Raw genomic sequence first — 57,671 nt, 5'->3', positions numbered from 1 at the left:
GTGGTCGTTGACGGCCTTGGAGACCTCCTCCGGCAGCGGGCCGGAGTTGCCGATGCAGGTGGTGCAGCCGTAACCGACCAGGTTGAAGCCGACCTTGTCGAGGTACGGGGTCAGGCCCGCCTTGTCGAAGTAGTCGGTGACGACCTTCGAGCCCGGGGCGAGGGTGGTCTTGACCCAGGGCTTGCGGGTCAGGCCCTTCTCCACGGCCTTCTTCGCGACGAGCGCGGCGGCGACCATGACGTACGGGTTCGAGGTGTTGGTGCAGGAGGTGATGGCGGCGACCGTCACCGCGCCGTGGTCGATCTCGTAGGTCGAGCCGTCGGGGGCGGTGACGGTGACCGGGTTCGACGGGGCGCCGTTCGGGGCGACGGCCGGGGCGTCGGAGGCCGGGAAGGACTCCTGGCCGGCCTCGTCCACGCTCTCGACGTAGTTGAGGACGTCCGACTTGAACTGCTCGGCGGCGTTGGCGAGGACGATGCGGTCCTGCGGGCGCTTCGGGCCGGCGATCGACGGGACGACCGTGGAGAGGTCGAGCTCCAGCTTCTCGGAGAAGTCGGGCTCGGCGGCCGGGTCGAGCCAGAGGCCCTGCTCCTTGGCGTAGGCCTCGACGAGCGCCAGCTGCTGCTCGCTGCGGCCGGTCAGCTTCAGGTAGTTGATGGTCTCGGCGTCGATCGGGAAGATCGCGGCGGTCGAGCCGAACTCCGGCGACATGTTGCCGATGGTGGCGCGGTTGGCGAGGGAGGTGGCGGCCACGCCCTCGCCGTAGAACTCGACGAACTTGCCGACGACACCGTGCTTGCGGAGCATCTCGGTGATGGTCAGCACCAGGTCGGTGGCGGTGGTGCCGGGCTTGAGCTCACCGGTCAGCTTGAAGCCGACGACACGCGGGATGAGCATCGAGACGGGCTGGCCGAGCATCGCTGCCTCGGCCTCGATGCCGCCGACGCCCCAGCCGAGGACGCCGAGGCCGTTGACCATGGTGGTGTGCGAGTCGGTGCCGACGAGGGTGTCGGGGTACGCCTGGCCGTTGCGGACCATGACCGTGCGCGCCAGGTGCTCGATGTTCACCTGGTGGACGATGCCGGTGCCGGGGGGTACGACCTTGAAGTCGTCGAAGGCGGTCTGGCCCCAGCGCAGGAACTGGTAGCGCTCGCGGTTGCGGCCGTACTCCAGCTCGACGTTCTGCGCGAAGGCGTCGTTCGTGCCGAACTTGTCGGCGATGACGGAGTGGTCGATGACCAGCTCGGCCGGGGAGAGCGGGTTGACCTTGGCCGGGTCGCCGCCCAACTCCTTGACGGCCTCGCGCATGGTGGCGAGGTCCACGACACAGGGAACGCCGGTGAAGTCCTGCATGATCACGCGGGCCGGCGTGAACTGGATCTCCTGGCTGGGCTGGGCCTGCGAGTCCCAGTCACCGAGGGCCCGGATGTGGTCGGCGGTGATGTTCGCGCCGTCCTCGGTACGGAGCAGGTTCTCCAGCAGGACCTTGAGGCTGTAGGGAAGGCGGGCCGAGCCCTCCACCTTGTCCAGCCGGAAGATCTCGTACGACTCGTCGCCCACCTGCAGCGTGCTGCGGGCGTCGAAGCTGTTCGCCGACACGACAGTCTCCTTCATTTTTGTGCGCGTACCACCGCATCCTGCCGCCACGCTGTCTCGACGATCCGCTAAGGTAAGGCTAAGTTAGGTAACCCTTACCGCCATGGGATGATGGCGTGCGGCTGCGGCGCGCCTCGGCAGATATCTCGATGTCGAGATAACTCTAGTACATGTGCGCGGCTTGGTCATGCCCCGAGCCCTGCCGCGCCGTTCTCCCCTGCGTGGCGCCCACTGCACCCACGCCCCGGGGACCCTCCCGCGACGGCAGGCCACGGCGGCAACCCACGGCGACAGGGCCCCGGCAGCGGACCGTCACACCCCCGTCCGGGAGAAGTGAGGGACCGCGACGCGCGCACCGAAGGCCATCGGGCCGCAGCACGGCGTGCGGGACGGACCACGAGCCAACCGCCCCATCGCGGGCATTCGTTGACGCATCGGGGGTACCCGGCCCGCGACGGAAGGAGGCACACATGCCGCTCACGTTCCGCAAGAGCTTCCGGATCCTCCCCGGGGTCCGGCTGAACATCAACCGCCGCTCCTGGTCCATCACCACGGGCGGTCATCACGGGCCGCGACGCACGCACAGCAGCACGGGCCGTCGCACCACGTCGATGGATCTGCCGGGCCCGTTCGGCTGGCGGCGCACCACCACGCGCCGCCGGCACGACTGAGGTCCCCCGCCTCACTCGGAGGGCTCACCCGGTAGGCGGTCTTCCGCTTTTCGTATATCTCACATCCGATATACGGTCGCCCCATGGCAGACGACTACCTCGTACGCATCGGCAGGCTCATCCGTGACGCCAGGCAACACCGGGGCTGGACACAGTCGCAGCTGGCGGAGGCGCTCGGCACCAGTCAGAGCGCCGTCAACCGCATCGAGCGCGGCAACCAAAACATCAGCCTTGAGATGATCGCTCGAATCGGTGAAGCCCTGGACAGTGAGATCGTCTCACTGGGCTACGCGGGTCCGATGCATCTGCGCGTGGTCGGCGGCCGTCGGCTGTCCGGCGCCATCGACGTGAAGACGAGCAAGAACGCGTGTGTCGCGCTGCTGTGCGCCACGCTGCTCAACAAGGGACGCACGGTGCTGCGCCGGGTGGCCCGCATCGAGGAGGTGTACCGCCTTCTGGAGGTGCTCTCGTCGATCGGCGTCCGCAACCGGTGGATCAACGACGGGGTCGACCTGGAGATCGTGCCCCCGGCCGGGCTCGACATGGAGGCCATCGACGCCGAGGCGGCCCGCCGCACCCGCTCGATCATCATGTTCCTCGGCCCGCTGCTGCACCGGATGGACCGCTTCCGGCTGCCGTACGCGGGTGGGTGCGACCTCGGAACGCGGACGATCGAGCCGCACATGATCGCGCTGCGCCGGTTCGGCCTGGACATCACCGCCACCGAGGGCCAGTACCACGCCACGGTGGACCGGACGGTCACCCCGGCGCGGCCGATCGTGCTGACCGAGCGCGGCGACACCGTGACCGAGAACGCCCTGCTCGCCGCCGCCCGCCACGACGGCACGACCGTCATCCGCAACGCCTCGTCCAACTACATGGTCCAGGACCTGTGCTTCTTCCTGGAGGCCCTGGGCGTACGGGTGGAGGGCATCGGCACGACCACGCTCACCGTGCACGGCGTGCCGGACATCGACGTGGACGTCGACTACTCCCCCTCCGAGGACCCGGTCGAGGCGATGAGCCTGGTGGCCGCCGCCGTGGTCACCGAGTCGGAGCTGACGGTGCGCCGCGTCCCCATCGAGTTCCTGGAGATCGAACTCGCGGTCCTGGAGGAGATGGGCCTCGACCACGACCGCACGCCCGAGTACGTCGCGGACAACGGCCGTACGCGCCTGGTGGACCTCACGGTCCGGCCCTCCAAGCTGGAGGCGCCGATCGACAAGATCCACCCGATGCCGTTCCCGGGACTGAACATCGACAACGTCCCCTTCTTCGCGGCCATCGCGGCGTCCGCGCAGGGCAAGACGCTGATCCACGACTGGGTCTACGACAACCGCGCGATCTACCTCACCGACCTCAACCGCCTCGGCGGCCGTCTCCAGCTCCTCGACCCGCACCGCGTCCTGGTCGAGGGCCCGACCCGCTGGCGCGCCGCCGAAATGATGTGCCCGCCCGCCCTGCGGCCCGCCGTGGTCGTCCTGCTGGCGATGATGGCGGCGGACGGCACGTCGGTCCTGCGGAACGTGTACGTGATCAACCGCGGGTACGAGGACCTGGCGGAGCGGCTCAACACGGTGGGGGCGCAGATCGAGATCTTCCGGGACATCTGACGCGGCTCGGGATGAACGCTGCTGTACCCGTTTTGACCAGGGCAAACACAGGTCGGGGCGGATGCGGCGGCGCCTCTGGAACTTCTCCGGGACTCGCGGCCTCACGGGGAGTGCTCCCAGTCGGCCGCGATCGACAGCTGTCGCATTGGCATCCGCTATCGCTCTGCGAGACTTTGCGCCACAAGGGCCAGGTGCTGAACGCTGCCCACCCGATTCCAGACGGTGCGGTTGCCCGTGCCGGTGATGCCCTGGGTCCGGTCTCGCAGCCACCTCTCCCCCGTGTGGGGCAGTGCGCCCAGGTCGGGGAGCAGGTCGACGGGGTACCTCGGCGGAAGTCGATTCAGCAGGTCAAGGACTTCCGAAGTCGTCGGCGAACGGCGCCTCCAGCCGGCCGGACCCCTGACGATGGGCAGTGGTGACGCCACCGGCCTCCTTCAGGAGCCGTTGAGCCAGCGGGGTCGGCAGGAAACCGGGACGAGGCAGCTCCTTCTCGGCATGGCCGGCCCCGGCCCCCCTCGAGACCTGTGCCGAAAAAGACGACAGCACGGGGAACAAAGGAGCGAGGCTTTCCGGCCAAGACCCTCAAGAGCGACGTGTTGACAACGTCAACGGAATGGTGTGATGCTCGCAAACAGGTGAAGGTATACGCTCCCTACGGAATGTACCCACCTTGTATGCAACGGGTGAGACGGGGGATGGCAAGTGCGCCTCGAGACGGTCGACGGACGGTTCCGGATCGTGGGGATCCTGGGCCGCGGGAACATGGGCGAGGTGCACCGGGCCGAAGACCTTCAGGCAGCCGCGGACTCCCCCCACCGGGAAGTCGCCGTCAAGACCGTGCTGCGCAGCCGAACCGGAGTCGCCGTCGACGCCTCGGGCTCCGGCAAGGAGATCGACCGCTTCCGCCGCGAAGTGCGGATCATGCGCATGCTCTCCCAGGGCCACCCGAACCTCACCCTGCTGATCGACGGTGGCGTGGACCGGGCGCCGGGCGGCAGCGGCCTGCCCTACCTGGCCATGGAGGTGCTGGACGGCCATCCGCTCGCGGACCTCATCGACGAGGAGCCTCAGCTGCCGGTCTCCTGGGTCGCCGCAATCGGGGCGCAGCTCGCCGCCGGTCTCGCCGCCGCACACACCGCCGGGGTCGTCCACCGCGATCTGAAGCCGGCCAATGCGATGCTGACCCGCGACGGCACCATAAAGGTCCTCGACTTCGGCATGGGTTCGGTCGTCGACGATCCCGACCAGACGCGTCTGACCAGCACGGGCGTCAGCGTCGGCACGGCTCGCTACATGGCGCCCGAACAGTTCCGTGCCGAACGGGTCTCCGCGTCGGCCGACCTCTACGCGCTCGGCTGCATCCTGTACGAGCTGCTGATAGGGCGGCCGCCGTTCTCCGCCAGAACTCCATACGAACTCTCCGAACAGCACCAGCACGAGAAGCCACCGCGGCTCACTCTGGTGCGCCCGGACCTGCCCGCCGAACTGGTCCGGCTGGTGGACCGCCTCCTGGAGAAGGACTCCGAACTGCGGCCCGAGAACGCCGCCCTGGTCCGTGAGACGCTGGTCCCGCTCGCGCTCGCACCGGACGACACGGCCGCCCTGCTGGCTCCGCACTGGCAGGTGATGGACCCGGTGGCACGGCTGCGTGCCCTGCTCCCCGAGCCTGCCCCGGCCGCCCCCGCACCCGTGCCGCGCAGGGATCCGCGCCTGCCCGAGGCGATGGACGTCTTCGGCATCCATGCCGACCTGATCAGCGAGTACAAGAACTTCACCAAGAGCGCGACGGTCATCCGGGACGCCCGGATCGACAACTTCGTCGAGGAGGACCTGGCGGCGAAGTCGCAATGGCCCGACCCGTGGCTGTCGCTGAACCCGTTCTTCGCCGACGGCGGGCAGGTCACCGACCTCGTGCGCGACGGAGTGCTGCACCCGAAGTGCGCGGAGATCTTCCAGGCCGGCAAGAAGGAGACCTCGCAGCGCCCGGACGGCCGGCCGCTGACGTTCCACCTCCACCAGCGGCAGGCGATCGAGGCCGCGCAGGCAGGCGACTCGTATGTGCTCACGACCGGCACCGGTTCCGGCAAGTCCCTGTCGTACATCGTCCCGATCGTGAACCACGTACTGAAGGAGCGTCAGGCGGCGGGGCCGGGCGCCGGTGGCCGGGTGCGCGCGATCGTCGTCTACCCCATGAACGCGTTGGCCAACTCGCAGCTGGGGGAGCTGGAGAAGTACCTGCGCCACGGTTTCGGAAAGGGTCGCGAGCCGGTCACCTTCGCCCGTTACACCGGCCAGGAGTCCGACGAGGACCGCCGGCAGCTGCGCAAGAACCCTCCGGACATCCTGCTGACCAACTACGTGATGCTGGAGCTGATGCTGACCCGGCCGGACGACCGGTCCAGCCTGATCCGGATGGCCGAGGGGCTCCAGTTCCTCGTCTTCGACGAGCTGCACACCTACCGGGGCCGGCAGGGCGCGGACGTGGCGTTCCTGATCCGCCGGGTGCGTGAGGCCTGCCGCGCGTCCGCGACGCTGCAGTGCATCGGCACCTCGGCGACCATGTCCACCGAGGGCTCCTGGGAGGACCAGCAGCGTGAGGTGGCCAGGGTCGCCGGCCGGTTGTTCGGTACGACGGTGCTGCCGAAGCGGGTCATCGGGGAGACCCTGGTCCGGGCGACCGGGGAGGCCCCCGAGTCAGTGCCCGCCGAGCGGCTGCGGGTGCCGGCGGCGCCCCGCTCGTACGAGGCGTTGACGAAGGACCCGCTGGCCCGCTGGGTGGAGTCACGGTTCGGTCTGGAGGAGGAAGAGGGCACGGGGCGGTTGCGCCGCTGCCCTCCGGGCACCGTCGAGGAGGCGGCGGCCGAGCTGGCAGAAGAGTCCGGGGTGCCCGAGGACAGCGTGCGCGAGGCGATCCGTACGACCCTGGAGGCGGGCGCGCAGGCCAAACACCCGGTGACGGAGCGGCCGCTGTTCGCGTTCCGGCTGCACCAGTTCCTCTCCAAGGGCGACACCGTCTACACGACGCTCGAGGATCCGCTCACCCGGCCGCTGACCCGCACCTACCAGTTGGAGCAGCCGGACAGCGACGGCAAGCCGCTGTTCCCGCTGGCGTTCTGCCGTGAGTGCGGCCAGGAATACCTGACGGTCTGGCGCACCGAGGACGGCGGCGCGTTCCGGTACGAGCCGCGCCGGGACACCTCCGCCTCCGGGGGCCGCGCGGGCGAGGGCTACCTGTACCTGGGCATGCCCGGGGAGGACTACGAGTGGCCGGCCGATCCACAGAAGGCCGTGGACGACAGGCGGTTGCCGGAGTCGTGGCTGGAGCCGGACGCGCAGGGCGTGACGGTCGTCAAGAAGTCCTACAAACCGCGTCTGCCCAAGCGTGTCGTCGTGGACGCCCACGGAAACGAGGCGGGCGAAGGGCTGGTGGCAGCCTTCGTCCCGGCGCCGTTCCTGTTCTGCGTGCACTGCCAGGTCTCCTACGAGCAGACCCGCGGCCGGGACTTCGCCAAGCTGGCCACCCTGGACCAGGAGGGGCGTTCCTCGGCGACCTCGCTGATCTCCGCGTCGATCGTGAAGTCGCTGCGGGCTGTGCCGGAGGAAAGCCTCAGCAAGGAAGCGCGCAAGCTCCTCACCTTCGTCGACAACCGGCAGGACGCCTCGCTCCAGGCCGGGCACTTCAACGACTTCGCTCAGGTGACGCAGTTGCGTGGTGCCCTGTACCAGGCGGCGCTTCAGGCGGGCGAGGAGGGACTGCACCACGACGACCTCGCCGAGGCCGTCACCGAGGTCATGGGCCTGACGCCCCGCGAGTACGCGGCGGGTACGCGCCTTGCTCCGTCCATGGAACGACGGGCGACGAAGGCCTTCCGGGATGTCGTGGGGTACCGCCTCTACCGCGACCTCGAGCGCGGCTGGCGTATCACGATGCCGAACCTGGAGCAGACAGGGCTGCTGCGGATCGACTACGAGGACCTGAACTGGATCGCCGCCGATCCCGAGGCCTGGGAGTCCTCCCACGCCGTACTGCGCGACGCCGATCCGGCGCTGCGCGAGGAGATCGCCCGTACACTGCTCGACTTCATGCGGCGGGCTCTCGCCATCGACGTGCAGTACTTCCGTGACGACTTCGACGCCCTTCAGCGGGCAAGCGAGGAGCGCCTCACCGGGCCGTGGGTGCTGGGCGATTCCGACCAGCCGACCGTCGGTACCGCCTACCCGTACGGCTCGCGGCCGGGCATGGAGCGGTCCGCGCTGTTCCTGTCGGCACGCGGCAAGTTCGGCAGGTACCTGCGGCGGAACATGCCCGAACTGCGCGAGGCCTCCGCTTCCCTGGACGACGTCCAGTGCGTCATCGAGGACCTGCTGAAGGTGTTGCGGGACACGGACCTGGTGCGCGAGGTGGAGGCGACCCCCGAGCGTTCCGGCCCGGCCTTCCGCCGCCGTGCGGCGGAGAAGCGCACCGGCTACCGGGTGTCTGCCGCCGCCCTGATCTGGCGGGCCGGTGACGGCGAGCGGGGCGCGATCGACCCGCTGGCGCGCACCTACAGCAGCGGCGAGGGCCCGCGCGTCAACCCGTTCTTCCGCGACCTGTACCGGACGGCGGCCGCCGAGCTGACGGGTCTGTTCGCGCGGGAGCACACCGCGCAGGTCACTCCGGAGGACCGGCTGGAGCGCGAGCGGCAGTTCCGCGACGCCGAACTGCCTCTGCTGTACTGCTCGCCCACGATGGAGCTGGGCGTGGACATCTCCTCGCTCAACGCCGTGATGATGCGCAATGTGCCGCCGACCCCGGCGAACTACGCACAGCGCTCGGGCCGGGCGGGCCGTTCCGGTCAGCCCGCGCTGGTGACGACGTACTGCGCGACGGGCAACAGCCACGACCAGTACTACTTCCGCCGCTCCCAGGACATGGTGTCGGGACAGGTGGCCCCGCCGCGGCTGGACCTGGCCAACGAGGATCTGGTCCGCTCGCATCTCCAGGGCATCTGGCTGGCGGAGACCGGTATGAAGCTGGGCACCGCGATCCCGGAGGTCGTCGATGTCGCCTACGACCCCGACGGCGACGACCGCCCCGACCCGCACATGCCCCTGCCGCTGCTCCCCGAGATCCTCAGTGCGTCCCTGGACGAGGACGCCCGCAGGCGCGCGGCCGCCACCGCCCGTACCGTCCTCGCCCCGCTGATCGCGGACTTCGAGTCGACCACCTGGTGGTACGACGAGTGGATCGAGGACCGGATCGAGCGGGCCCCGGACAAGTTCGACGCCTCCTTCGACCGGTGGCGGGACCTGTTCCGGGCGGCCGTCATCGACCAGTACGAGCAGAACAAGCGCGTCGTCGACCACACTCTCTCCCCGGGCGAGCAGAGCCGCGCGCGCTCTCGGCGCCGGGAGGCCGAGACGCAGACGAACCTGCTGCTGAACCGCTCGACCGACAGCAAGTCGGTGATGAGCGACTTCAATCCGTACCGCTATCTGGCGTCCGAGGGGTTCCTGCCGGGCTACAGCTTCCCGCGGCTGCCGCTGGCCGCGTACATCCCGCGCTCCGGCAACCGTCGCAACGCGGACGGCGACTATCTGCAGCGTCCCCGGTTCCTCGCGATCCGCGAGTTCGGCCCCGGCGCGCTCATCTACCACGAGGGCGCCCGCTACCAGGTCACCCGGGTTCAGCTGCCGCCGGACGCATCGGGCGAGCTGGCGACGGCGGAGGCCAGGCGCTGCGACGGCTGCGGCTACCACTACGTCGTCAAGCCCGGCTCCGACAAGTGCATGATGTGCGGCGAGGAGCTGCGCGGCAAGCGCACCGGCCTGCTCCACCTGCACACGGTGTACACCACACCGCGCGAGCGCATCTCCTCAGACGAGGAGGAGCGCCGCCGGGCCGGTTTCCGCCTGGAGACCTCGTACGCGTTCCAGGACCACGGCGCCCGCAAGGGACGCCTCACTTCGCATGTCGCCGACGCCGGCGGGGCACCCGTTCTCGACCTGGACTACGGCGATTCGGCGACCGTGCGCATCACCAACCTCGGCCGCGTCCGCGACAAGGAGGGCGAGCCGGACGGCTACTGGCTGGACCTGGGCGACGGCCGCTGGCTCAACGACCGGGCCGCCGCGGACGCCATCGAGGGCACCGGCATGCCGGTCGTCGACGAGGACGGCAACGAGAAGCGCCGCAAGAAGCGGGTCCTGCCCTTCGTGGAGGACCGCCGCAACATCCTCGTGGTCACTCTGGAGGAGCCGCTGCCCGAGCCGGTGGCGCTGTCGTTCCTGTACGCGCTGGAGCGGGGCATCGAGGCGGCGTTCGAGCTGGAGGACTCCGAGCTGACCGCGGAGCTGCTCCCACCGGACGACGGCCCGCGCCGACGCATGCTGTTCACGGAGGCAGCCGAGGGCGGTGCCGGTGTGCTGCGCCGGATCCAGCACGACAAGGACGCTCTCGCCAAGGCCGCCGAAACCGCCCTGGACATCTGCCACTTCGACCCGGAGACCGGCAAGGACGAGGGCGGACCGGCGGACGGCGAGAAGTGCGCCCGCGGCTGCTATGCCTGTCTGCTGACGTACGCCAACCAGACACACCACCGTCAGTTGAGCCGGCACGCCGCCAAGCCGCTGCTGGTGCGGCTGGCCACATCCCGTACCGAGCGGGAGGACCGCGGCGAGTCCCGCAGCGAGCGCTTCCGCAGGCTGGCCCCGGGGTCCTCGCCGACCCCGGTGGAGGCGGACCTCGCGGACCTGGTCGCGCAGGGGGATCTGCTCGGCTGGCTGAGGGCGAAGGGCTACCGGCTGCCGGACGAGGTGGAAGTCCTCGTCCCGGAGGCCGGGGCCTGCCCCGACCTCGTCTTCCGCCTCGACGGCGCCAACCTCGCCGTGTTCGTCGACGTCCCCGGCCACCCGGCCGACTCCACCCGTGACGTCGAGGCCGGGTATCGCCTGGAGGACGCCGGCTGGGACGTCCTGCGCTTCCCCGCGGACGCGGACTGGGACGCCATCGCGGACCGCAACGCCGCCTACTTCCACCTCCGTTGATCGCCGCGCCCCTCTCTCGACCTCCTCTCGTCCTCTTCTCGACCTCTAGGAACTGAGACATCTCATGAGCCTCACGTACACAGCCGGCTCCCTGGTCGCCGCCCGTGGCCGGGAATGGGTGGTGCTGCCCGAGAGCGCCCCCGACATGCTGGTGCTGCGCCCCCTGGGCGGGAGCGAGGACGACATCGCGGCCGTGTTCCCCACCTTCGAGGAGGTGCGGCCTGCCGAGTTCGCGGCGCCGAGCCCGGCCGACCTGGGCGACCAGCGGGCCGCCGGTCTGCTGCGTACGGCGCTGCGCATCGGCTTCCGCTCGGGTGCGGGCCCGTTCCGCTCGCTGGCGTCGATCGCCGTCGAGCCCAGGGCCTACCAGCTGGTCCCGCTGCTGATGGCGCTGCGGCAGCGCACGGTACGGCTGCTGATCTCGGACGACGTGGGCATCGGCAAGACGGTCGAGGCAGGTCTGATCGCCAAGGAGCTGCTCGCCCAGGGCGAGGCGACCCGGCTGGCGGTGCTCTGCTCCCCCGCGCTGGCCGAGCAGTGGCAGGGCGAGCTGCGGGAGAAGTTCTCCATCGACGCCGAACTGGTCCTGGCCTCCACGGTGTCGCGCCTGGAGCGCGGCCTGGAGCTGGGCCAGTCCCTGTTCGACAAGCACCCCTGCACGATCATCTCGACGGACTTCATCAAGTCGACCCGCCACCGCGAGGACTTCGTACGGAACTGCCCTGACCTGGTGATAGTCGACGAGGCCCACGCCTGCGTGGCGGCCGACGACACCACGCAGGGCGGAACGTCGTCCGCCGCGAACCAGCTCCGGTACGAGCTGCTGCGCAGGATCTCCGCCAAGGAGGACCGGCACCTGCTCCTGCTGACCGCGACCCCGCACTCCGGCAAGGAGTCCGCGTTCCGCAACCTGCTCGGCCTGGTGCGGCCCGATCTGGCGTACGTGGACCTGGAATCGGCGGCAGGACGGGCAAGGCTCGCCGAGCACTTCGTGGCCCGCAAGCGCGCCGACGTCCGCGACTACCTCACCAAGGAGGACGGCCTCGCCGACGACTCCCTCGCCGAGCGGACCGCCTTCCCCTCCGACCGCTGGACCAAGGACGAGCCGTACAAGCTGACGCCCGCCTACCGGGCGTTGCTCGACGACGCCATCGCCTATGCGCGGGACCGTGTGACGGCGGCCGGGGAACAGGGCAGGCGGGAGGCCCGGATCGCCTGGTGGTCGGTAATCGCGCTGCTGCGCTCGATGGTGTCCTCACCGGCGGCCGCCGCACAGACCCTGAAGACGCGTTCCGAGTCCGCCACCGCCCGCACGGCGCAGGAGGCGGACGCGCTGGGCGCCCCGGTGGCGGCCGACTCCGCCGAGAACGACCGGCTGGAGGGCATGGACGTCGCGCCGGGCGCCGCAGAGACGGAGGAGGCGGGTGCCCGGCTGCTCGAACTCTCCCAGCGGGCGGCGCAGTTGATGGGACTGGCCGAGGACGCAAAGCTGAAGGCACTCACCCGGCACCTGAAGGGCCTGATCGCCGACGGGTACCACCCGATCGTCTTCTGCCGTTACATCCCCACCGCCGAGTACCTGGCCACACAGCTGGAGGGCAAGCTCGGCAAGAAGACGAAGATCGCCGCGGTGACCGGCACCCTCTCCCCGCAGCAGCGTCTGGAGCGCATCGAGCAGCTCGCCGCCGAGTCCGCCGAGGAGGCCGGCGACCCCGCCGTACGCCGCGTGCTGATCGCCACCGACTGCCTCTCCGAGGGCGTCAACCTCCAGCACCACTTCGACGCCGTGGTCCACTATGACCTCGCCTGGAACCCGACCCGCCACGACCAGCGGGAAGGCCGCGTCGACCGCTACGGCCAGAAGCGCGACCAGGTCCGCGTCATCACCATGTACGGCGAGGACAACGGCATCGACGGCAAGGTCCTGGAGGTGCTGTTCAAGAAGCACCGGCAGATCAAGAAGGACCTCGGCATCTCCGTCTCCGTCCCCGACGAGACCGCCTCCGGAGTCACCGACGCCGTCGTGGAGTGGCTGCTGCTGCACGGGCGGCAGGGCAGCCAGGAGAGCCTGTTCGAGATGGACGGCCACCAGGAGTCGTTCGACCGTATCGAGCGCGAGTGGAGCTCGGCCGCCGAGCGGGAGAAGACCTCCCGCTCCAAGTACGCCCAGCGTGCCATCCACCCCGAGGAGGTGGCCCGCGAGGTCACCGCCGTACGGGCCGCGCTCGGCGGCGCCGACGAGGTGCGCGGTTTCGCCCTGGAGGCGCTGCGCGACCTGGACGCGCTGGTCCGCGAACCACGCGACGGCTCCGGCGACTTCACCGCCCAGGCCGGCGGCGCCCCGGCCGGCCTGCGCGACGCGCTAGCTGCCACCCTCGGCGGGCGGCTCATCGAGGAGGACCGGGAGATCCCGTTCCGTACGACACCGGCGATCGCCCGTGGCGAGGCGGCGCTGGTCCGCACCGACCCGGCGATCGGCGCCATCGCCTCGTACGTCCTGGACTCGGCGCTCGACGCGAACACCGCGGGCCCCCGCCCGGCCCGCCGCTGCGGCGTCGTGACCACGGACGCGGTCGCCATCCGCACCACGCTTTTGCTGGTCCGCTACCGCTTCCACCTCACGCTGCCGTCCCGCACCGGCGACCGGCAGCTGGTCGCGGAGGACGCCCGGCTGCTCGCCTACGAGGGGATGCCGTCGCGCGCCCGCTGGCTGGACGACGACGCGGCCGCCGCGCTCCTGGCGGCCCGTGCCGCCGCCAACACCCACGAGCAGCTCGCCCGCAACCAGATCACCCGTGCCCTCGACGGTCTGCCGGACCTGTCCGCGCACCTCACCGAGTACGGCACGCAGCTGGCTGCCGAACTCGACGCCTCGCACCGCCGCGTGCGCAAGGCCAACGAGGAGATCGTCCGCGGCCTGAAGGTCGTCCCGCAGGAGCCGGCCGACGTCCTCGGCGTGTACGTCTACCTGCCGCAGCAGCCCGTTTCTATCTCGTCGGGAGCCGAAGCCTGATGTCCGCCGCCACCCGCACCGCCCTGGCCTTCACCGCTGTCACCACGGTCGGCGGACTGCTCCCCGCCGACATGCTGCTGCGCATCGCCGAGGCGCGGAACCTGCCGGGCACCAAGTCCGCCGACTACGGCCTGCCCGCCTCGGTGCCCGTGCGCGACGAGGCCGAGCGCGCCTGGGAGTACCTCAAGCCGCTCTGGCGCGACCTGCGCACGGCCCTGCCCTCGGATCCGAAGACTGGGGCGCCCGCCGCCGACCCGACCGGCCGGGCGGGGACGGACTGGCTGGCCCAGCTCTTCCGAAAATTGGACTTCGGCGCGCTGACGGAGGTCGGCGCGGCGGGCATCCCGGCCGACTCGGACCCGGAGAAGCGGTTCCCGGTCTCGCACCGCCACGGTCCGGCGCTGGTCCATCTGGTGGCATGGAAGCAGGAGTTGGACAAGCGCCCGGCGGCCGGCCAGGTCCCGGCCCAGTCCATGCTCCAGGACTGCCTCAACCGGACCGAGGCCCACCTGTGGGCGGTCCTCACCAACGGCCGCCGCCTGCGACTGCTGCGCGACTCGTCGTCCTTCTCTACGGCTGCGTATGTCGAGTTCGACCTTGAGGCGTTGTTCGACGGTGAGCTGTTCAGCGAGTTCGTGCTGCTGTACAGCTTGCTGCACGCGTCCCGGTTCGCGGTGCCGGAAGGGGCGGCGCCTGCGGGGTGCTGGCTGGAGAAGTGGCGTGCGGAGGCCGTCACTTCGGGGGCGCGGGCGTTGGATCAGCTGCGGCTGGGGGTGCAGAACGCGCTGACGGTGCTTGGTACCGGGTTCCTTCGGCATCCGGAAAATGCCCGGCTGCGGGAGGACGTCGATCCAAAGGCGCTTCGGGATGCTCTGCTGCGGCTCGTCTACCGTCTGCTGTTCGTCTTCGTCGCCGAGGACCGCGATGCGCTGCTCGACCCGGAGGCCGGCGAGCGGCAACGGGAGGCGTATGAGCGGTACTTCTCCTCGGCGCGGTTGCGTGAGCGGGCCCGGCGGCGTCAGGGCACGGCGCATGGTGATCAGTACGAGGCTCTGCGGATCGTTCTCGACGCGCTGGGTACGGAGGGTGGCCGTCCTGAGCTGGGGCTGCCGGGCCTCGGTGGCCTGTTCTCCCACAAGGAGGCCGATGCGCCGCTGGACGGCTTGAAGCTGTCCAACGAGTCGCTGCTGGCTGCCGTACGGCACCTCGCACAGGTCCGCGACCCGGGCGCGCGGCGCTGGCGGGCGGTTGACTACCGTCACCTGGACGCCGAGGAACTGGGCTCGGTGTACGAGTCCCTGCTGGAGCTGGAGCCGAAGCACTCGGCGACGGACCGCTCGTTCGAGTTGATCGAGGTGGCGGGCAACAGCCGTAAGACGACGGGCAGTTACTACACCCCGTCGTCGCTGATCGAGTGCCTGCTGGACACGACGCTCGACCCGGTCATAGACGACGCCGTGAAGCGTGGCGAGCAGCGGGCCACCGAGGCCGGCCGTCCCGACCCGGCCGACGACATCGTCGATGAGCTGCTGTCCCTTACGGTGTGCGACCCGGCCTGCGGGTCCGGGCACTTCCTCGTTGCTTCGGCCCGTCGTATCGCCAAGCGGGTGGCGTCGGTGCGGGAGCGCAACCCTGAGCCGACGGTCGATGCGATGCGGCATGCGTTGCACGAGGTCGTCGCACGGTGCATTTACGGCGTCGACCTCAACCCCATGGCCGTGGAGCTGGCCAAGGTCTCGCTGTGGATTGAGGCCATGGAGCCGGGGAAGCCGCTCGGGTTCCTGGACGCCCATGTCAAGCACGGGAACGGTTTGATCGGGGCGACGCCGAAGCTGCTGGCGGACGGGGTTCCGGACGACGCCTTCAAGCCGATCGAGGGGGACGATCGGAAGTACGCGGCCGGACTCGTCAAGCGGAACAAGGCCCAGCGGGGTGGGCAGGATGAGCTTCTGTTCGACGCGGATGCGCTGCCCGGCAACGAGCGTTACGCCGCCGAGCTGGCCCGGATCACGGCTGCTCCGGCCAACTCCCTGAAGCAGGTGCGGGCGCAGGAGTCCGCCTACCAGGCCTACGTGGAGTCGACCGCGTATGTGCAGGATCTGCATGCCGCTGACGCTTGGTGTGCCGCTTTTGTGTGGCCCAAGCATGAGAGTGCGCCGGAGGCGCCGACGGATCAGGTGTTTCGGGCGCTGCGGGGGCGTGACCAGTCTGTGGTGCCGGACAGCACGCATGAGGAGATTCTGCGGCTTCGGGATCAGTACAGCTTCTTCCACTGGCACTTGGAGTTCCCTGAGGTTTTCTCCGTCCCGGAGTCGGGTGTTGGTGTTCAGGGGGGTACGGGCTGGGCTGGGGGGTTCGATGCGGTGGTGGGTAACCCTCCGTGGGAGAGCGTGAACTTTCCCGAGACGGAGTTCTTCGCGGTGCGTGCCCCTGAGATCGCAGCGACAAACAACACGGCTGCACGCAAGAAGAAGATCCGCGAACTCAAGGACAACCCGGACACCGCCCGGCTGTACAGAGAATATGAGGACGCTAAGCGCAAAGTATACGGCGAGAGCCATTTCTGGCGCACTTCAGCCCGGTATCCTTTGACCGGACAGGGAAATCTCAATCTCTACGCGCTCTTCGCCGAGGGCGATCGCACCCTCACCTCTGACCGCGGGCGCACCGGCGTCATCATCCCCACCGGAATTGCAACAGACGCACGAACTCAGTACTTCTTTAAGGACCTTGTCACAAATGGCCAGCTTGCAGCCCTCTACGACTTCGAGAACGAGGACAAGGTTTTCCCCGAGGTCCACAACCAGCTGCGGTTCTGCCTGTTCATGCTGCGCGGCTCAGGCAGCCTTCACGAACCAATCCGGATGGTGTTCAAGGTACGACAGCCTGAGCAGATCGCCGATCGGAGATACCTGCTGGTAGCCGAGGACATCCTGATTATGAACCCGAACACCGGCACCTGTCCTGTGTTCAGCCACAAGCGGGACGCAGACATCACTCTGGGCATCTACCGCCGTATCCCGGTCCTGATCAACGAGGCCAAGAAGCCGGACGGGAACCCTTGGGGCATCTCGTTCATGCGCATGTTTGAAATGTCGCACGACTCTCACCTGTTCCGTCCCTCCGCCCAAAACAACGAGACCTTCGACGACCTACTTAAGACCGGCTGGACCCTCGACGGCAACGTGCTCGTTCGTGGCGAGGAGCGCCTGCTCCCGCTGTACGAGGCGAAGATGCTGCACCACTACGACCACCGCTTCTCCACTTACGAGAACGCCACGGAGAAGCATCTCAACAAGGGCACCCTCCCGCGCTTCACCGGGGAACAACACCAGGACGCCTCCGCCGTACCGACGCCTCGCTATTGGGTGCCGGAGCAGGATGTTGCGACTGGTGAAGTCGGCAGGAACGGCAAGCCGGTCCTGGAACCGGGCGTCCGCACCCGTCTGGCTGCCAAGGGGTGGGATCGGGACTGGGTGATGGGATGGCGCGACATCACAAACAAGAGCAACGAGCGAACAATGATCGCGGCGGTCGCTCCCGCACACGGCTTCGGTCACAAGTACCTGCTGGCCCTTGCCCCGCAAGGCGCACTGCTTACAGCGGCCTGGTCATCGTTCGTCGTTGACTATGTGGCTCGACAGGCCATCGGCGGCACTTCGATGAGCTACTTCATCGTGAGGCAGCTGGCCATACCCACCCCCGACCAGCTCGCGCCCCACACAGCGTTTCTCATCCCCCGCATCCTCGAACTCACCTACACCGCAGACGACATGCACCCATTCGCCAGCGACCTCGGTGACACCGGCGCCCCCTTCCGCTGGGACGAGGACCGCCGCGCCGTCATCCGCGCCGAACTGGACGCCCTCTTCTTCCACCTCTACGGCATCACGCGCGACGACACCGCCTACATCCTGGACACCTTCAATGTCGTCCGCGACAACGACATCAAGGCACACGGCGAGTACCGCACCAAGAACCTGATCCTCGCCGAATACGACCGCATGGCCGCCGCTGGCCTCACCATGGAGAACCCGCTCACCGAGGGAGAGTCCGGCACCTACCGCTCCACCCTCACCCCGCCCCCCGGCCAGGGCCCCCGCCACAGCTGACCCATCCCACAGCTCACCCGAGGAGGGAACACCTGTGGTGCGTCGAAGCCAAAGCAGCAATCCCCGCGCCGTCGTCGTCTTGACGGGCGGCGCCGACTGGCCTGGCCGTGCTGCTCGCGAGCAACGTTCGACCAGTACCGAGCTCCAGCTGCCCGAGGGGGAGGCGGAGAAGATCAAGGCGCTACGCCGCACAATCAAGGCGCTACGCAAAGCGGTCAACGCCAAGCGCAGCACAGCGGCACGCTACCTTTTCCGTCGGGCCCGTGCCCTCGTCAATGCACTCCCCGCCCACAAGACCAAGCAAGAACGCGAACAACTCACCGTCCTGCGGGAGAAGTTCAATGCGCAGGGCAAGCCAGTGGTCTCCAACACCAACAAGTCGAAGGCAGCTGCACGCTCCCACGGCAAGAAGCCCGCCCCGAAGAAGTCCACGGCGAAAAACGCCGTGCAGAAGCCGAAGCCCGCGCCCGTTCGCGACCTCAGTGACCGTTTCATCAACCGCGCGGCCCTCGGTTACGCCCCTGCGGACAAGCCCAAGGATTCCTGAGCACGGCGAAAGCGTGCCGTCCACCGCTCAGCGGACGACACGCCCTCCAGTCGCTTAGCGCTCCGACGCGAACCGTACGAACTGCCCCCAGCCTGCACGGCCCACGGCGAAGGCCGGGCGGGTCACGTCCTTGGAGTCCCGTACGTGGACGACCTGTTCGGCGATCGCGACCTCCACACAGTCGTCGCCCTGGCTGCCGCTGTAGCTGGACTTGAACCAGGCGAGTTCCGTCACACTGCCGCTCATAGCTCTCCTCGGAGTCGCTCCAGCAAGGCCCGGGATTCGTCGGGGCTCAGGGCCTGCGAGCGCAGTGTTTCATAGCGCTGGCAGAGCAGGCTCACCTCTTTCCGGTCGGCGATCAACCGGCCGTTTTCCTGCCCTTCGGAGTATCCGAGCCGCTGCCCCGCAGGAGTCTCCAAGATCCGCACTGGACCGTCCAGGCACGGGTGCAGCCCCGCCTCCAGTGGCACCACTTGAAGCATCACATTGCGCGGAGCACTCCGCTCCAGGACATGGTCGAACAGCTCCCGCATCGCCTCCGCGTCACCGAACCGCCGCCGGAACACGTGCTCCTCCACGATGAAGCTGAACGGCACCTTCGGCCGCTCCCGCATCATCGCCTGCCGCTCCATCCGCGCGGCGAGCAGAGCCTCCAACTCCTCATCCGTCGGCAGCGGGATCGTGCCCTCGAACACCGCCCGCGCATACGCCTCCGACTGCAACAACCCCGGCACCAGCCGGCACTCGTACGTGCACAGACTCACCGCCTCCCGCTCCAGCCGCGCCCACCGCCGGAACCACGCCGCGAGGCCCGCCTCACCCCGGGTGAGATGACGCGCGGCCTTCCGCAGCGCGCCCGTACTGCCGGTCGCCTCCTCCCCACGCTCCACAAACGCCTCGTCCGGCATCCGGCGACCCAACTCCACGGACGCCACCGTGTGCTTGGAGTACCGCACGATGTCGGCGAACTCACTCCGGCTGAGCCCCGCGTGTTCCCGTAGGGCCTGGACGACCGCGCCGAACGTACGCAGACTGTCCGACGGATGGGGTTCGCGCTCCCAGTCCCCCGCCGACACCGTCCGGTCGTCCACGCCCACGCTCGTGGCCGCCCCGCCTTCGACGATATCCATCCGCCGCCCCTCTCTCCAGCCGCTCGGGCCCGCACACGTTCGGCACACAGCGTGACGGGGCGGCGCGCGTACTGTCCACTCAATGTGCTCGTACGCTGACTCCGCGTACGCGGTCCGGAGCTCGCACCGGCCCTTCACGGACGCCACGCTGGCGTCATGAACCAACCCGCTCCCCAACTCACCACCTCCCCGCACACCTTCACGCAGCTGCTCTCCTCCACCCGGCGCGGCGCTCGGCTCGCCCGGCTGCTCGCCGTGAGCCAACTCCAGTCCTGGGGCGTCCCGCAGGACCTCACGGAGCGTGCCGAAATCGTCGTCGCGGAGCTCGCGGCAAACGCCGCGCTGCACGGCCGTCTGCCCGGTCGGAGTTTTCGGCTTACCCTCGTCCTCGCCCCACGGGCCGACCACCTCCGCGTGGAGGTCACCGACGCGCGCGGGGACCTCTACCCGCAGATCGTGATGTGCGCCGACGCACCCGATGCGCTCCGCCCCGGCGGACGCGGCCTGTCACTCGTCGCCGCCCTCGCCGACCATTGGGACTGCGTCCCCTACCCACCCGCCGGCAAGACCGTCCGGGCAGTGCTCTCGACGCGAGGGGAGGCGCCTGCCGTCACCCGCGGAGCGTCCGGCGCTGATCGATTCCCGGAGGGCTAGAAGAGGTCGACCGAGGTGCCCTGCCTGAGGTTCTCCAGGACCGAGCGCAGCCACGGGCTGCGAACCGCGGGCAGCCGAACCAGGGTGTGCTGGAACGTTCCCCGGTCGGCCCGGAACAGCTGGTCGGGGAGCAGCGGAAGCGGGTCGTCGCGGAGGACGTCCTGGGGTATGCGGCCTGACGCGGTGACCGGCAAGTACGGCTGGGGACAGACCAGCCACAGCCACACCCCCAGCGGCAGGGGCACCAGGTAGGCCGACGCGGTCGGGCCGGCTGGGGCCCAGGTGTGACCCGTCTGGGGATGGACCGGTACGAGGAGGATGTCGGCGCCGGCATCCGGGGAGGGTTGTCCGGGTCCGGCCAGGATGGCACGCCGCTTCGGGGTGCCTGCGGGCAGCAGGGCGTCGAGCGTGCGTTGGAACACGTCCGCGGTCAGACCGCCCGGGACCTGCACCGGCTGTCCTTGGGAGGCGACCAGCAGGTGGGCGAGCGCGTGACCGGCTGCCGCCTCCCACCGCGGACTCCACGACCAGTAGTGGTTCGTCCCCGACCGTCCTCCCCACGTGGCGATCGGCTCGAACGGCGGCGTCTTCTCCCCCTTCTCCGCCAGCTCCGCCCAGGAGAGGGGCGCGGCGTGGACACCGTCGACGGGGACGCGGTGCACGGCGTCCGGGCTGAGTCGCACCGCCTGCCAGAGCGAGCAGTCGTCGATCCTGGTCGCCACGGGGAGGTCGCATGTCTCGCAGGCCATGTTGGGCCCGTCGGCCCCGTCGAGGCCACAGCAGGCACCGCCGCGCTTCTCAGGAATCAGCCGGGTTCCACGGATGTCACCGGGCGAGATGACGCTCTCCCCGGGCGTACCGTCGGAAAGGGCGTGGACCGGCGCGCAGATGCCGCGTGCCTCCGCCTCCCCCGGATCGATCTCGTCCCACATCCGCCAGGGCCCTCCCCATGGGTCCGGGTCCACGGCGAACGTCCCTGATCGCATGAGCACCGGAAGCTGGGCCCCGTTCCCGTACGTCTGACGGGCGTGGACCGGCAGTGAGACCTGGGACAGCGGAGTGGTCAACTCGGCGCCGCACCCCGCACACACGAAAACGAACAAATGCCCTCCACCTGGGAATCAGACGCATCTTCGCAGCTCGCCGACAGCCGGCCGACACCCGGGACGCGCACGCCGCCTCGGACGCCGCTGAGAGCCGGGAGGATCAGGCGACCCCACCGGGCGCAGCCAGTCGCCTACCAGCCGGGTCCAGTCGATGGGTCAAGATCGTGATGCGCCACGAGGAAACGGCGGGCCGGAGGCTTCATATCGACGGCACCCGCCGCCCGGCTGCTGCGCCGCCCGGCTGCTGCGAGGCGGCCTCGACGGCGCGGCCGAAGCCCCGAACAGGTGTGGGTCGTACCGCGCGACCAGTGCTCTCGACATCATGAGGACGACTGTCCGCTTCCCACACGGAGCGCCCACGCACCACGCCTGCACGACGTGGACACCTACCCGAAATGACATCTATTATGACCGAAGAGAGATATCGTTTCACTGGCAGAATCTCTTGAGAAGGGACCACCCGCATGGCCAGAACCGTCATCGACCTCGACGAGGACATGGTCGCCGAAGCCATGCGCATCTTCGGGACCAAAACGAAGGCAAAGGCCGTCCGCCTCGCCATGGAAGACGCCGTCAAGAGGCACCTGCGACAGGAGGGCTTCGACGCCATGGACGCCGGCGAGTTCGACTTCAGCGAGATCGTCGAGAACACCGGCCCCCGCAACGCAGACGGCTCCCTCAAGCGCGACGGAGGCCGAGCCGCCTGATGCAGGACCGCTATCTGATCGACAAGTCGGCCCTCGCCCGCTGGACGAAGCCGAGCGTCAAGGAGGTACTCAAGCCTCTGCACGAGCGCTATCTCCTCGCCGTATGCCGCCCCACCGAGTTCGAGATGATCCACTCCGCGCGGGACAGCTCGGAAGCAACACGTATCAGCACCTGGCTCCACGCCTTCGACTACCTCGGAACAGACGACGACGCCTTCACTCGCGCTCTTGAGATCCAGCGCCACGCCCTCAACGCGGGCTTCCACCGCGCCCTGTCCCTACCCGACCTGCTGATCGCCGCCACAGCGGAACTGAACCAGCGAACAGTCCTCCACTACGACGGGGACTTCGACATGATCGCCTCCCTCACCGGCCAGCCCACCGAATGGGTCGTCCCACCCGGCAGTGCCGACCGGTGAGGAAGCCCGGGACCATCGAGCCACTGGGCACGCAGAAACCAGCCATCCCACCCGTTAGTGCGTTGACGTCGCCAACACGCTTATCTACGGTGACGGTTGATGCGCAAGGGGCTCAGGGGGGCAGCACACCGTGCAGGTCGACGACACCGGTGAACCCGGAGGAGCCGTCACGGCCGGCCGCCTGCTCGACACTGCTGAACGCGCCTTCTTGCGCGCAGAGTTTGGCGTCGTACGACCGCTTCTGCAGCGTTTCCAAGCCGAGTTCGGCACACCCGACGCCGACGACGCGACGGTACGGTACGCCGTGCTCCGCGCCGCCCTGGCCGCCCGGGTCGGGAACTGGCCGGAGGCGGTCCGGCGGTGTCCGGACAGTGACCTGGACATGGCGGCGACAGGGGTCGTACACGCCCTCGCGGTGGGGGCCCTCCGCCGGCTGAGCGAAGAGGGCGGGCGGCACACCGACTTCGGCACGGCAGCGCTCGCGATCGTACTGTGGGCGCATCTCCTCGACGAGGACGACCCGGGTGACTTCCGCGCCCTGCTCACCGAGCGGCGCGGCGCTCCCGTGCCCGACGATGTCTGGGAGGGTGCCCACAGTCATCTGCTCGGGCGCATCACCGACCTGCTGCGCGCCCTGGACGTCCGGGCCGGCCGGGACGTCCTCGCGGCTTGGGAGACGGCCTGGGAGACCGAGCGTGCCGTTCTCGCGGTCCCCCTCTCGGACGCCGGGCCCGACGGCCTGATTCCACTCGAAGAAGCTGCCCGGCATCTCGTGAGCCACGACCGCGGCGAGGCTCTCCTCGACGCCTACACCGCACGCCACCCCGACCCCGCCACCTGGACCGCGGACTCCCCTGACCACCGCGCGTGCGCCGACGTTCTCGCCCAGGCCCTCGCGGAACGGGGCCAGGGCCGGGTGCGGGCCAAGAAATGGAGCGAGGCGCTCGCGGACTTCAGCACGGCGGTGCGGCTCGGGCACCCCCTCGGCCCCGGGGATCGGGCGGCCGTCCTGCGCGCGGGGAAGAACGTCGGGCGGAGCCGCACCGGGCGCGACTACTCCTACGTCACACGCATCCAGGGCCTGGAGATGGCGCTTGCGCTGCTGCCCGAGGATGGCTCGCTGGCCGCCGAGCTCACCGCCGAACTGGTGCGGCGGGGGCAGAAGGTCTTGGGCAGCGATCCTCGGGAGAGTAGGAACCGCTTCGCGCGTGCCCTGGTCGTGTCGCCCGATGACAGGGACGCCAGGTCCGGCCTCGACGAGCATCTGAGGGCGGACCTGCGCCGGGCACTCGACGGGGCGGAGCCTCGGGAGAAGATCCACGCAGAGGCGGTACGGGACCTGCTGCGGCGCGATCCGGGCTGTGCACCGGCCCGGACGTGGCTGAGAGACCGTAATGCCGAGTGGGCCGTGGCCGCCGCGTCCGGCGGGCATATGGCAGCGGCGCGGTCCGCAGTGCGCCGCGTGCTTCAGTACGACGGCGGCCAGGGCCCGTTCGGAGAGGAGCTTGTCAGCAGCGTGCTCGTCGACCTCTTGGTCGACGAAGTCTGGTTCGCCGAAGCCGAAGGTACTCGCGCCGGATGGGAACGCCGGGTCGAACTGCTGAGCACGGCCGTCGGTATCGCGGACCCGGCCCGTGACCACATCAGGGAGGAGTACGAGGCGGCAGTGCTCGGCCTCGCCGAGTACCTCGAAGCCACGGCGTCGCCGTCCGACGTCATCGAGCTGTTCCTGCGGGACCTGATGCGCACCGGTGTCAGTGCCCGCTTCGACCAGACCGTGAAAGCGGCCTATCTGCGCCGCGCCCGGACGCGCGAGCAGGAAGGCGACCTTGGCGGAGCGCAGCGCGACCGCGCGTGCGCGAAACAGATCGGCACTGAACTGCCGGATCAGGGCCTGCTGTTCGGCCCCCCTCCCCGGATCCGCCGACGCCACCCCCACGACTTCGGACAGGAAACTCTCTTTTGAACGTCGCCAAGCCCGCCTCGGGAGCCGAGGGCGCCGAAGCGCCACAGATTCCCTGGTTCGGTCCCACGCTGCACGAACTCGTCCCGGACGCCGCGCCGGGCACCCGGCCCCCCGTTCTCCGCAGGCAGGTGGGACAGGCCCTCACAGCGGCCCGGCAGGACCCGGTCAGGCGGGAGCTCATCCGCCGGGCCGACCACGCCTCCCGCGGCGCCGTCGGCTCCCTCGTCGCCGAAATGCTCACCCCGCCCCTGCCCCGCCACGACCCCGAGGAACTTCCGTGAACGGTCCCGACCCGGCCGCTCCCACCGGCCCGCCGTCCGAACTCGACAAACTGCGGCGCCGGGTCGAGGCGCTGTCCCGCAAACGCGACGAGGCCGAGTCCCGGCTGCAAGCTCTGCTGAGCTCCCTGCTGCCGCTGGACGACCTGCTCGTCGACACGCGCCGCCGGACCGGCGCCCTGCACGAGGCGCGATCCGCCCGCGAGGCGACCTCTGCAGCCGTCGCGCTGAGTGAGCAGATCGACGCGGCACACCTGATGCTGCGCGGTGAGTTCGCCCGGCACGACGTCAGGCCGATGGAAGCGGTGGGCAGGGCCGTCGATCCGGCGGAGATGCGGGTCGTCGGGACGGAAGCTCATCCGTCCGCCCCGGACGGCACGGTGCTGAGGGAGAGGGGCACCGGCTTCCGCCTGGGCGCGTCCATCCTGCGCCCCGCACAGGTGGTCGTCGCGGTGCCGGGCCCCGCACCGGAGTCCGAGCCGGTTCCGGCAGCCGGGGACGGCCCGGATCCGGCGGCGTCCGAGGTGCCTCCGGCAGGCGGCAGGCGGGCGCAGCCACGTCGTACCACTCGCTCCCAGCGCAAGCTCCCGCGCAAGCCCTCGGCCGGGCGGAGACGTCGCTCCCGTCGCAGCTGACCCGGCGGCCGCGCCGTCCCGCTCCCGTCCTACGCAGGACGCCCACGACGATCAGGAAGCAACCTTCCATGCACCGGACTCTCGGCATCGACCTCGGCACCACCAACTCCGTCACGGCCTGGCTGAACGACGGCGTCCCCGTCGTCCTGCCCAACCGGCACGGTGATCAGGCGACCCCCTCGGCCCTCGGCCTCGACTCCCACGGTTCTCTGCTGGTTGGGCAGGAAGCCCTCAACTGGCTTGTCACCGACCCCAGTTCCGTGATCACTGAGGTCAAGCGGCTGATCGGACGGCGCTGGGACGACGAACTCGTGCAGCAGGCGCTGAAGGCACGGCCCCACGATGCGCCGCCCGTCCGGGTGAGCGTTGACGGATCGGTGGAGATCCGGCTCGGCGAGCACTACCTCTCCCCGGTGCAGGTCTCTGCCATCCTGCTGCGCCGGCTGAAGGAGGACGCGGAGAGCACCGCGGGGGTGCCGTTCCGGCGTGCGGTGATCACGGTGCCGGCGTACTTCGCCGAGCCGCAGAGGCATGCGGTGCGTGAGGCAGGGCGACTGGCCGGTTTCCACGTGGCGCGCATCGTGGAGGAACCGACCGCCGCCGCGCACGCCTTCGGCGTCAGGTCGGGCGAGAACGGAACCGCGGACTACGCCACCGTGCTCGTCTTCGACCTGGGTGGCGGCACCTTCGACGTGTCGCTGCTGACGATCGGTCCGGGCTACTTCTCGGTGAGTGAACTGGGTGGGGACAACCTCCTCGGCGGCGCAGACTTCGACGCGCTGCTCGACGGCCACCTGCGCGAGCAGCTCGACGGACGCGACCACAGCGGCGAAGGAGACGCCTCCCGCATCCGGGCCGCCGCCGAGCGCGCGAAGGTCGAACTGTCCGCGCGGGACGTCTCCGAAGTGACCCTCGCTCCACTCGGCCGCCAGGGCGGATCCTGGTCCGGAGCGGTGCGGCGCACGGTCTTCGAAGGGCTCCTCACCGAGCACCTGCGCCGGATGCGGAAGACGGTCGAGTCGGTGCTGAAGGAGGGCGAGGCATTGCCGGAGGACGTCCAGCGCGTCCTCCTCGTCGGCGGCTCCACCCTCATCCCGGCCGTCCGACGCGACCTGGAGGACCTCTTCGGAAAGGAAACGGTGGCGCACACGGTCGATCCCATGATGGCCGTCGCCCACGGTGCCGCCGTGGAGGCCGGCCTCCTCAACACTCTCGACTGCCCCGCCGAAACCTGCACCGTCGAAGGCATTCCCGTCACCGCCGACGCCTGCCCGAGCTGTGCCACCCCGCTGCTCGGCACTGCCACCGTGGACTGCCCGAGCTGCCACGTCCCCGCCCCCGAACTCACCACCGCCTGCCCCGTGTGCGCCACGGACCTGTCCGGACTGCGCGCGACCGCTCCGACGGCCAACCGCACGGAGTGCCCGGAATGCGGCCGGGCCGACAACCCCGCCTCCTCGACCGTGTGCCTCGACTGCGACGCGCCGCTGGACACGGGCGGCCTGAAGTGTCCCGGCTGCGGGATGGTCAACGCCGCCGGGCTCAGCGCCTGCTCGCTCTGCGGCAGCGACTTCGGCACCGCACCCGCCGAACAGGTCACGGCACAGCACCTCGGACTCGAGCTTGAGGACGGCACGGTGGAGCTCCTCATTCCCAGCGGTACGCCCTACCCCACCGAATGGCATCCGGTGGACGACCTCGTGGTGCGCGGCGGCAACGGCAGATCGGTGCGGTTCCAGGTCTGGGAGGGGCCGCACCGCAACTCGGCTCAGCGCAACGAGTTCTGCGGCGGCTTCGTCGACGAGTACACCGACGGACTCCAGGGAGGCGTACCGCTCACCCTTCTGGCACGGCTCGACTCCGACCGGACCGTCGAACTGAAGTACCGCATCGGCTCCGGCGACTGGCGCGGTGCCCGGCTGCGGCGCAGCATGGTCTCCACCGCCGTCGGCCGGAAGGCGGCCGAACTCCACGACCGCTACACGGAGTTCCTGCACAACTGGGGCCAGGAAGCCACCCCCGCCGAGCGGGACGCCCTCACCGAGGTCATGGCAGATCTGGCGGTCCTCAGCAAGGGGGAGGCAGTGGGCCGTTCCCTGGACGGACTGCTGGACTCGGCCCGCGAGACCCTGGAGACGTGCGCACAGGCCCGAAGTGTCTTCGCCCGGGCGACAATCGCCGCACGGGGTGGACGTGGACTGCTGCCACCGCCGCTCCTGGAGGACCTGCGGAAAGCCGCCGAGGCGGTCATGGACGCGCGCAGGGCCATGGACGCCGATGCGATGCCTGCTGCGACGGAACGGGCCGAGGAACTCCTGACCGCACTCGACCCGGCGGTCCGCTCCTCGCTCCTCACCATCCGCCTCGCCGAACAGGACGCCTACCCGGCAACCCTCCGCAAGGAGGTCCTGGCCGCCCGCGACGCCCTGCGTGACGCCGTGGAACGCGGCGACCAGGCCGCCCAGGACACCCAGCTCGTACGCCTGGGGCGGCTCGCCGAACAGGGCCGTGGCGAGTTCGCGGAGGTGAGCACGCCCTCCACCGGGAGCGTACTGCCGTCGAAGCGGTGACAGGCTGCCGGATCCGGAGATCAGTGAGGAAAGCACCGGTCACCTCTACATCGGGCGGGCCGTCGCCCACGGGCTGAATCGGCAGGTGCAGAGGTGCGCTGCGCTCCACAGCCAAGGAGCGCCTGCCGCCGACTCGACAAACCCACTCGGGCTGAGCAAGGCGCTCAGTTCGTACGAGTGTTTGACAAATGCGGCCCTACGTAGCCGACTATCACCTTGCCCGTGGCGCCCGCTGTGTCGTCATAGAAGTGAACGCGAGGCGCGATCCTCCCCTTGTTGTCGATCTTTATGTGGGCTTCCATGAACACCTTGCCCGAGGTGTCGACTTCCGCCGGTACAGGGAGCATTCGCTGCTGCCGGAACTTCTTGTCGTTGCGCACGGAGTCGGACTCCACCATGGCCACACGCGTCGCCGGATAGGTACGCACGCCCTGTGGGGAAGCCTCGCAGAAATCCCGAAAGGTTCCGTCGAATCCCTGCTCGCTGGCGCTGCTCGACCCGTAGGAATCCAGCGCCAGCAGCGCGTCCCACACCTTCGACGCCCAGGTCGAGCTCTTCATGTCGTCGTCGAGGTCCTCCGCCTTGCTCTTGTCGTAGGTCAGAACAAGATGCTTCATCCGCTCGTGCACGCGTTCGTTCAGTTCGGCGAAGGACATCGGCACCGGTTCTTCCACGGGAGGTGTGTAGGCGTCCTCGGCCCGGCCCGCCTTCACCAGCCGCTGCTGCAGAACCGCCACTTGGTGGCGCAGGGCGGACAGCTCCGCCTGGGTGGCATCGTGGTCGGCGATTTCGTATTCGTAGCGGTCGGTCGCATCCCGCAGCTGCTCATCGAGCGCGCGCCTGCCGCGCTCCGCCAGGTCCCGGGCACTGGCAGCCTCGCTCAGCTCTTCCAGCGCTTTGTCGATCGTCTCGTTCGCCGTGCTCAGCTGAGCGCGCAGGGAGCCGACGGTCTCATTCCCCAAGGACTCAGCCGTCTGGGACCGCGCCGCGCGCAGGCCCTTGAGGACCTCCTCGATGCCTGGAAACGCGGGCTCGGCGAGCAGGGCCGGCTGCGGTGTGGTGGCAGCGTGCTGGCGCGGGTACCTGGAGATCCGGATGTCCGCGTTGCGGAAGGTCGGATCGCTGAGCCGCCGGTACGTCAGCAGGCGGTGCCGCCGACCGTCTTCGGCGGAGCCGAGGGCGACGTCCGGAAGATACGTGCGTATCTGGCCGGGGAACACGTCGTGCCGGTCTCCGGCCGCGTCGCGGAAGGCGGGGACGGCCTCCCGTTCCAGCCGGAACACTGAGGCGATTCCGACCAGATTCCTGGCGACCCTGGTCAGCAGTCCCTCCCAGGCCGGATCGTCGTTGGACGGCTCCGCCGCGAGGACCAGTGGCAGGTGTCGCGTGGGATCGGTGAAGGCGGACATGAGCCGGCCGACCGAGTCGGGGCCGATCCGGTGAGGTGTCGTGGAGAGCCGAATCGTCCCATCCGGCACCGTGAAGTGATCGAGAATCTCACGGACAAGCCGAGGAGGGACCGGTGTGGACTGCCGTCTGCCCGGGCTGGGGTAGTGCTCCAGGTCGACACCGACGTACGCCGCTGTCGACTCACGGTCGACAGCGGACGTGAGCGTCGTCTGCCAGGTCCCCTCCTGCTTGTCCTCCTTGCTCTCCCGTAGACGAAGCCGCAGCGCGGTCTGGTGGCCGTCGGTGTCGTAGGAGTCGGTCACGGTGAGGGTGTAGGTGTCCGTGAGCCGATGGACGCCCGAGGAGAGCTGCGTCGCCAGGTCCTTACTCTCCAACCAGGAGGTGAAGCACGAGCGGAACCCGGCGAACATCTGCTCCTGCTCGTCCTCAGGGATCTGTAGTACCGCCCGGTAGACCAGCGGGTTCTCAGCACGCGGCTCGTCTCGGACGAACCCGCCCCGGCCCCATCGCGGAGCCTGCGGCGCGGGCTTGCGGCTGGGCATCACTAATGGAGTGGGTCTCACTGCTGACCTCCTGCTTGATCGACGAATGGGAGCGATACCCCGCACACCAGTGATTCGCGAGCCTGAGAGAGCCACAACCACCTTCGAGGTTTCCGGCAGCCCCGCACCGCTCACCGAGTGAGTGCGAGCGCGACAACCCCTACACGGGCAGCGCGGGGAACACGGTCACAGAGCCGTCCTTGTCGCGGGCGATCTCGATCGCCACGTCTGTCGTACGGCTGTTGACCGTGACGCCGTCGCCCAGCCGGTGGATGCGGTGGGCCGCGCTCATGAGGCGATCGACGTCACCTGTCGTGAAGACGGGGCGCTTTTTCGGACGGCCCAGTTCCAGTGCCGACAGGCGTACCAGGACACCGGCGATGCCCGACTCCAGGTCGTCGAGGCGCTGCTGATCGCGCTTGAGTGCGCGGGTGAAGTTCTCGAAGAGGTTGCCGGGTTCACTCTGGGCGTGCTCGACGGCCTGGAGGACCACGACCCGCCGCATCAGCGCGATGGCCAGGGAAGCGAGTTCGAGGTGGGTGCGGAACGCGCCGCCATGGTCCTCAACGCCGGGGAACGACTCGGTCAGCGTGCCGAGTTCGACGGCCTCGCCCTCGGGCAGTCTGTCGAGCGCACTCTGCCATCGGGACAGGCGGAGGTCCGCTTTGCTCAGCGCCGTGTCGATGGTGTGCACCGCCGAGTCGAGTCCCAGTGAGACACCGAGCTTGCCCTGGTCGAGCAGGATGGCCGTGGCCTTGTCGATGGCGGCACGGCAGGCGTTGAGCGCACTGTGCTCGTCGTCGAGCTTGTCCTGCTGAAGCTGCTCCAGCAGTTCCGTGATGTGTTCGATGGCCTGCTGGCGCTTCCGGTCGGCGTGCGCGCTCACCCCCACCGCCACGGCCATGAGCACGAGCGGAGCGGCCACGGTGAGCGCCGTGCCGCCGGCGGCCACGACGCCGGCGGTCGCACCGGCCCCGCCGGCCGTGCCCGCCGCTGCCGCTCCTCCGACCGGCACGAACGTCGCATTGGCGGCGATGCCCTTTGAGTTCATGAGTGCGCTGTGGATACCACCGGCCGCCGCCTTGGACGGCATCGAACGAACGAGGCCCTGCCCGAACTGGGCGGCGACCTTCGCCGGGACCACCATGCGATACAGATTCTCGCCGGAAGCGGTCGCTCTGGCCGCCGTGAGGGAGCTTCGCGTCGATTGCGTGATGAACTGTGACAGGTGCTGCGCCAGTGGGCTCGCGGCGTCGAGCGGGATGCCATGGCCGCGGTCGATCTTGTCGGGCAGCGGATGCACCTCAAGTGTGGTGATCGGCTCGTCGGCCAGGACGGCGAGCACTCCGCGCAGTTCAGCCAGGCGCTCAGCCGTCATCGACTCGCCCGCGGTCAACCCTGGTACCCGGACGTCAGCGGTCGCCAGCGTCCACACGGGCACGGTCGTCTTGCGGTCGTCAGTCATCGTCTCCCCTTGTCTTCCAACATGCTCGTAGCCTCAGTCGCGCCATCACCGCATGTGCACCCACCCGTGCAGCCCCTCCAGATGCCGCGGCAGGCGACTCCCCTGCCAACCCACCACCAGCCGCTGCCGCGCGCGGGTGATCATGACGTAGTACGCCATGCGCAGGGTCGCCGCCGTGGGGTCGGTGGCGGAGTCGGACTCCGCGTCGGCGATGACGACGGTGTCGAAGTCGAGGCCCTTGGCGCTGGCGCGGTGGACGAGGACGACGCCGGAGCGGGCCAGGTCGAGGTCGCGATAGCGGCCGGACGAAGCCTCCGAGCTGTAGAGCTGGGGTTCGTGGGCGAGGCCGGCGCGTTCCAGGCGGCGCATCAGGTCGGCCGCCGTGCGCAGGGAGTTGACGATGACGCCGATACGGTCCCGCGGGTGCCGGGCCGCCAGGCCGGCGATGTCGTCGGCGAGGTCCTTGATGCCGGAATAGTGGCGGACTGTGGGCAGCGTGCCACTGCGGAAGGGGATCTCTGGGCGGGTACCCCCCGTGCGGAAGTGCTCCGCGAGGGAGGCGATCTCGCGGCTGTTGCGGTGGTTCCCGGCGATCTCGAACCGTGTCGTGGAGCGGCCGAGGGCGTCGGTGATCTCGGTGAGGGTGGAGTTCGTTTCCGTGAGGCGCTGGCACTCGTCGGCGAAGACCGTCACGGAGGTGGCGGCGAGGCGGGCCATCCGGTAGAAGCCCGGCGACAGGTCCTGGCCCTCGTCGACGACGAGGTGAGGGGTGGCCGCCTCGTTCTCGCCGAGGGCGGCGGCAGCCTGCTGGGTGAGGGCCGCCCAGTCGAACCAGCCGTCCTGGGTGCGCGGTGCGCCGTATCCGAAGTGGCGCAGAACCCAGCCATGGACGGTGGCGGCCTCGACCGGTGTGCCGGGGACCGTGAGGCCCTGGAGCATGCCGTCCAGGAGCTGGCGCAGCAGGTTGGAGCGCGACAGCAGCAGGGTGGGGCGGCCGGTGAGGGCGAGGTGGACGGCGCGGTGTGCGGCGAGCAGGCTCTTGCCGCTGCCGGGCGGGCCGCTGACGACGTGGTTGCCGGTCAGCGGCAGGGCGTCCAGGCAGTCGCGCTGGGCCGGGGTGAGGTCGGGGTGGAGCACGGGGGTGTTCGCGGTGGTCATGGATGTCACCCCTGGGCGATGGCGGCGGCGGACTCGCGGCTCGCGGTGAGGACGTCGGTGAAGTAGCCGGGCACGCGGGCGGAGCCGACGACCAGGGCGCGGTCGAGGAGGGTGTTGCCGGTCTGGCAGCTGGTCTCGGGCAGCAGGGTGCAGGCGTGGCAGGCGGCCCGGTTGAGATTGCCGAAGCCCTGGCCGGTGTGCTCGGCGCACAGCGGGTCGGCGGAGCACCAGGCGGCGGCTTCCAGCATCCGGATGAGCGTCTCGGCGAAGTTCGGTGCCTCGCCCTGCCGGACCAGGCCGCCGAGGGTGCCTTCCGCGTCACCGGCGGCCGTGTAGATGAGCAGTCCGTGCTGGCCGTACTCAGGGCGGCCGTAGACGCGTTCGCGCAGGCTGGCGGTGGTGTAGCCGGAGTCGAAGGAGAGCTGGCGGATGAGGAGGTGGGCGACGGTGTGCAGGAGCAGGAAGCGGGGCGAGAGTTCACTGCCGGTCGTCTCGGCGAGCTGTTCGTCGCGGAACGACGCGTCGAGGTCCGTACGGATACCGTGGACGTGGGCCCGTACGCGGGGGTCGTTCTCCCAGGCAGTGAGGCGTTCTTCGTCGAGGGTGAGGACGATGCCCTCGCCGTAGACCTCGGTCGCGGGCAGCCAGCGCAGACGGCCGCTGGTGTCGGCGGGTACGAGGGTGCCGCCCGGGGAGTGGCGGCGGAAGCCGGTCAGCGCCCGCACCTCGCGCAGGCGGTCGGCCAGGACGGTACCGCCGATATGCGCGTCGAGGGTGGCCCAGGGCTCCTCCTTCTCGCCGTCTAGGCCGAGTCCGCCGCGGCGGACTGCGAACTCCGCGGTGGGTTCCGGGAGTTGTACGGCGTCGAAGGCGTACCACTCGTCGCGGCTCAGGTCGACCTTTCCGGACTTGCCGGACTCCTGCCGGCCGGGGGGAGGCGGCGTGGGGGCACCTGTGGCCTCCGCGACGAGCTGGTCGATGAGGCTTTCCGGGGCGTCGGTGTCCTCCTTGATCATGCCGCGGAAGGTGTCGGCCCTGGACGTGCCGAGGGCGTCGAGCAGGAGCGGCCAGTAGCCGTGGTCCAGGACGGCCTCCGCCATGTTCCGCTCCGCACGCGGTGCTTCGGCGGTCTGCGGGATGTCGAGGGCCGAGTAGACGACCGGGTAGTAGACGTTTCCGGCGGTGCGCTGCACGTTGTGCACCTGCTGGCCGCAGGAGACCCTCGCGTCCCAGTGCTGCCAGGGGTTGCGGCCGGAACAGCGTCCGCCCTGGGGGCCGAGGACGTCGAGCAGGTCACGTTCGGCGCCGCAGGGCTTGCCGCCCTCCCTGATCGCTTCACAGCGCACCGAGAGCGCTTCGAGACCGGAGGCGCGGTCGGCGACGCGGAAGCTGAGCCGGCGTGCCTTCCAGGCTTGCTTCGACTCTGAGCACGCCTGCCGTAGTTCGGGCGCGAGCTTGGAGTGGGTCCAGTACCACCAGTCGACGTCGTCGAGGTGTCCGTCCGGGCAGATGCGGACGAACCGCATCGGGGTGAGGCGGGGTGCTGCGGCGCAGGACGTGCAGACGGGCGGCTCACCCGGCTTCTCGTTCTCGCGCAGAAAGCGGACCATGGCCCGGCAGGAGCCGCAGAACAGCCAGCCGGGGAAGCGAACATAGGGGACGCCGGGGCGGTCGGCCTTGTCGTAGCGGTCGTTGAGGGTGTGGGGTGCGGCGAAGAACCCCTTGACGCCGAGGCGGGTGGCGAGCCGGTCGGACGGGACGGGGGTCTTGAGGTCCGGCCACCTCTCGATACCGGCGGCGACGAAGGACTCGCCCTGGACGTCGAGTACCGCGCCCACGCCGAACGGCAGCACGGTCTGCGCCTGGCGGACCCGGAGTTTGCGCTTCACTTTCCTGCTCCCGTCACGGTGATCTGGCACTCGCGGTCCACGCTGCGCATCGAGTTGAGGGTCTCCCACAGGCCGTAACGCTGCTCGAAGCCCTTGAGCAGGTTGTGCTGGCCCTTGCCCTGGCTGCGGTAGTAGAGGTCCTTGCCCTCGGTGGCGGCGGTGTCGGCCTGCCGGTACCAGTCGTCCAGGAGGTAACCGAGTTCCGCTCGCACGTCGGCGCGCACGGCGTCGGCGTCGACTCCCGTGGCGCCGCGCTCGGCGGTCGCGGCACGCTCGGCGAGGGTGTCGGCGATCCGCCCTGCCTCTTCCTTGTGGTCGGTGATCCGTCCGGCGCGGTTCTCGGCGGCCAGGCCGAGCCGGTGGCGGACCAGGATGACGAGCGCGGCGTGCAGGGCGCGGCGCCGCGCGGGCAGGGACCAGGGGGTGACGCTGGCGGGTTCCACGTAGCGGTAGAGCGCCCGGTGGTAGTCCATGAAGGTCTCGTAGTGGGACCGATCGCGCGGGCGCGTGGCGTTGAAGTAGGTGACGACGAGTCCGGGCACGTGGTGGCGGCCGACGCGGCTGGTGGCCTGGATGTACTCGGCGGTGGTCTTGGGCTGGCCCTGCATGAGCATGTACGCGAGCCGCTTCACGTCGACGCCGACGGAGAGCATGTTGGTGCACGGCAGGAACGACACCGACCGGGGGTCCGTCCAGGGCTTTTCGAGGCGGTCGAGGAGGATGGGCTGATCGGCGCGCTTCACGCTGCTGTCGAGTTGCTGCACCTGCTCACCGACCAGCTCGCGCGTGCCCGCACCCTCGTCGAGGCCGCGGAGCTGGGCGGGAATGTCGTCGCCGGCCGCGGTGACGGTACGGCCGAGTTCGCGCAGGCTGTGGTGGTAGGCGACGAGTGTCCAGTAGTCGTCGCGGTGTTCCTCGGGAAGCTGGTGGACGCCCTGGAGCATGGCCGCCGTGGTGGCGACGGCGCCGCGGCCCGCGGTGTGGCCCTGCGCCATGACGCCGAGGTAGAGGCGGCCGGGACTGCCGGTGTCGGGGACGGCGAAGAAGCTGTCGCGGGCGTCGAGTCCGGACGGCGGGAAGAGCTGGACGTCCTGGTGGTGCAGGGCTCGGACCTGTTCGGCGGAGCGCCGGATGGTGGCCGTAGCGGCGACGATCTTGGGTGGGCGGCCGTCCGGGCCGGTGCACAGTTCCAGGATGGCCGCCTCGTAGAGACCGACCGTGGTGCCGAGCGGTCCGGTGAGCAGGTGCAGCTCGTCCTGGATGATCAAGGACGGGGGCCGGTGGCCGGTGCCCGCGCCGAAGAGGCTGCCGGAGTCCGACTCCCAGGCGAGCCGGGCAAACTTGTCGACGGTGCCCAGGACGAAGGTGGGCGGATCCTCGTAGAGGTGCTGGTCGACGACGGCGACGGGCAGGAGGTCGTGGAAAGCGCACTCGTCACGGGTGCAGTGGAAGGCGAACTCGTCCGCCTCGGCACGGACTCCGTAGTCGGAGCGGACGCTGGACCAGGTGGGCGGCAGGATGCGGGTGCCGCACCACGGGCAGCGGTCGAGAATGAAGACGTCCTCGGGGTGGCTGGCCGCGCGCTGCTCGTCGAAGGCGACCTTGGCCGCCTCGAACTTGTTCGGGGTGGTGGTGTCGCCGACCCACAGGCCGATGGTGATGGGTTCGCCACCGAGGCCGAGTCCGGGTTCGGTGCGGCGAAGGTGCTCCAGGGCGCAGATCGTGGTGGCGGCACGCTGGAACTGCTGGGTGGTGAGCAGACTGAGGGTGTAGCGGCTGAGCACGGTGGTCCCGCCGCCTTCGCCGCGGAGCCGGCGCAGGGCGATGGTGAAGGCGGCCAGGAGCAGATACGCCTCGGTCTTGCCGCCACCGGTGGGGAACCAGATCAGGTCGGTGGTCTCGCGGTCGCGGTGTCCGGGGTCGGCGACGCCGTCGAGGGCGAGGAGGAAGAAGGCGAGCTGGAACGGGCGCCAGCCGGCCTTGGGGTCGACGGGCGGGTCGAGGGCCACGGTGTCGGAGCGGCGCCATCTCTGCCCGGCCTGGTCGGGGGCGGAGTGCCGCATCTGGAGCAGCATGGCGCGCTGGGCGATGCGGAAGGCGTCGAGGAGTTCGGGGCGGTCGGGGTCGCACAGGGTACGCACGCCTGCCTCGATGCGGGTGACCGCCTGGCGGACGCGGTCGAGGATCCGCTCCGCGGCTTCCTGGCCCCAGGGCGGCACCTCGACGGATCGCTGGCCCACGTACCAGGCGTGGTACGAGGCGGAGAACTCGGCGAGCTCCTCGCGGAGTTGGTCCCTGCCGACGGCCGGGTCGGCCAAGTGGGAGATGGTGAGCGCGGGGGCGTCGAGCGGGCCGCCGGCCCGGACGGCGGGCACCTCGGCGCGCGGCAGGGCTTCGCAAGTGAGGAGTTCGACACCGCCGTCCTGGCCGTGGTCCTCGCGGACGGCGCAGCCGTGGCCGACGGCATGGGTGACGACGTGCCGGTACTGAAGGCGCAGTTCGCGTTCCTCGGGATCGCGACTGGCGAGCCGGACGCTGGGATACGGCAGCACGGCGCCATCGGCGGGCCGGACGCTGAGCCGGCACTGGAACAGCATGTCGTCCCAGTCCGGCGCCTTGTCGTCGGCAGGGTGGTGGTGCTTTTCGTTGACCAGGGCCACGGTGATGAGGGTGCCCGCGCCGTAGGAGCGGCGAGTCAGCTGGATCTTCGCGCGGCGGTCGAAGACGGGCACCTCCTCCCGGTCGGGGCCGATGGTGTGTGTCTCGGGCGTGAGGGGGACGCGCTGCCAGCGCCGGCCGCGCCCGGGTTCGTTGCGCTGCGTCTCGTAGCGGGCGGCGGCACAGCTGACCTCGACGTCCACGGCATCGGTGTAGAAGCTGATGCCGAGGGACGCGGGCAGCCAGCTGTTGGTCTCGGGCACGGGGTCGGCGGCCGGGGCCACGTCGGGGGCGTCCTGCTCGGCGCCGGGTGCCTCGGGGTCGTCGGCGGCGAGGTCGAGCCGACGCCGGCGGTCCGCCTGTTGCGGGTAGAGCGTGCCCATGAGGTACTGCCGGTCCGGCGGTGCGTCGAGCACTTCGTCGTCACCGCCGACGGGGCCGACGAGCTGGCGGGTGAGGTAGTCGACCAGCTCCTGGCGCGAGTCCATGTGCGGGTTCCTTCGAATGAGGGGAGTTGAGAGGGGCGTGCGCCGTCGACTTCAGCGAGGCCGCGGCATCAGCCCATGACGGTCCAGCTGGCCGCGGAACTTCCACTTGGCCTTCGACTGGATCTGGCGGATGCGCTCACGGGTGACGCCGAAGACAGCCCCGATGTCCTCCAGCGTGTCCGGCTCGTCACCGTCGAGTCCATTACGCCGGATGACGACATGCCGTTCGCGCTCGGTGAGGTGCTCCAGAACGTGCCGCAGGCGTGCCAGGAACTCCTTGCGGACCACCACGTCGGCAGGGCCGGGCAGTCGGCTCGGCCCGGTGATCAGGTCACCGATGGCCGTGTCATCCCCGATGATCCGGTCCAGGGAGTCGGTGGGCCGGCTGATTCTGCGCACCTCTTCCACTTCGGTGAAGGTGAGGCCGCTGACGTACGCCACGTTGTCGACGGTTCTGGGGCGGCCTTCGTTCAGGAGCTTGCGCTCGGCGACGGCGACCTTGCTGACCCTTTCGTGGATGTACACGGGCAGTCGGATCAGGGTGCCTTCGTCGGCGATGGCTCTCGTGATGGCCTGCTTGATCCACCAGGTCGCGTACGTCGAGAACTTGAAGCCCTTGGTGGCGTCGAACCTGCGCACCGCGCGCAGGAGTCCGATGGTTCCGTGCTGGACGAGATCGTCGGCGTCCAGTCCGCGTCCCTGGTAGCCGAGCGCGATCTTCCAGACGAGCCGCTGGTTGTGCAGGACGAGGCATTCGTATGCGCGCCACCGCTCGCCGTCGCGGGGCAAGGCGGCGATCTCCTCGACCGGAACGTCGCGGCCAAGGCGGTCGCTACGGCTGAGGCGGTCTTCACCACCGCGCAGGAGTACAGCAAGGCCGACCTCCTCTTCCGCCTTGAGCAGCACCTTGGCCCTGCCTCGCCGCCACCGGTCCGCCTCCAGCACCGCCCGGGCAGCGAGCACGGCCTCGGCCAGTCGCGGGGCAGTGGCGGAAACAGCGGAGCGGGCGGGCTTCTTGCCGGCCGGCGCCTTCGCGGGTGCGGCGCTCGGCGTCGCAGCGGATACGGGCGCCGCGGGCCGGGTGCTACCGGCCGTCACCGCCCGGACGGACATACCGGGCGGGCGGGGACGGGTGATCGGGAAGTCGGCGGTCAACTCGCGCCCCTCGGAGGGGCTCAGCCCGTGGAGCCGTACGACACCGTCGTGGGCGAGCTTGCTGACGGTGCCGTCGGCGTCGGCGTAGCGGGACAGCATCCGCCGGGCCTGGGCCAGGCGTCGGGCCGCTTCGCTGGGGACCGACCCTGGGTCAGGGACGGTTTTCACCCGCGTTCCCGGCGGCGGCACGGGCCCGGCGGCTTGCGCGTCCGGCACAGCGACAAGTGCCGCGGCGGAGGTCCGCCCCGGTTTCCGGCGCGACGGCTTCACGTGAAGACCGACAGCGGCGAGCCCATTGCGCAGCCTTCGCTGCTGCTCGTCGCTCGTGAGCCCGAGCCGATCCGCCTCCACGGCGAAGGCCCGATGACTCACGAGGCCCGAACGAGACGCAGATCGTCTCAACCTCTCAATGACCGATGGCAACTCCGCCTCGATCGTCCGCCGTCTGGCCTCGGCCGTCGGCTCCCCACCCATAGTGCCCCCCACTTGAGCGTTCGAGCACCCGGACTTCCGGCGAAGGGTCGGCCGGGCACAACCAGAACACTAGAGGCGATACGTTTACACCGTCAACGCGTTCGCCTGAAATGTTTACACCTCCAAGGGTCGCTTGACGGCGTCAACAGGTAGGGTGGGAACGTCGGCGCAGGCCTCGCGACTCCCGGAAGGTCACCCGTGTCCCAACCCGAACTCCTCCCCGGTACACCCGAGTTCCGCATCAAGCTGCCCAAGGGCGGTGAGGCGCGCGGGCATCTCCTCGCCGAGTTCGGCGGCAACGGCACGCACAAGTTCCTCCTGCGGGAGGGTTCGTCGGTGGCCGCCGAGGCCTGGCCCGGGCTCGGTGACCATGCCCGCCGCAACCGCGCGGAGCTGCGCGCGAGCGGCGGCCTGGTCGACGCTCCCGCCGATCCCAGCTTGCCGCAGGCGGAGCCCCGTTGGATGGCAATTCGGGACATCGAGTGCAACTCCTCCTCGGCCGCCGCCGCACTTGTGTACGGCTACGACGCCTCCGGCCCCGAGTCCTGGCGCACCGAGGAGGGCCACCCGCTCGCCGACTACCTGTCCACCGGATGGCGCGCTCCGCGCAAGGCGTGGCTGGTGCGTGGTTCCAATGTCTCCGGGCGCAACCTGGTGCGACAGCTGTGGCTGACGGAGGGTTTCGTCTCTCTCGCGGCCTCGCATCTGCCGCCCCTGGAGGAGACCGACCCGACCAAGAGCGCCCTGCGCCGTTTCGTGGAGGACGGGTACGAGGGGGCGGCCTCGTACAACCAGAAGCGGGGCCTCGTCGACGAACTGCACGCCTTCCTGACGCAGATGCGCATCGGCGACACCGTCGCCACCATCGGCGACGGATGGCTGCACATCGGGCGGATCACCGGGGATGCCGTGCAGACCTCGTCGCCGGGTGGGTTGTCCAATCTGCGAAGGACCGTCGCCTGGATGCCGCAGAGCCATGCATACGAGGAGCTGCCCGAAGAGGTCCAGCAGAAGCTGTCCGTCCAGCACGACGTCGTCGACCTGACCGCTGTGCTGGACGCGCTCGACGGGCTCACGGGGCAGACGGACCCCACGACCCCGGCGGCAACCTGCGACACCGGCGAGCACCCCGTCGTGGAACGGCCGGCACAACGCGAGCTGTCGCTGCCGCCCATCACCGAGGAACTCACCGCCGATCTCCTCGTCCACGACCGCGCCTGGCTGGAAGAGATGCGCGAACTCCTCATCGATGAGCGGCAGTTGGTGCTCTACGGCCCACCCGGCACCGGCAAGACCTACCTGGCGATGAAACTCGCCGAGTACTTCGGGGGCGGTCCGGAGCAGGTCAAGATCGTGCAGTTCCATCCCTCTTACGCCTACGAGGACTTCTTCGAGGGGTTCCGGCCCATGGAGGACCCAGAGAGCAGGGAGGTGGCCTTCCGGCTGACGGCGGGCCCGCTCCGGGAGCTCGCCGATCTCGCCTCGCGCGAGGGCAACCGGCACCTCCCGCACTTCCTGATCATCGACGAGATCAACCGCGCCAATCTGGCGAAGGTCTTCGGCGAGCTGTACTTCCTCCTGGAGTACCGGACGCGGTCGGTCCGTCTCACCTACTCCGGGGACGACTTCGCGCTGCCGCCCAACCTCTTCGTGATCGGCACGATGAACACCGCCGACCGGTCGATCGCCCTCGTGGACGCGGCGATGCGCCGCCGCTTCGCGTTCGTGGAGCTGTCCCCGCGCACGGAACCGACCGCGGGCCTGCTCGCTCGCTGGCTGAAGCGTGAGGGCAGGGACGTGGAGCCCGCCCGCCTCCTCGACGCCCTCAACGCCCGTATCGACGACGCCGACTTCGCCATCGGGCCGTCGTACCTGATGAAGCCGGGCGTGTACCGCGAAGGCGGCCTCGAACGGACCTGGCGCACGAAGATCCTGCCGCTGCTGGAGGAACACCACTACGGCGAGGGCCTCGACGTCACCGCACGCTACGGCCTCGACTCGCTGCGCGAGCAGCACCTGTGACCGTGTCCGCGGCCGTGCCCGTGCCCGTGCCCGTTACCGAGGTGTCGCTTCGCGAGTACGGGCCCGCCGTCTCCGTCCCCCTGGGCGCCGAAGCCGGACAGGCCCTGGCCGCCTCGGGCATCCTCCAGAGTGCGACCCCCGATCCCCAGCGGTATGGGCACTGGCTGCTGCGGGCGGGCAGCCGGGTCGGCGCCGTGCGCATGCCTGGAGGTCCGGTCGTACGGATCACGCCCAAGACCCCGGTGAGCCGACTGTTCTTCCTCCTCGGGTTCAGCCTCGACCCGGCCCGCGCCTGGCGCGACAGCCGGGAAGGCACCATCGACACCGGCGCGTACGACGACGTCGTCCCCGCACTCGCACACGCCGTGGAGCGGCAGATCGACGGAGCACTGCGCCAGGGAGTTCTCCAGGGTTACCGGGAAGTGGAGGAGTCCGCGCTGGTCGTGCGCGGCAGGCTGCGTGAGGCCGAGCAGATCCGGCGGCACTTCGGCCGTACCCCGCCCGTGGAGATCGCCTACGACGCGTACACCGCCGACACCGCCGAGAACCGCATCCTGCGCGCCGCCGCCGAGCGGTTGCTGCGGTTGCCGGACGTTCCCGGTCCCGTCCGGCGGCGCCTCACTCACCAGCGGGTACGTCTGGCCGACGCGCTGCCGCTGATACGGGGGCAGGACCTGCCGCGTTGGCAGCCGTCACGCCTCAACTCCCGCTACCAGCCCGCGCTGCGGCTCGCCGAGGCCGTCCTGCGCGGATCCTCGCCGGAGCACCGGCCGGTGGAGGACGAACCGCTCACCATGGACGGTTTCCTGCTCGACATGAACAAGCTGTTCGAGGACTTCGTGACCGTCGCCCTGCGCGAGGCGCTCGGGGCGCACGGCCTGACCGCGCGCCTTCAGGATTCCCATCACCTCGATGTCGCGGGTCTTGTAGGCATGCGCCCCGACCTGGTCGTCCGCACCGGTGACGGCCGTACCCCGCTCGGCGTCGTCGATGCCAAGTACAAGGTCGAGAAGGCCGACGGACTCCTCAACGCCGACCTTTACCAGGCGCTCGCGTACGCCACTGTGCTCGGTCTGCGCGAGGCGCATCTGGTGTACGCGGCCGGACGACAGCCCATGCGTTTCCACGAGGTGCGAGGAACGGCGACGGGGCCGGACGGACGCGGAGTGCGGATTCACCGGCACAGCCTCGATCTCTCTCGCGAACCAGAGCACCTCCTCACAGCTTTCCGGGAGATCGCCGGACAACTGGCGTCCGGAAGAAGGGAAGAGACCTGATGCCCCGGCTCGCTTTCGCCCAGAGCTTCTGGGACGGCTACGACACCTTGGAGAAGCCGGTCCGGGCCGGAGTGCGCAAGGCCATGGCCAAGTTCCAGGCCATGAGCGCCGCCGAACTCAACGCGGACAAGGGGCTGCACCTGGAGTCCGTCCAGAACGCCCGTGACCCGCGGATGCGCACCATTCGCATCACCGACTTCTGGCGCGGGGTCGTGCTCGCCCCCGATGACGGCAGCGACATGTTCCTTCTCGTCAATGTCCTGCCGCACGATGATGCCTACGCGTGGGCGGCGAAGCGTCTGTACAGCGCGAACTCCGCGACCCGGGGCCTGGAGGTGCGCAACGCCGTCGCCCTGGACGAGCTGACACCGCTGTACGAGACGGCCGCACGCACGGCTCCCCGGCTGCTGTTCGCGGACGTCTCCGACGGCACACTGCGCGAACTCGGCATCGACGACCAAGTACTGCGCGCCGCGCGTTCACTGGTGGACAAGGCTCAACTGGAGGCTTTTGCCACTCTGCTGCCCGAGGATCAGCTGGAGGTGCTCCAGTACCTCGCCGAGGATTTCAGCCCGGAGGAGGTCTACCGGGATGTCGTGGCGGTGCGCCGTCCCGCCGACGCGCCGGCCGAACCGGTCGAGGATCTGGCCACGGTGATCACCAACACGTCCGCCCGCATCCGACTGGTCACCGGGCCGCGGGAGTTGGAGGAGATGCTGGCGAAGCCGTTCGCGGCCTGGCGCGTCTTCCTGCACCCCTCCCAGCGGCGCGTCGCCTACCGCACCTCGTACGGCGGTCCCGTCCAGGTCACCGGCGGACCCGGCACGGGCAAGACCGTGGCTGCCCTGCACCGGGTCAAGCATCTGCTCGGCCGCTCCGAGGACGGCCGCATCCTGCTCACCACGTACACGAACGCGCTCGCCGCCGGGCTGCGCGAGATGCTCGGCCTGCTCCTCGACGAGGACGAGAAGCTGCTGGCGCGGATCGACGTGACGACGGTCGACGCCTGTGCGAACGGCGTCGTGCGCGCGCACTCGGCGGCCATGCTCAAACCGATCGGGGACCGTGAGCAGAGGCAGCTGTGGGAGAAGGCGATCAAGCAGCTCGATCTGCCGTTCACCGCCCAGTTCCTGGCCCAGGAGTACCGGCACGTCGTTCTCGGCCAGAACCTCCGCGATCTCGACGCCTACCTCGGCGCGAGCCGCCGCGGCCGCGGCACTGGTCTCGGTCCCGCGCGCCGGCGGGAGGTGTGGAGCGGTGTGGAGCGGTTCCAACAGTTGCTGCGCGACCGCGGCGAGACCACGCACCTGCGCATCTGCGCCCGCGCGGCGGAGCTCCTGGCCGACGCGCCGGCTCCGTACGCCCATGTCGTCGTCGACGAGGCACAGGACCTGCATCCCGCGCAGTGGCGGGTGCTGCGCGCCGCCGTCTCCCCAGGTCCCGACGACCTGTTCGTCACCGGTGACCCGCATCAGCGGATCTACGACTCCCGGGTGTCGCTGAGTTCGTTGGGCATCGCCACGGTCGGCCGCAGTTTCCGGTTGCGCGTCAACTACCGCTCCACGGAGGAGATCCTCGCCTGGTCCGCCCACCTCCTCGCGCCCGTCACCGTCGAGGCGCTGGAGGGCGAGGGGACGGACTCGCTGGCCGGCTACCGCTCCCTGCTCCACGGCAGCCGCCCTCGGGTGCGGGGATACGCAACCCGGCAGGAGGAGACGGAGGCGCTGGTTGAGCGGGTCCGAAGCCTGCTCGCCGAGGGCTTCGCGCCGCACGAGATCGGTGTGTGCGCACGCTTCAACCTCGCCCTGGACACGGCCGAGGAGAAACTGAAGGCCGCCGGCGTCCCGGTGCTACGGGTCAAAGGGCAGGTCGCGCAGGGATCCGAAGGAGTGCGGCTGGCGACGATGCACGCGATGAAGGGGCTGGAGTTCCGGGCGGTGTCCGTGCTCGGTGTAGCCGAGGGCACCGTCCCGTTCGCCCGTGAGATCACCCCGCGTGAGGCGGACCCGCTCCAGCACGATGCCGACCTGCTCCGTGAGCGCTGCCTGCTCTTCGTCGCCTGCACGCGCGCTCGCGAAACCCTGAGTGTCACGTGGAGCGGGACCGCGAGCCCCTTCCTTCCGCCCGTCGTCTGATCGGCCGCCCCACTCGGTCCTCATCCTTCCGGTGCGAGGGCGCCCGTCGCGAGTCCGTCACGGGCGACCTCGGCGAGCTGCCGGCTCAGCTCGTCGACCGTGCGCATGCCCTCCTCGAACTCCGACAGGGCTCGGAAGGCGGAGCCGTACCGACGCTGCTCTTCGATGCCCATACGGGGGATGCGTGAACCCCTGCCGTCGAAGCGGTAGGTCCCGCTCGCGCTCGTGGATCTGCGGGTGTTGGCGGAGCTGCGCAGGAACCCCTGCAGGTAGTCCGTGTCGAGCTGCTCGCTGGCCGAGACGGGCTCCGGACCGTCGTACTCCACGAGCCCGGCGCGGGCGAGATCCGCGACGCTGGTGGTGGCACCGTCCAGCGAGCCCGGCCCGCCGCCCGTCGCCAGCTCGGGCAGAAGGGCGGCGAGTCGACGGATCCGGTCCTCCAGTTCCTTGCGCAGAGCGGCGTACTCGCCGGGAAAGTCGCGGTGCCGGGAACGGAGATGGCTCCCGGGTGTGAGGTCGACGGTGTCGTCGAGGAGTTCGATCAGCGGTACGTCGGCGACCTGGTCGGGGCGTGGTTCCAGGTCCCCGTCGGGGCTGTTGTCCGTCAGGTCGACCATACGCACGGTGTGCTGCGTGTCCGTCCCTCCCGGCCTCTCGGGGCGCTGCAGAGACCACAGATGGACAGGCAGGGCGTGCGAGGTCGCCATGCCCGGTGGCAGGGCGACCACTTGGCGCACGATGCCCCGGCGTACGAGTTCCGATCGGATACGGCGACCTGCCTTGCGGTAAGCGACCGAAGCCGGCATGACCATGAGGACCTGGCCGCCTGGCACAGTGTGGGCGTAGGCGTGCTGGAGCCACGCGAGCTCACCTTCGGCCTTCGACGGGGTGCCGAGGTCCCAGCGGGAGTCGAGCAGCAGTTCCTCCCGCCCCCACTCGGTCACGCCGGCCGGAGGGTCGCAGACGACCAAATCCGCCTTGAGGTCCTGCCATTCATCCGAGCGCAGGGAATCACCCGTCACGATACGCACGCCCGATCGGCCCAGAAGATCGGCTCGGAGCTGCGCGAAACGGGCGCTGTCGGTATCCAGCTCCTGGCCGCGGCAGAGAATCCCGGCTTCGGAAGCGACGGACAGGAGCAGCACCCCGATTCCACAGGCCGGATCGAAGACCGTGGCGTCGGACGGCAGCTCGGGAGCGAAGTGGCACACGGCACGCACCACACGCTCGGGGGTCACCTGATCGGACCCGGCGCGCCGAGCGGAGTCCATGAACCGTTCGGTCAGCCCGTTCACGAGGTCGACGGGCGATCCGGTTCGGGCGAGCTCCCGCACCCGGGCGGCAACGTCGTCCGGCAGCCCCGGTCCGGTCTGGTCGGCCAGCGTCGCGGCGACCTGTGCCAGGCCCGCGACCATCTGCTCCCCGTAGGCGGCCCGCATGGCCTGCCACAACTCGACCTCGGGTGACACCTCCTGGCCCTTGCGTTGCCTGTCCAGCCACTCCTGGACCTCCGCGAGTGCGTAGAGCGGACTGTTCGCGGCACCTCCCGCCGGCGCGGGGAAGTCGTCGTAGCGCCGGCGCCAGTTGGAGACAGCGGCCCGAGTGACTCCGGCCAGCCGGGCGATCTCGGCGCCGGTGACCAGTGGGCCGACCGATGGAGCGGCGTTGTCCGTCATAGCCTCAGCGTACACGGATCGCCACCTCGCCTCCAGAGTTACATCTGTTGGCGACGTACACGAATCGATGCCGCTCTCACTCGTGTACTTCTTTCTCTCCTGGTCGGCACACGCAGAGCGCGTCCCAGCCGCAGCTGTCCACGGAGCACCTCATGACATCGAACACCGCAGCACGCACCGTTTACCCGCCGTCCGGCGCCGCTCCCACCACGGAAGCCACGCCGTACGCCCTTGACCTCGAACTTCTGGACAGACTCGGCGCCGATCCGCATTGCCGCGGAGCTGTATCGAGGTCCCGCGCGGCAGGCGCGCACCGACATCTCCTTGGCTCCAGGCGGCACCCGCGTCCCACTGCTGGGCATACGTGACCACTCGCGCATCGTGCGCAGCCTGGCGGATGCCTCGACGACCTGCCGCTCACCCTCGGGCCCGCCTCGCACAGCCTGGGCAACGCCTCAAGGCGCTGCGCGAGCGAACCGTGACGCTTGCCCGGGACCGCCGGGCGTGAGGTCGGCGGCTACTCCATGCGCCGCTCGTCCTCCTCGCTCCAGGCCCGGGTGTCGCGGGGCGTGACGTACGGCTCCTCGTCCTCCGGCAGGCCGCCCTCGACGGCGCGCCGGCGGGACAGCTCCGCGTCGAACTCCAGGCCGAGGAGGATCGCGATGTTGCTGATCCACAGCCACACCAGGAAGATGATCACGCCGGCCAGGGTCCCGTAGGTCTTGTTGTAGGAGCCGAAGTTCGCCACGTACAGCGCGAACCCCGCCGAGGCGATCATCCAGATCACCAGGGCGAGGACACTGCCCGGGGTGATCCACTTGAAGCCGCGGCCCTTCACGTTGGGCGCCGCCCAGTACAGGAGCGCGATCATGGTGGTGACCAGGAGGACCAGCACCGGCCATTTCGCGTAGGACCACACCGTCAGTGCCGTGTCCCCGACCCCCAGTGCCGTTCCGACCTCCCGGGCCAGAGCGCCGGTGAACACCACGATCAGCGCGCTGATCACCGCCAGTACCAGCAGCACCACCGTCACTCCCACCCGCACCGGCAGCACCTTCCACACCGGGCGGCCCTCGGGAATGTCGTACACGGCGTTGGCGCTGCGGATGAAGGCCGCGACATAGCCGGAGGCCGCCCACACCGCCAGGACGAGGCCCACCACGGCCATGAGCGAGCCGATGCCCCCACGGCCCTGCAACTGCTCCACCGCGTTGGTGAGGACGTCCCGTGCCGCCCCCGGGGTCAGCTTCTGCAGGTTGTCCAGTACCTCCTCGGTCGCCGACCGCCCGGCGACACCCAGGATCGACACCAGCACCAGCAGGGCCGGGAACAGCGAGAGCACACCGTAGTACGTCAGCGCCGCCGCCCGGTCGGTGAGCTCGTCGTCCATGAACTCCCGCACCGTGCCCTTCAGCACGGCCCGCCAGGAGCGCTTGGACAACTGGGCCGGCCCGTCCGGAGCCCGCCGCTCCACTTCCTCCCCCGGCCCGGGAACCCGATCCCGCCCGGGCTGCTCCGACGGCGCGTCCCTCCGGTTCTCGGACGTCGACTTCTCAGCCGGCCTGTTCTCGGGCCGCTCCTGCTCGGGCTGCTTCTTCCCGGACCGTGATCTCTCAGACTTCGATGTCCGCACCATAAGTCCGGAGTACCCCATATAGACGGATCATGCGGAGCCCGCGTTCCGGGAACGCGGGCGCGTGTTTGCGCAACCCCGACGAAAGGCCCGGCCACGGCCCCACGGCAATGGTCTGTTCCGGTCGACGGCAAGGGCCGGTCATGGGCCGGAATGCGCTTGTCCAAGATTGGTTCAACGCCCGCCAAGATTCAGCAACGGAAACGGGTGGCGCCGGATCCGGACGTACGTTCCTCACCGTGAATTCTGAGCCTGCTCCCCCCAGAGCCGTCGGCTTCGCGCCGACCACCCCCGCCGCCGCGACCCCAACCAGGACCGCGCGGCGATCCCTCCTCAGGGCCGCCCTGACCGGTACCGCCGTCCTCGGCACCGCTCTCGCCGCCGGCCCCTCCGCCGCTGCCGCACCTCCCGCCGGCAGCACCCGTGCCCGCCCGACCACCGCACCGGAGGCCCTGCGCGAACTGGCGGCGGGCAACCTGCGCTGGCGCACCTACCGCGAGCGGCACCCCGACGAGACGCCCTTCGTGCGGCAGACCCTGGTGTCGGGTCAGCACCCCTTCGCCCTCGTGCTCGGCTGCATCGACTCCCGCGTACCGCCGGAACTCGTTTTCGACCAGGGCCTCGGCGATCTGATGACCGTGCGCTCGGCGGGCGAGGTGCTCGACGAGGCCGTGCTCGGCAGCGTCGCCTACGGTGCGCTCGAACTGGACATCCCCCTGATCCTGGTGCTCGGCCACCAGTCGTGCGGCGCGGTGAAGGCCGCGGTCCAGGCGGACCAGACCGGCGAGGAACTGCCCGCCCACATCCAGTACCTGGCCGACCAGATCAAGCCCGCCATCGACCACAGCAAGGAGGGCGACGCGCGCGTGGACGCGACCATCGACGCCAACGTCGGGCTCGTACGGTCCCGGCTCGCGGCCGAGCCCGATCTCGCCGCCAAGGTGGACGCGGGCGAACTGCTCATAGTCGGCGCCCGCTACGACCTGACCACCCAGCGGGTCCACCGGGTCGGCTGACCCCGGGCGGTGGCCCCGCCCTCCGGCATCCGGCCAGGGGGCGGGGCCACGCCGCGGTGTCAGCGGGCGACCAGCGTGATCTCCCGCTCCCGCGTGCCGTGGGAGTGCGGCGCCACCACCCGGCCGGGGTCCGGGCGCAGCTCCATCAGGGTGGCCTGCACGAGGGCGGAGCCGGGCCGGTACCCGTCGGACCCGGCCCTGCCCGTGTTCTCCCACGGGTGCCGGGCACCGTCGCATACGGCGCGCGTGCCGCCCACGGACCGCCGGTCGCCGTCCTGCTCGATCGAGGACGCCAGGTAGACGGGCCCGCTGCTGGCGACGCAGCGGTAGGTGCCGGACAGGGTGATCGTGCCGTCGTCGGACACCTGGCCGGTGGCGGCGATCGTCACGGTCTCGTGCGGCTCGGGTGCGGCCTGTGCCGAGGGAGCGCTGAGGACCAGCAGCGCGGAGCCCATGGCCGCACCGAGGACCTGGAAGTAGGACATCGGATTACCTCCTTGTACGGGTACTTCAGAGGTAGCTGCCGGGCACGCGCCCGCCCGTCTTCGTCACCCCCTGGGCGGCGAGCCGACTCGCCCGTCTTCAGCACCCGGCCGTTTCCGGGGTGCCGGCCGTCCCCGGTGTGTCAGCGTCGTGTCACAGGACGTCCGGGTGGTGTCACGCTTCCTCGACATCGCTTGGCGACGCGTCCCGGCGCGCGCATGGTCGGTAGTACAGCACCAGGGCGGGGCGGTGACCCGCCGCCCGCCGCAGAGCCATCCGATGTGAAGCATCCGATGTGGAGGCGCGCCATGTGTTCCCACCAGCTCCAGTGCCCCTCGGCCGACCGCCCCGGGAGCGACGCCGCCCACGTCGTCGCGTTCCACCCCGAGCAGGGCTGGAACCTGCTGTGCGACGGGACGATCGTCTTCGACGACACCGGTGAGATCCTGCCCGACGGCAGCGTGGTCGCGCCGGTGCGGGTGCCGGTGACGGAGCTGACGACCGCCGCGTGAGCGCTCCGCCGGGTTCCTTGGAAGGTACGGGCAGCAGGGATGGTGCGGGTCGTTCGTGGTTTGTCGCGCCCACGCGGCGGAGCCGCGTATCGACACAGCCCCGCGCCCATTGGGGCGCGGTACCGCACCGGAGTCCGGTAGGCGCCCGGGACGACATGTTCTACGGCAGCACCGCGAGGCCGTCCAGTTCCACCAGCGCCCGCTCGTCCCACAGCCGTACGGCTCCGACGACCGCCATCGCGGGATAGTCGCGGCCCGCCAGCCTCCGCCAGATACGGCCCAGCCGAGCGGCGTGGGCCCGGTAGTCGGCCACGTCGGTGGCGTAGACCGTGACGCGGGCGAGGTCGGCCGGAGTGCCGCCGGCGGCCTTCAGGGCCGTCAGCAGATTGGTGAGCGCGCGCTCGAACTGCTCGGGGAGTGTGTCGCCGACGACCTCGCCGCCGGTGTCCAGCGCGGTCTGGCCCGCGAGGAAGACCACGCGGGAACCCGTGGCGACGACCGCGTGGGAGAAGCCCGTGGGCGGGGACAGCTCGGGCGGGTTGACGCGCTCGGCGCTCATGAGGCGCGCACCTCCTTCGCCGGCCCCTCGGCGGCTCCCTTCGCCAACTCCTTCGCGATGATGTCCCGTTGGACCTCGCTCGCCCCCTCGTACACCCGGGGTGCCCGTACCTCACGGTAGAGGTGTTCCAGGAGGTGGCCGCGGCGCAGGGCGCGGGCGCCGTGGAGTTGGACCGCCGCGTCGACGACGTACTGGGCGGTCTCGGTGGCGAGCAGTTTGGCCATGGCCGAACGCCGGGGGACGTCCGGGGCCCCTTCGTCGTAGGCCGTCGCCGCCGCGTAGACCATGAGACGGGCCGCCTCCGTCCGCACGGCCATCTCGGCGATCTGGTGGGCCACGGTCTGGAGGTCCCTCAACTTGCCTCCGAAGGCGTCGCGTTCGGCCGTGTGCGCGAGCGTGGCGTCCAGGGCCGCCTGGGCCATGCCGACCGCGAAGGCGCCCACGCTCGGCCGGAAGAGGTTCAGGGTGTTCATGGCGACGCGGAACCCGCGGTCGGGCTCGCCGAGGACGTCGTCCGCCGTGACCGGTACGGCGTCGAAGGCGAGGGCTCCGACGGGGTGCGGGGAGAGCATGTCGAGGGCGGTGCCGGTGAGGCCGGGGCGGCCGGCGGGGACGAGGAAGGCGGTGACGCCCCGGGCGCCCGCCTCCGGTGTCGTACGGGCGAAGACGGTGGAGAAGTCGGCCTCGGGGGCGTTGGAGATCCAGCACTTCTCGCCCGTGAGCCGCCAGCCGCCCGGGCCGTCCGGGTCCGCCCGCAGGGCCAGCGCCGCCGCGTCCGAGCCCGCCCCCGGCTCGCTCAGCGCGAAGGCCCCCACCGCGGTACCGGCGGTCACCTCGGGCAGCCAGCGCTCCCGCTGGGCGGCGGTGCCGTACGCGTGCACCGGATGGGCGCCCAGACCCTGCAGGGCGAGCGCGGTCTCGGCCTCCGTGCAGGCGTAGGCGAGGGACTCCCGCATCAGGCACAGGTCGAGCGCGCCGGAGGTGAACAGCCGCTCCAGCAGCCCGAGTCGGGCGAGCTCCGCGAGGAGCGGGCGGTTGACGCGGCCCGGCTCGCCCTTCTCCGCGAGGGGCCGCAGCCGCTCCTCCGCCAGGGAGCGCAGTTCGTCGCACCGGGCGAGTTGTGCGGGTTCGAGCGAAAACGCGGCCATCGCCGGTCCTCTCGGCTGACAGGTCACCTGCTGGGCGGGTCCTCATCGACGGTATCGCGGACCGTTGACTGCCGTCACCAACACGATACGCTCCTGATGCGAGCCCACCACGACAAAGGGGGCGAACCGCCATGGAGACCAAGGACCCCGGCCAGGGCGTACAGCCGACGGTCTCGGCCCACGCGGACACCTTCACCCGCGACCATCTCCCACCTCCCGGCGAGTGGCCCGAGATGGTCTTCGACCTGCCCGAGCTGCGCTACCCGGCCCGTCTCAACTGCGCCGCCGAACTCCTCGGCACCGCCCACCCCGCCCGTCCCGTATTCCACACCCCCTCGGGGACCACCTGGACGTACGGCGAACTGCGCGCCCGCGTCGACCGCGTCGCGCACATCCTGACCGGCACCCTCGGCGTCGTCCCCGGCAACCGGGTCCTCCTGCGCGGCCCGACCACGCCGTGGCTGGCGGCCTGCTGGCTGGCGGTGCTCAAGGCGGGCGCGGTCGCCGTGACCGTGCTGGCGCAGGCGCGGCCCCACGAGCTCGCGACCATGTGCCGGATCGCCCGGGTGAACCACGCGCTGTGCGACGTGCGGTCGGTGGACGATCTCGCGAAGGCCGAGGTGCCCGGGCTGCGGATCACGGCGTACGGCGGTGAGGCGCCCGACGACCTGCTGTGCCTGCCCGCGCCCGACGAGCCGTTCGAGGCCGTCGGCACGGCCGCCGACGATGTGGCGCTGATCGCGTTCACGTCGGGCACGACCGGGCGTCCGAAGGGGTGCCTGCACTTCCACCGCGACGTGCTGGCGACAGCGGACACCTTCTCGAAGCATGTGCTGAAGCCGCACCAGGACGATGTCTTCGCGGGCAGTCCGCCCCTCGGTTTCACCTTCGGGCTCGGCGGTCTCGTCGTCTTCCCGATGCGGGTGGGCGCCAGTGCCTTACTGCTCGAACAGGCGGGGCCCCGGCAGTTACCGGCCGCGATCGCCGAGCACCGGGTGTCGGTGCTGTTCACCGCGCCGACGGCGTACCGGGCGATGCTGGGCGAGCTCGACGGACACGACCTGTCCTCGCTCAGACGCTGCGTCTCGGCCGGAGAGAACCTGCCCGCGGCCACCTGGCACGCGTGGCACGAGCGCACCGGGCTGCGGATCATCAACGGCATCGGCGCCACCGAGCTGCTGCACATCTTCATCTCGGCGGCCGACGAGCACATCAGGCCCGGCACGACCGGCGTCCCCGTACCGGGGTGGCACGCGCGCGTGCAGGACGAGAACGGCTGCCCCGTGCCCGACGGCGAGCCAGGGCTGCTGGCGGTGCGCGGGCCGGTGGGCTGCCGGTACCTCGCCGACGAGCGGCAGCGGGAGTACGTGCGGGGCGGCTGGAACCTCACCGGCGACACGTACGTCCGCGAGCCCGACGGCTACTTCCGTTATGTCGCGCGCGCGGACGACATGATCATCTCGGCCGGGTACAACATCGCGGGGCCCGAGGTCGAGGACGCCCTGCTGCGGCACCCGGACGTGGTCGAGGCGGCGGTGATCGGACGGCCCGACGAGGCGCGGGGCCAGGCCGTCGTGGCGTACGCGGTGCTGAGGCCCGGCACGGCGCGGGACGCCGAGGCGCTGCGCGCGTTCCTCAGGACCGAGGTGGCACCCTACAAGTGTCCGCGTGAGATCGTCTTCCTGGACGCGCTGCCGCGGACCGCGACCGGCAAGGTACAGCGGTTCCGGCTGCGCGCCGGCGACGACCAGCGGTAACGGCCGACAGCAGTGACGTCGGAGATCTAAAATGATCAACGTGTCCGAGCAGCACGCCCCCCGTTCCCTCATCGTGACCTTCTACGGAGCGTACGGCCGCTCCGTGCCCGGTCCGGTGCCCGTGTCCGAACTGATCCGGCTCCTCGCGGCGGTCGGCGTCGACGCGCCCTCCGTGCGGTCGTCCGTGTCCCGGCTGAAGCGGCGCGGGCTGCTCGAACCGGCCCGGACGGCGACCGGAGCGGCCGGGTACGCGCTGTCGCCTCAGGCACGGCAGCTGCTCGACGACGGCGACCGGCGCGTGTACGCCACCGAGCCGCCCGCCGAGGACGAGGGCTGGGTGCTGGCCGTGTTCTCCGTGCCGGAGTCGGAGCGGCAGAAACGGCACGTACTGCGCTCCCGGCTGTCCGGGCTCGGCTTCGGCACCGCCGCCCCCGGGGTGTGGATCGCGCCGGCCCGCCTGTACGAGGAGACCCGGCACAGCCTTCAGCGGCTGCGGCTCGACCCGTACGTCGACCTGTTCCGGGGCGCGCACCTTGGCTTCGCGCCGACGGCCGAGTCCGTGGCCCGCTGGTGGGACCTGGCCGCGATCGCCAAGGAGCACGAGGCCTTCCTCGACCGCCACGCGCGCGTGCTGCGCGACTGGGAGGGCCGGGAGGACACGCCCGCCCAGGAGGCGTACCGCGACTACCTGCTGGCGCTCGACTCGTGGCGCCACCTGCCGTACACGGACCCCGGGCTGCCGGCCGCACTGCTTCCCTCCGACTGGCCGGGGGCGCGCTCGGCGGCCGTCTTCCGGGCGCTGCACGAAAGGCTGAGGAACGCGGGAGCGGTCTTCGCCGGAGTGGATCAGACACTCGGAGTGACCCGGTAAACATCCGCCAGGTTACGATTTGGTTGACTCAGGGAACCCTTAAACTTCTCCTTACGTCTTCTCAGAATTCTTACCTAGCATCGGGACGCATGAGTCTGATGCGCAATCTGAACCGGGCGCTCACCGCCACCACCGGCCTCCAGGTCCGCAAGGCCACCCCGGCCACGTCCGACCGGCCGAAGAAGGCCGCGACTCCGCAGCCGGCCCCCAAGAAGCCCACGGCGGTGTACCGGCGCCCGGGACCGGAGGACCTCGCTACGGACCGGTTGCTGCGGCAGCCGGTCTTCATCATGTCCCCGGTGCGCTCCGGCTCCACGCTGCTGCGGATGCTGCTGAACGCGCACTCGCGGCTGCACTCCCCGCACGAGCTGCACATACGCCGGCTCGAGGTCGGCTACGGCAGCAAGCTGTCGCAGAAGGCCATGAGCGCCCTCGACCTGGAGCGCGGCGACCTGGAGCACCTGCTGTGGGACCGGGTCATGCACCGCGAGCTGGTGAAGTCGGGCAAGGACTTCATCGTCGAGAAGACCCCGAGCAACGCCTTCGTCTACCAGCGCATCAAGGACTGCTGGCCCGACGCCCGCTTCGTCTTCCTGCTGCGCCACCCCGTCTCCATCGCCCAGTCCTGGCACGAGGGCGACCCCGACAAGCGCACGTACGACGAGGCCGCGGCCGACGCGCTGCGCTACATGAAGGCCGTCGAGCGGGCCCGCGAGGGCATCACCGGCGGGCACACCGTTCGCTACGAGGACATCACCGCCGACCCCGAGAAGGAGATGCGGCGGCTGTGCCTGTTCCTCGACGTCGACTTCGAGCCGTCCATGCTGGACTACGGCAGGAAGGACAACACCCAGGTCGTCAAGGGCCTCGGTGACTGGCGTGACAAGATCAGGACCGGCACGGTCCAGGCCGGCCGCGCGCTGCCCGCCGCGGACGAGATCCCGGAGATACTCCGGCCCATGTGCACGGCATGGGGTTACAGCGAGTGAAGCCGCACGCCGAGATAGCAGAGGTCTGGCCGCGCGACGGACGTATCAGGCTCGTCGGACACCTCCACGGGCACTCCGGGGAAGGCGCATGGAAGCTGCTCCTCACCCGCCGTTCGCGCGCCGAGCAGCGTCTGAGCTACGACGCCCAGGTCAAGGGCAGCCGCTTCGAGGGTGAACTGCCCATCGCCGACCTCGCCGCGGCCGACCACGCGGCCGTCGAGGAGTGGGACATCCACCTCAGCGACGGCGAGGTGGAACTGCGCGCCGGACGCCGCCTCGACGACATCCGCGGCAAGAAGAAGATCTTCGTCTACCCGGAGCAGCACACCGGGAACATCAGCGTGCGCCCCTACTACACGATCAAGGACAACCTGTCCCTGGAGTGCCGTACGGGAGGCGCCGCATGAGCGACCGCCGTCCCCTCCCCAGAGTCCGCTATCTCCTGCTGCACGCCTACGGCCGCGGCGGAACCATCCGTACGGTGATGAACCAGGCCAACTCCCTCGTGGCCGCCGGCTGGGACGTCGAGATCGTGAGCGCGGTGCGCCGCCGGGACGACATCCAGTTCCCCCTCGACCCGCGCGTCACCGTCTCCACGATCGTCGACCAGCGCGAGAGCGCGTACAGCCCGCCCTCCGGCCTCGTGGGCCGCTGGCGCGACCGCCGCCGCGGCAAGCTCCTCGACACACCTCCGCAATACATCCCGGCAGGCGAGTTCGGCTACCGCTACTTCAACCGGTACATCGAGGACCGACTCATCGCCTACATGGGCGCGTTGACCGACGGCATCCTCGTCACCACCCGCCCCGCCCTGAACTTCCTGGCCGCCGGGCACGCCACGAACGGCGTGATCCGCGTCGCGCAGGAGCACATGAACCACGGCACCCACAAGCGGGACGTGCAGCAGCGCATCCGGGAGACGTATCCCCGTTTCGACGCGGTCGCGGTGCTCACCGAGCGGGACCGCGAGGAGTACGAGGACCTGCTGCCCGGCACCAGGATCGTGCGCATCCCCAACGCCGTGCACTCGCTGGACCAGTTGCCCGCCGACCCGCGGTCGAAGATCGCGGTGGCGGCCGGGAGGCTCTTCCCGCAGAAGGGCTTCGACATGCTGATCCCGGCCTGGGCGAAGCTTGTGGAAACTTTCCCCGACTGGCAGTTGAGGATCTACGGAAGCGGCGAGAAGAAAGCGGAACTTCGGGCTCAGATCGAGGAGCACCATCTCTACAATCACGTGTTCCTGATGGGTCACACCGACCGCCTGGACGACGAACTGGCCAAGGCCTCGTTCTACGTGCTGAGTTCACGCTTCGAGGGACTGCCGATGGTGATGATCGAGGCCATGAGCCACGCGCTGCCCGTGGTGAGCTTCGACTGTCCGACCGGCCCCGCGGATGTCCTCACGCACGGAGTCGACGGCCTGCTGGTGCCGCCGGAGGACCCGGACGCGCTCGCCGACGCGATGGCCAGGCTGATGGCCGACGACAAGCTGCGCGCGGACATGGGTGTCGCCGCGGTACTGACGGCCGCCTCGTACGGACCGGACGCCGTGCACCCGCGCTGGGAAGCCCTCTTCACCGACCTCCACGGACAACGGCACCCGACCGCCGGCACCGCGAAAGGACAGCACGCATGACCACCACCCCCAGGGCTCAGGGAGCCACCGTCTGGCTCACCGGACTGCCGAGCGCGGGCAAGACCACCATCGCCCGCGTCCTCGCCGGGCGCCTGCGGTCTCAGGGGCACCGCGTGGAGGTCCTCGACGGTGACGAGATCCGCCGCTTCCTCTCCGCCGGCCTCGGCTTCTCCCGCGAGGACCGCCACATCAACGTGCAGCGCGTCGGCCTGGTCGCCGAGGTGCTCGCCCGCAACGGTGTCCTCGCCGTCGTCCCCGTCATCGCCCCGTACGCCGACAGCCGCGAGGCCGTGCGCAAGCGCCACGACGCGAGCGGGACGCCGTACATCGAGGTGCACGTCGCCACCCCCGTGGAGGTGTGCAGCGAGCGGGACGTGAAGGGGCTGTACGCGCGGCAGGCCGCGGGCATGCTGAAGGGCCTGACCGGCGTGGACGACCCGTACGAGGCCCCGGTCGACCCGGCGCTCGTCCTTCACACGCAGCACCAGACGCCCGAGGAGTCGGCGGACGCGGTGCACGCGGTGCTTGCGGCGAGGGGGCTGGTATGACGGCTGAGCTCACGGCACGGTCCTTCGCTCTCTCGCACCTGGACGCGCTGGAGTCCGAGGCGGTGCACATCTTCCGCGAGGTGGCGGGCGAGTTCGAGCGGCCGGTGATCCTTTTCTCCGGCGGCAA

Annotated in this window: 40 protein-coding genes and 1 pseudogene (1 of these 41 running past the window's edge); 25 read left to right on the top strand and 16 right to left on the bottom strand. The window is 70.1% G+C overall.

What is annotated here, in order from left to right; genetic code table 11:
• A protein-coding gene (acnA, locus tag ACZ49J_RS43775; RefSeq protein ID WP_467456891.1) for an aconitate hydratase AcnA crosses the window boundary here: on the bottom strand, positions 1–1,599 show its 5' portion. The gene continues 1,119 nt to the left of window position 1, outside the view; 1,599 of the gene's 2,718 nt are visible here — the first part of the coding sequence; it begins with the start codon at positions 1,597–1,599; the stop codon falls past the left edge of the window.
• A 467-nt stretch (positions 1,600–2,066) separates the two neighbouring features.
• Here acnA and ACZ49J_RS43770 point away from each other — a divergent pair, with 467 nt between their 5' ends.
• From ACZ49J_RS43770 to ACZ49J_RS43745, 6 genes are all read left to right on the top strand, one after another.
• Positions 2,067–2,267, top strand: coding sequence for a DUF4236 domain-containing protein (locus ACZ49J_RS43770; RefSeq protein WP_467456890.1), 201 nt, complete (start codon positions 2,067–2,069; stop codon positions 2,265–2,267).
• An 83-nt stretch (positions 2,268–2,350) separates the two neighbouring features.
• On the top strand, positions 2,351–3,880 hold the full coding sequence (locus ACZ49J_RS43765) for a helix-turn-helix domain-containing protein (protein WP_467456888.1): 1,530 nt from the start codon (positions 2,351–2,353) through the stop codon (positions 3,878–3,880).
• Between the two features lie 702 nt (positions 3,881–4,582).
• On the top strand, positions 4,583–10,906 hold the full coding sequence (locus ACZ49J_RS43760) for a protein kinase domain-containing protein (RefSeq protein WP_467456886.1): 6,324 nt from the start codon (positions 4,583–4,585) through the stop codon (positions 10,904–10,906).
• Between the two features lie 64 nt (positions 10,907–10,970).
• Positions 10,971–13,919, top strand: coding sequence for a helicase-related protein (locus ACZ49J_RS43755; protein ID WP_467456884.1), 2,949 nt, complete (start codon positions 10,971–10,973; stop codon positions 13,917–13,919).
• On the top strand, positions 13,919–18,031 hold the full coding sequence (locus ACZ49J_RS43750; protein WP_467456882.1) for an Eco57I restriction-modification methylase domain-containing protein: 4,113 nt from the start codon (positions 13,919–13,921) through the stop codon (positions 18,029–18,031). Before ACZ49J_RS43755 ends, ACZ49J_RS43750 begins: the two co-directional genes overlap by 1 nt.
• 34 nt (positions 18,032–18,065) lie before the next feature.
• Positions 18,066–18,578, top strand: a complete 513-nt coding sequence (locus ACZ49J_RS43745) for a hypothetical protein (protein ID WP_467456881.1) — start codon at positions 18,066–18,068, stop codon at positions 18,576–18,578.
• A 54-nt stretch (positions 18,579–18,632) separates the two neighbouring features.
• On the opposite strand, the gene ACZ49J_RS43740 is transcribed toward ACZ49J_RS43745, so the two are convergent.
• Positions 18,633–18,824, bottom strand: a complete 192-nt coding sequence (locus ACZ49J_RS43740; RefSeq protein ID WP_467456880.1) for a DUF397 domain-containing protein — start codon at positions 18,822–18,824, stop codon at positions 18,633–18,635.
• Entirely contained in the window at positions 18,821–19,708 is an 888-nt protein-coding gene (locus ACZ49J_RS43735; RefSeq protein ID WP_467456879.1) for a helix-turn-helix domain-containing protein, read from the bottom strand. The genes ACZ49J_RS43740 and ACZ49J_RS43735 overlap by 4 nt, the downstream gene beginning before the upstream one ends.
• Positions 19,709–19,864: 156 nt before the next feature.
• On the opposite strand from ACZ49J_RS43735, the gene ACZ49J_RS43730 reads away from it, so the two are divergent.
• Complete coding sequence (locus ACZ49J_RS43730) at positions 19,865–20,362, top strand: ATP-binding protein (RefSeq protein ID WP_467456878.1); 498 nt, start codon at positions 19,865–19,867, stop codon at positions 20,360–20,362.
• On the opposite strand, the gene ACZ49J_RS43725 is transcribed toward ACZ49J_RS43730, so the two are convergent.
• On the bottom strand, positions 20,359–21,465 hold the full coding sequence (locus ACZ49J_RS43725; protein ID WP_467456877.1) for a hypothetical protein: 1,107 nt from the start codon (positions 21,463–21,465) through the stop codon (positions 20,359–20,361). The genes ACZ49J_RS43730 and ACZ49J_RS43725 overlap by 4 nt on opposite strands.
• A gap of 467 nt (positions 21,466–21,932) precedes the next feature.
• Here ACZ49J_RS43725 and ACZ49J_RS43720 point away from each other — a divergent pair, with 467 nt between their 5' ends.
• Both ACZ49J_RS43720 and ACZ49J_RS43715 read left to right on the top strand, forming a co-directional pair.
• Complete coding sequence (locus tag ACZ49J_RS43720; protein ID WP_126395757.1) at positions 21,933–22,175, top strand: type II toxin-antitoxin system VapB family antitoxin; 243 nt, start codon at positions 21,933–21,935, stop codon at positions 22,173–22,175.
• Positions 22,175–22,594: a PIN domain nuclease gene (locus ACZ49J_RS43715; RefSeq protein ID WP_126395756.1), complete on the top strand. Its 420-nt coding sequence runs from the start codon at positions 22,175–22,177 to the stop codon at positions 22,592–22,594. The genes ACZ49J_RS43720 and ACZ49J_RS43715 overlap by 1 nt, the downstream gene beginning before the upstream one ends.
• 112 nt (positions 22,595–22,706) lie before the next feature.
• On the opposite strand, the gene ACZ49J_RS43710 is transcribed toward ACZ49J_RS43715, so the two are convergent.
• Positions 22,707–22,850, bottom strand: a complete 144-nt coding sequence (locus ACZ49J_RS43710; protein WP_467456874.1) for a hypothetical protein — start codon at positions 22,848–22,850, stop codon at positions 22,707–22,709.
• A 48-nt stretch (positions 22,851–22,898) separates the two neighbouring features.
• Here ACZ49J_RS43710 and ACZ49J_RS43705 point away from each other — a divergent pair, with 48 nt between their 5' ends.
• From ACZ49J_RS43705 to ACZ49J_RS43690, 4 genes are all read left to right on the top strand, one after another.
• Positions 22,899–24,560 (top strand): hypothetical protein, encoded by a 1,662-nt coding sequence (locus ACZ49J_RS43705; RefSeq protein ID WP_467456873.1) that lies wholly within the window; start codon positions 22,899–22,901, stop codon positions 24,558–24,560.
• The gene (locus ACZ49J_RS43700) at positions 24,557–24,841 is read left to right on the top strand and encodes a hypothetical protein (protein ID WP_467456871.1); all 285 of its coding nucleotides are present in this window, start codon (positions 24,557–24,559) and stop codon (positions 24,839–24,841) included. Before ACZ49J_RS43705 ends, ACZ49J_RS43700 begins: the two co-directional genes overlap by 4 nt.
• Entirely contained in the window at positions 24,838–25,473 is a 636-nt protein-coding gene (locus tag ACZ49J_RS43695; protein ID WP_467456870.1) for a nucleotide exchange factor GrpE, read from the top strand. The genes ACZ49J_RS43700 and ACZ49J_RS43695 overlap by 4 nt, the downstream gene beginning before the upstream one ends.
• A 68-nt stretch (positions 25,474–25,541) precedes the next feature.
• On the top strand, positions 25,542–28,043 hold the full coding sequence (locus ACZ49J_RS43690; RefSeq protein WP_467456869.1) for an Hsp70 family protein: 2,502 nt from the start codon (positions 25,542–25,544) through the stop codon (positions 28,041–28,043).
• Between the two features lie 164 nt (positions 28,044–28,207).
• Here ACZ49J_RS43690 and ACZ49J_RS43685 read toward each other — a convergent pair whose 3' ends face one another.
• The 6 genes from ACZ49J_RS43685 to ACZ49J_RS43660 all read right to left on the bottom strand — a co-directional run bounded on the left by ACZ49J_RS43685 (position 28,208) and on the right by ACZ49J_RS43660 (position 38,907).
• On the bottom strand, positions 28,208–29,995 hold the full coding sequence (locus ACZ49J_RS43685; protein WP_467456868.1) for a hypothetical protein: 1,788 nt from the start codon (positions 29,993–29,995) through the stop codon (positions 28,208–28,210).
• Between the two features lie 160 nt (positions 29,996–30,155).
• A complete protein-coding gene (locus ACZ49J_RS43680) occupies positions 30,156–31,460 on the bottom strand; it encodes a hypothetical protein (RefSeq protein WP_467456867.1) in 1,305 nt (434 codons plus the stop codon).
• Positions 31,461–31,505: 45 nt separating this feature from the next.
• Positions 31,506–32,618, bottom strand: a complete 1,113-nt coding sequence (locus tag ACZ49J_RS43675) for a DEAD/DEAH box helicase (RefSeq protein ID WP_467456866.1) — start codon at positions 32,616–32,618, stop codon at positions 31,506–31,508.
• A 5-nt stretch (positions 32,619–32,623) separates the two neighbouring features.
• Positions 32,624–34,507 carry a DrmB family protein gene (gene drmB / locus ACZ49J_RS43670; protein ID WP_467456865.1) on the bottom strand — a complete coding sequence of 628 codons (1,884 nt, stop codon included), beginning with the start codon at positions 34,505–34,507 and terminating at the stop codon, positions 32,624–32,626.
• A complete protein-coding gene (locus tag ACZ49J_RS43665; RefSeq protein ID WP_467456863.1) occupies positions 34,504–37,653 on the bottom strand; it encodes a helicase-related protein in 3,150 nt (1,049 codons plus the stop codon). The genes drmB and ACZ49J_RS43665 overlap by 4 nt, the downstream gene beginning before the upstream one ends.
• Before the next feature lie 51 nt (positions 37,654–37,704).
• Positions 37,705–38,907: a sigma-70 family RNA polymerase sigma factor gene (locus ACZ49J_RS43660; protein ID WP_467456862.1), complete on the bottom strand. Its 1,203-nt coding sequence runs from the start codon at positions 38,905–38,907 to the stop codon at positions 37,705–37,707.
• A gap of 573 nt (positions 38,908–39,480) precedes the next feature.
• Between ACZ49J_RS43660 and ACZ49J_RS43655 the strand changes: the two genes are divergently transcribed.
• From ACZ49J_RS43655 to ACZ49J_RS43645, 3 genes are read left to right on the top strand one after another with little or no spacing between them, the layout of a single operon-like run.
• Complete coding sequence (locus tag ACZ49J_RS43655) at positions 39,481–41,304, top strand: AAA family ATPase (protein WP_467456860.1); 1,824 nt, start codon at positions 39,481–39,483, stop codon at positions 41,302–41,304.
• A complete protein-coding gene (locus ACZ49J_RS43650) occupies positions 41,301–42,581 on the top strand; it encodes an McrC family protein (protein WP_467456858.1) in 1,281 nt (426 codons plus the stop codon). The genes ACZ49J_RS43655 and ACZ49J_RS43650 overlap by 4 nt, the downstream gene beginning before the upstream one ends.
• A complete protein-coding gene (locus ACZ49J_RS43645) occupies positions 42,581–44,716 on the top strand; it encodes a UvrD-helicase domain-containing protein (protein ID WP_467456857.1) in 2,136 nt (711 codons plus the stop codon). The genes ACZ49J_RS43650 and ACZ49J_RS43645 overlap by 1 nt, the downstream gene beginning before the upstream one ends.
• 20 nt (positions 44,717–44,736) lie before the next feature.
• Here the strand turns inward: ACZ49J_RS43645 and ACZ49J_RS43640 are convergent, their stop codons facing one another.
• Positions 44,737–46,392: an N-6 DNA methylase gene (locus tag ACZ49J_RS43640; protein WP_467456856.1), complete on the bottom strand. Its 1,656-nt coding sequence runs from the start codon at positions 46,390–46,392 to the stop codon at positions 44,737–44,739.
• A 517-nt stretch (positions 46,393–46,909) separates the two neighbouring features.
• On the bottom strand, positions 46,910–48,028 hold the full coding sequence (locus ACZ49J_RS43635; RefSeq protein WP_467456855.1) for a YihY/virulence factor BrkB family protein: 1,119 nt from the start codon (positions 48,026–48,028) through the stop codon (positions 46,910–46,912).
• Between the two features lie 236 nt (positions 48,029–48,264).
• On the opposite strand from ACZ49J_RS43635, the gene ACZ49J_RS43630 reads away from it, so the two are divergent.
• The gene (locus ACZ49J_RS43630; RefSeq protein ID WP_467456854.1) at positions 48,265–49,041 is read left to right on the top strand and encodes a carbonic anhydrase; all 777 of its coding nucleotides are present in this window, start codon (positions 48,265–48,267) and stop codon (positions 49,039–49,041) included.
• Between the two features lie 59 nt (positions 49,042–49,100).
• Here the strand turns inward: ACZ49J_RS43630 and ACZ49J_RS43625 are convergent, their stop codons facing one another.
• Positions 49,101–49,526 (bottom strand): DUF6299 family protein, encoded by a 426-nt coding sequence (locus tag ACZ49J_RS43625; protein WP_467456853.1) that lies wholly within the window; start codon positions 49,524–49,526, stop codon positions 49,101–49,103.
• 306 nt (positions 49,527–49,832) lie between these two features.
• Here ACZ49J_RS43625 and ACZ49J_RS43620 point away from each other — a divergent pair, with 306 nt between their 5' ends.
• Positions 49,833–50,036 carry a DUF5999 family protein gene (locus tag ACZ49J_RS43620; protein ID WP_467456852.1) on the top strand — a complete coding sequence of 68 codons (204 nt, stop codon included), beginning with the start codon at positions 49,833–49,835 and terminating at the stop codon, positions 50,034–50,036.
• Between the two features lie 160 nt (positions 50,037–50,196).
• On the opposite strand, the gene ACZ49J_RS43615 is transcribed toward ACZ49J_RS43620, so the two are convergent.
• Together ACZ49J_RS43615 and ACZ49J_RS43610 are read right to left on the bottom strand one after the other, a co-directional pair.
• The gene (locus ACZ49J_RS43615) at positions 50,197–50,595 is read right to left on the bottom strand and encodes a RidA family protein (RefSeq protein WP_467456851.1); all 399 of its coding nucleotides are present in this window, start codon (positions 50,593–50,595) and stop codon (positions 50,197–50,199) included.
• Complete coding sequence (locus tag ACZ49J_RS43610) at positions 50,592–51,743, bottom strand: acyl-CoA dehydrogenase family protein (RefSeq protein ID WP_467456850.1); 1,152 nt, start codon at positions 51,741–51,743, stop codon at positions 50,592–50,594. Before ACZ49J_RS43610 ends, ACZ49J_RS43615 begins: the two co-directional genes overlap by 4 nt.
• Before the next feature lie 131 nt (positions 51,744–51,874).
• Between ACZ49J_RS43610 and ACZ49J_RS43605 the strand changes: the two genes are divergently transcribed.
• The 7 genes and pseudogenes from ACZ49J_RS43605 to ACZ49J_RS43575 form a co-directional block, all read left to right on the top strand.
• Positions 51,875–53,500, top strand: coding sequence for an AMP-binding protein (locus ACZ49J_RS43605; RefSeq protein ID WP_467456849.1), 1,626 nt, complete (start codon positions 51,875–51,877; stop codon positions 53,498–53,500).
• 31 nt (positions 53,501–53,531) lie between these two features.
• Positions 53,532–54,371, top strand: a complete 840-nt coding sequence (locus ACZ49J_RS43600) for a PaaX family transcriptional regulator (RefSeq protein WP_467456847.1) — start codon at positions 53,532–53,534, stop codon at positions 54,369–54,371.
• 89 nt (positions 54,372–54,460) lie between these two features.
• The gene (locus tag ACZ49J_RS43595) at positions 54,461–55,360 is read left to right on the top strand and encodes a sulfotransferase family protein (protein ID WP_467456845.1); all 900 of its coding nucleotides are present in this window, start codon (positions 54,461–54,463) and stop codon (positions 55,358–55,360) included.
• Positions 55,342–55,767 (top strand): hypothetical protein, encoded by a 426-nt coding sequence (locus tag ACZ49J_RS43590; protein ID WP_467456844.1) that lies wholly within the window; start codon positions 55,342–55,344, stop codon positions 55,765–55,767. Before ACZ49J_RS43595 ends, ACZ49J_RS43590 begins: the two co-directional genes overlap by 19 nt.
• Positions 55,764–56,996 (top strand): glycosyltransferase family 4 protein, encoded by a 1,233-nt coding sequence (locus tag ACZ49J_RS43585; RefSeq protein WP_467456843.1) that lies wholly within the window; start codon positions 55,764–55,766, stop codon positions 56,994–56,996. Before ACZ49J_RS43590 ends, ACZ49J_RS43585 begins: the two co-directional genes overlap by 4 nt.
• Complete coding sequence (cysC, locus tag ACZ49J_RS43580) at positions 56,993–57,544, top strand: adenylyl-sulfate kinase (RefSeq protein WP_467456842.1); 552 nt, start codon at positions 56,993–56,995, stop codon at positions 57,542–57,544. Before ACZ49J_RS43585 ends, cysC begins: the two co-directional genes overlap by 4 nt.
• A pseudogene (locus ACZ49J_RS43575) lies at positions 57,541–57,671 on the top strand (sulfate adenylyltransferase subunit CysD); the annotation flags it as partial. The gene cysC and the pseudogene ACZ49J_RS43575, both read left to right, overlap by 4 nt.

It is taken from the genome of Streptomyces sp. NPDC030840 (genome assembly GCF_055572015.1).
The sequence above is the reverse complement of the archived record's forward strand: the minus strand, read 5'-3'. Positions and strand labels throughout refer to the sequence as shown.

Excerpts from the sequence above, each read along its gene's own strand:
- ACZ49J_RS43770 (WP_467456890.1), top strand. The coding sequence starts at position 2,067 with ATGCCGCTCACGTTCCGCAAGAGCTTCCGGATCCTCCCCGGGGTCCGG.
- ACZ49J_RS43765 (WP_467456888.1), top strand. The coding sequence starts at position 2,351 with ATGGCAGACGACTACCTCGTACGCATCGGCAGGCTCATCCGTGACGCC.
- ACZ49J_RS43755 (WP_467456884.1), top strand. The coding sequence starts at position 10,971 with ATGAGCCTCACGTACACAGCCGGCTCCCTGGTCGCCGCCCGTGGCCGG.
- ACZ49J_RS43750 (WP_467456882.1), top strand. The coding sequence starts at position 13,919 with ATGTCCGCCGCCACCCGCACCGCCCTGGCCTTCACCGCTGTCACCACG.
- ACZ49J_RS43740 (WP_467456880.1), bottom strand. The coding sequence starts at position 18,824 with ATGAGCGGCAGTGTGACGGAACTCGCCTGGTTCAAGTCCAGCTACAGC.
- ACZ49J_RS43735 (WP_467456879.1), bottom strand. The coding sequence starts at position 19,708 with ATGGATATCGTCGAAGGCGGGGCGGCCACGAGCGTGGGCGTGGACGAC.
- ACZ49J_RS43730 (WP_467456878.1), top strand. The coding sequence starts at position 19,865 with ATGAACCAACCCGCTCCCCAACTCACCACCTCCCCGCACACCTTCACG.
- ACZ49J_RS43720 (WP_126395757.1), top strand. The coding sequence starts at position 21,933 with ATGGCCAGAACCGTCATCGACCTCGACGAGGACATGGTCGCCGAAGCC.
- ACZ49J_RS43715 (WP_126395756.1), top strand. The coding sequence starts at position 22,175 with ATGCAGGACCGCTATCTGATCGACAAGTCGGCCCTCGCCCGCTGGACG.
- ACZ49J_RS43690 (WP_467456869.1), top strand. The coding sequence starts at position 25,542 with ATGCACCGGACTCTCGGCATCGACCTCGGCACCACCAACTCCGTCACG.
- ACZ49J_RS43685 (WP_467456868.1), bottom strand. The coding sequence starts at position 29,995 with ATGCCCAGCCGCAAGCCCGCGCCGCAGGCTCCGCGATGGGGCCGGGGC.
- ACZ49J_RS43680 (WP_467456867.1), bottom strand. The coding sequence starts at position 31,460 with ATGACTGACGACCGCAAGACGACCGTGCCCGTGTGGACGCTGGCGACC.
- ACZ49J_RS43675 (WP_467456866.1), bottom strand. The coding sequence starts at position 32,618 with ATGACCACCGCGAACACCCCCGTGCTCCACCCCGACCTCACCCCGGCC.
- ACZ49J_RS43665 (WP_467456863.1), bottom strand. The coding sequence starts at position 37,653 with ATGGACTCGCGCCAGGAGCTGGTCGACTACCTCACCCGCCAGCTCGTC.
- ACZ49J_RS43660 (WP_467456862.1), bottom strand. The coding sequence starts at position 38,907 with ATGCTGTCCCGCTACGCCGACGCCGACGGCACCGTCAGCAAGCTCGCC.
- ACZ49J_RS43645 (WP_467456857.1), top strand. The coding sequence starts at position 42,581 with ATGCCCCGGCTCGCTTTCGCCCAGAGCTTCTGGGACGGCTACGACACC.
- ACZ49J_RS43640 (WP_467456856.1), bottom strand. The coding sequence starts at position 46,392 with ATGACGGACAACGCCGCTCCATCGGTCGGCCCACTGGTCACCGGCGCC.
- ACZ49J_RS43635 (WP_467456855.1), bottom strand. The coding sequence starts at position 48,028 with ATGGTGCGGACATCGAAGTCTGAGAGATCACGGTCCGGGAAGAAGCAG.
- ACZ49J_RS43625 (WP_467456853.1), bottom strand. The coding sequence starts at position 49,526 with ATGTCCTACTTCCAGGTCCTCGGTGCGGCCATGGGCTCCGCGCTGCTG.
- ACZ49J_RS43620 (WP_467456852.1), top strand. The coding sequence starts at position 49,833 with ATGTGTTCCCACCAGCTCCAGTGCCCCTCGGCCGACCGCCCCGGGAGC.
- ACZ49J_RS43615 (WP_467456851.1), bottom strand. The coding sequence starts at position 50,595 with ATGAGCGCCGAGCGCGTCAACCCGCCCGAGCTGTCCCCGCCCACGGGC.
- ACZ49J_RS43610 (WP_467456850.1), bottom strand. The coding sequence starts at position 51,743 with ATGGCCGCGTTTTCGCTCGAACCCGCACAACTCGCCCGGTGCGACGAA.
- ACZ49J_RS43605 (WP_467456849.1), top strand. The coding sequence starts at position 51,875 with ATGGAGACCAAGGACCCCGGCCAGGGCGTACAGCCGACGGTCTCGGCC.
- ACZ49J_RS43600 (WP_467456847.1), top strand. The coding sequence starts at position 53,532 with ATGATCAACGTGTCCGAGCAGCACGCCCCCCGTTCCCTCATCGTGACC.
- ACZ49J_RS43595 (WP_467456845.1), top strand. The coding sequence starts at position 54,461 with ATGAGTCTGATGCGCAATCTGAACCGGGCGCTCACCGCCACCACCGGC.
- ACZ49J_RS43590 (WP_467456844.1), top strand. The coding sequence starts at position 55,342 with ATGGGGTTACAGCGAGTGAAGCCGCACGCCGAGATAGCAGAGGTCTGG.
- ACZ49J_RS43585 (WP_467456843.1), top strand. The coding sequence starts at position 55,764 with ATGAGCGACCGCCGTCCCCTCCCCAGAGTCCGCTATCTCCTGCTGCAC.
- cysC (WP_467456842.1), top strand. The coding sequence starts at position 56,993 with ATGACCACCACCCCCAGGGCTCAGGGAGCCACCGTCTGGCTCACCGGA.